36 protein-coding genes, 1 tRNA gene and 1 pseudogene are annotated in these 41031 nt (G+C 69.1%); 26 read left to right on the top strand and 12 right to left on the bottom strand.

The genetic code is table 11. The features are described from left to right. Nucleotides 1–169: 169 nt before the first annotated feature. From AB0M88_RS36240 to AB0M88_RS36230, 3 genes are all read right to left on the bottom strand, one after another. On the bottom strand, nt 170–1165 hold the full coding sequence (locus AB0M88_RS36240; protein ID WP_364110341.1) for a MoxR family ATPase: 996 nt from the start codon (nt 1163–1165) through the stop codon (nt 170–172). Nucleotides 1166–1173: 8 nt separating this feature from the next. Continuing rightward, the gene (locus tag AB0M88_RS36235) at nt 1174–3750 is read right to left on the bottom strand and encodes a fibronectin type III domain-containing protein (protein ID WP_364110342.1); all 2577 of its coding nucleotides are present in this window, start codon (nt 3748–3750) and stop codon (nt 1174–1176) included. A gap of 202 nt (nt 3751–3952) precedes the next feature. Further along, nucleotides 3953–5356, bottom strand: coding sequence for a tetratricopeptide repeat protein (locus tag AB0M88_RS36230; protein ID WP_364110340.1), 1404 nt, complete (start codon nt 5354–5356; stop codon nt 3953–3955). A 178-nt stretch (nt 5357–5534) separates the two neighbouring features. Here AB0M88_RS36230 and AB0M88_RS36225 point away from each other — a divergent pair. The 3 genes from AB0M88_RS36225 (at nt 5535) to AB0M88_RS36215 (ending at nt 7277) form a co-directional block, all read left to right on the top strand. Continuing rightward, a tRNA-Leu gene (locus AB0M88_RS36225) sits at nt 5535–5619 on the top strand. Nucleotides 5620–5736: 117 nt separating this feature from the next. Continuing rightward, complete coding sequence (locus AB0M88_RS36220; protein WP_364110338.1) at nt 5737–6219, top strand: hypothetical protein; 483 nt, start codon at nt 5737–5739, stop codon at nt 6217–6219. Beyond that, a complete protein-coding gene (locus AB0M88_RS36215; protein ID WP_364110337.1) occupies nt 6216–7277 on the top strand; it encodes a site-specific integrase in 1062 nt (353 codons plus the stop codon). The genes AB0M88_RS36220 and AB0M88_RS36215 overlap by 4 nt, the downstream gene beginning before the upstream one ends. Nucleotides 7278–7324: 47 nt before the next feature. On the opposite strand, the gene AB0M88_RS36210 is transcribed toward AB0M88_RS36215, so the two are convergent. From AB0M88_RS36210 to AB0M88_RS36195, 4 genes are all read right to left on the bottom strand, one after another. Next, entirely contained in the window at nt 7325–8434 is a 1110-nt protein-coding gene (locus AB0M88_RS36210) for a site-specific integrase (protein WP_364110336.1), read from the bottom strand. Then, nucleotides 8431–8730 carry a hypothetical protein gene (locus AB0M88_RS36205; RefSeq protein WP_364110335.1) on the bottom strand — a complete coding sequence of 100 codons (300 nt, stop codon included), beginning with the start codon at nt 8728–8730 and terminating at the stop codon, nt 8431–8433. Before AB0M88_RS36205 ends, AB0M88_RS36210 begins: the two co-directional genes overlap by 4 nt. Before the next feature lie 374 nt (nt 8731–9104). Beyond that, the gene (locus AB0M88_RS36200) at nt 9105–9809 is read right to left on the bottom strand and encodes a hypothetical protein (RefSeq protein WP_364110334.1); all 705 of its coding nucleotides are present in this window, start codon (nt 9807–9809) and stop codon (nt 9105–9107) included. 147 nt (nt 9810–9956) lie between these two features. Further along, nucleotides 9957–11225, bottom strand: a complete 1269-nt coding sequence (locus AB0M88_RS36195) for an MFS transporter (protein ID WP_364110333.1) — start codon at nt 11223–11225, stop codon at nt 9957–9959. A 1098-nt stretch (nt 11226–12323) separates the two neighbouring features. Here AB0M88_RS36195 and AB0M88_RS36190 point away from each other — a divergent pair. Continuing rightward, complete coding sequence (locus AB0M88_RS36190; RefSeq protein WP_364110332.1) at nt 12324–13004, top strand: hypothetical protein; 681 nt, start codon at nt 12324–12326, stop codon at nt 13002–13004. Here AB0M88_RS36190 and AB0M88_RS36185 read toward each other — a convergent pair. Further along, nucleotides 12916–13740 carry a hypothetical protein gene (locus tag AB0M88_RS36185; protein ID WP_364110331.1) on the bottom strand — a complete coding sequence of 275 codons (825 nt, stop codon included), beginning with the start codon at nt 13738–13740 and terminating at the stop codon, nt 12916–12918. The genes AB0M88_RS36190 and AB0M88_RS36185 overlap by 89 nt on opposite strands. Nucleotides 13741–14045: 305 nt before the next feature. Here AB0M88_RS36185 and AB0M88_RS36180 point away from each other — a divergent pair, with 305 nt between their 5' ends. After that, a complete protein-coding gene (locus AB0M88_RS36180; RefSeq protein WP_364110330.1) occupies nt 14046–14771 on the top strand; it encodes an SDR family oxidoreductase in 726 nt (241 codons plus the stop codon). A 43-nt stretch (nt 14772–14814) separates the two neighbouring features. Continuing rightward, nucleotides 14815–15330 (top strand): hypothetical protein, encoded by a 516-nt coding sequence (locus tag AB0M88_RS36175; protein WP_364110329.1) that lies wholly within the window; start codon nt 14815–14817, stop codon nt 15328–15330. A 48-nt stretch (nt 15331–15378) separates the two neighbouring features. Here AB0M88_RS36175 and AB0M88_RS36170 read toward each other — a convergent pair whose 3' ends face one another. After that, entirely contained in the window at nt 15379–16128 is a 750-nt protein-coding gene (locus tag AB0M88_RS36170; RefSeq protein ID WP_364110328.1) for a hypothetical protein, read from the bottom strand. A 644-nt stretch (nt 16129–16772) separates the two neighbouring features. Between AB0M88_RS36170 and AB0M88_RS36165 the strand changes: the two genes are divergently transcribed. From AB0M88_RS36165 to AB0M88_RS36150, 4 genes are all read left to right on the top strand, one after another. Continuing rightward, nucleotides 16773–18572: a S53 family peptidase gene (locus AB0M88_RS36165; RefSeq protein WP_364110327.1), complete on the top strand. Its 1800-nt coding sequence runs from the start codon at nt 16773–16775 to the stop codon at nt 18570–18572. A gap of 43 nt (nt 18573–18615) precedes the next feature. Then, nucleotides 18616–19371, top strand: a complete 756-nt coding sequence (locus AB0M88_RS36160; RefSeq protein WP_364110326.1) for a hypothetical protein — start codon at nt 18616–18618, stop codon at nt 19369–19371. 131 nt (nt 19372–19502) lie between these two features. Then, nucleotides 19503–20774 (top strand): cytochrome P450, encoded by a 1272-nt coding sequence (locus tag AB0M88_RS36155; protein ID WP_364110325.1) that lies wholly within the window; start codon nt 19503–19505, stop codon nt 20772–20774. Next, nucleotides 20771–21937, top strand: coding sequence for a histidine decarboxylase (locus tag AB0M88_RS36150; protein ID WP_364110324.1), 1167 nt, complete (start codon nt 20771–20773; stop codon nt 21935–21937). Before AB0M88_RS36155 ends, AB0M88_RS36150 begins: the two co-directional genes overlap by 4 nt. A gap of 350 nt (nt 21938–22287) precedes the next feature. Here AB0M88_RS36150 and AB0M88_RS36145 read toward each other — a convergent pair whose 3' ends face one another. Then, entirely contained in the window at nt 22288–23283 is a 996-nt protein-coding gene (locus AB0M88_RS36145; protein WP_364110323.1) for a hypothetical protein, read from the bottom strand. A 1493-nt stretch (nt 23284–24776) separates the two neighbouring features. Here AB0M88_RS36145 and AB0M88_RS36140 point away from each other — a divergent pair. The 11 genes from AB0M88_RS36140 to AB0M88_RS36090 are packed head-to-tail and all read left to right on the top strand — an operon-like array spanning nt 24777 to nt 35770. Continuing rightward, a complete protein-coding gene (locus tag AB0M88_RS36140) occupies nt 24777–25544 on the top strand; it encodes a hypothetical protein (protein WP_364110322.1) in 768 nt (255 codons plus the stop codon). Continuing rightward, nucleotides 25544–25909 (top strand): hypothetical protein, encoded by a 366-nt coding sequence (locus tag AB0M88_RS36135; protein WP_364110321.1) that lies wholly within the window; start codon nt 25544–25546, stop codon nt 25907–25909. Before AB0M88_RS36140 ends, AB0M88_RS36135 begins: the two co-directional genes overlap by 1 nt. Nucleotides 25910–25916: 7 nt before the next feature. After that, nucleotides 25917–28070: a hypothetical protein gene (locus tag AB0M88_RS36130; RefSeq protein WP_364110320.1), complete on the top strand. Its 2154-nt coding sequence runs from the start codon at nt 25917–25919 to the stop codon at nt 28068–28070. A gap of 21 nt (nt 28071–28091) precedes the next feature. Further along, nucleotides 28092–29609 (top strand): SCO6880 family protein, encoded by a 1518-nt coding sequence (locus tag AB0M88_RS36125; RefSeq protein WP_364110319.1) that lies wholly within the window; start codon nt 28092–28094, stop codon nt 29607–29609. Further along, the gene (locus AB0M88_RS36120; RefSeq protein ID WP_364110318.1) at nt 29606–31171 is read left to right on the top strand and encodes a hypothetical protein; all 1566 of its coding nucleotides are present in this window, start codon (nt 29606–29608) and stop codon (nt 31169–31171) included. Before AB0M88_RS36125 ends, AB0M88_RS36120 begins: the two co-directional genes overlap by 4 nt. Beyond that, entirely contained in the window at nt 31168–33027 is a 1860-nt protein-coding gene (locus AB0M88_RS36115; RefSeq protein WP_364110317.1) for a TraM recognition domain-containing protein, read from the top strand. Before AB0M88_RS36120 ends, AB0M88_RS36115 begins: the two co-directional genes overlap by 4 nt. Continuing rightward, on the top strand, nt 33027–33650 hold the full coding sequence (locus AB0M88_RS36110) for a hypothetical protein (protein ID WP_364110316.1): 624 nt from the start codon (nt 33027–33029) through the stop codon (nt 33648–33650). Before AB0M88_RS36115 ends, AB0M88_RS36110 begins: the two co-directional genes overlap by 1 nt. After that, on the top strand, nt 33647–33955 hold the full coding sequence (locus AB0M88_RS36105; RefSeq protein ID WP_364110315.1) for a hypothetical protein: 309 nt from the start codon (nt 33647–33649) through the stop codon (nt 33953–33955). Before AB0M88_RS36110 ends, AB0M88_RS36105 begins: the two co-directional genes overlap by 4 nt. A gap of 15 nt (nt 33956–33970) precedes the next feature. Continuing rightward, entirely contained in the window at nt 33971–34225 is a 255-nt protein-coding gene (locus tag AB0M88_RS36100) for a hypothetical protein (RefSeq protein WP_364110314.1), read from the top strand. After that, complete coding sequence (locus AB0M88_RS36095) at nt 34218–34706, top strand: hypothetical protein (protein WP_364110312.1); 489 nt, start codon at nt 34218–34220, stop codon at nt 34704–34706. The genes AB0M88_RS36100 and AB0M88_RS36095 overlap by 8 nt, the downstream gene beginning before the upstream one ends. Next, nucleotides 34703–35770: an NlpC/P60 family protein gene (locus AB0M88_RS36090; protein WP_364110311.1), complete on the top strand. Its 1068-nt coding sequence runs from the start codon at nt 34703–34705 to the stop codon at nt 35768–35770. The genes AB0M88_RS36095 and AB0M88_RS36090 overlap by 4 nt, the downstream gene beginning before the upstream one ends. Before the next feature lie 3 nt (nt 35771–35773). Here AB0M88_RS36090 and AB0M88_RS36085 read toward each other — a convergent pair whose 3' ends face one another. Further along, nucleotides 35774–35962, bottom strand: coding sequence for a hypothetical protein (locus AB0M88_RS36085; RefSeq protein WP_364110310.1), 189 nt, complete (start codon nt 35960–35962; stop codon nt 35774–35776). A gap of 97 nt (nt 35963–36059) precedes the next feature. Further along, the gene (locus AB0M88_RS36080; protein WP_364110309.1) at nt 36060–36278 is read right to left on the bottom strand and encodes a hypothetical protein; all 219 of its coding nucleotides are present in this window, start codon (nt 36276–36278) and stop codon (nt 36060–36062) included. Between the two features lie 23 nt (nt 36279–36301). On the opposite strand from AB0M88_RS36080, the gene AB0M88_RS36075 reads away from it, so the two are divergent. From AB0M88_RS36075 to AB0M88_RS36055, 5 genes and pseudogenes are all read left to right on the top strand, one after another. Continuing rightward, the gene (locus tag AB0M88_RS36075; protein WP_364110308.1) at nt 36302–37432 is read left to right on the top strand and encodes an alpha/beta hydrolase; all 1131 of its coding nucleotides are present in this window, start codon (nt 36302–36304) and stop codon (nt 37430–37432) included. 48 nt (nt 37433–37480) lie between these two features. Next, on the top strand, nt 37481–38602 hold the full coding sequence (locus AB0M88_RS36070; protein WP_364110307.1) for an alpha/beta hydrolase: 1122 nt from the start codon (nt 37481–37483) through the stop codon (nt 38600–38602). Nucleotides 38603–38864: 262 nt separating this feature from the next. Continuing rightward, nucleotides 38865–39359: a MarR family transcriptional regulator gene (locus AB0M88_RS36065; protein WP_364110306.1), complete on the top strand. Its 495-nt coding sequence runs from the start codon at nt 38865–38867 to the stop codon at nt 39357–39359. Nucleotides 39360–39712: 353 nt separating this feature from the next. Continuing rightward, nucleotides 39713–40426, top strand: coding sequence for a hypothetical protein (locus AB0M88_RS36060; RefSeq protein WP_364110305.1), 714 nt, complete (start codon nt 39713–39715; stop codon nt 40424–40426). A gap of 112 nt (nt 40427–40538) precedes the next feature. Then, nucleotides 40539–41031: pseudogene (locus tag AB0M88_RS36055) on the top strand (hypothetical protein); the annotation flags it as partial.

Here is a 41031-nt window from a genome sequence, read left to right as displayed (position 1 = left end):
CCACCCCCGCGTCGGCGTAAGCCCCCCCTTCCGCACGCTGGGCGTCCCCCACCCGCCCCCCACCCTCGCCGTACCCCGCGGGGGCCGGGCCGTGCCCGCGGCGGCGGCGCGCGGGGGGGCCCCTGCGGCGGCTCGCCGGCGGGGCGGCCCGCTGCGCCGCTCGCCGTGGTCACGCCCCGGCCGCGACGCGGTGCCCGTCGGGCAGCGGCACCGGCACCTGGCGGATCGCGTCGTCGAGCACCTCGGCCGCGGTCACGCCCCGCAACTGGGCGTCCGCCGACAGCAGCACCCGGTGCGCGAACACCGGCCCGAGCAGCGCCTTCAGATCTTCCGGCAGCACATAGCCACGCCCGTTGATCAGCGCGAACGCGCCGGCCGCCCGGGTCAGCGCGATCACCCCGCGGGGGCTCACCCCGACGCGCACCTGCGGATGGTTCCGGGTCGCCGCGGCCAGGCGTACCGCGTACGTATAGAGCGGGTCCGCGACGTGGACCCGCATCGCGATCTTCACCATCTCGCCGACCGTGGCCGTGTCGGTGACCGGCTCGATCGCGTCCGGGGAGCGCATCGCCGCGCCGCGCAGCACCTCGATCTCGACGTCCTCGGAGGGGTAGCCGACCGACAGTTTGACCAGGAACCGGTCGAGCTGGGCCTCGGGCAGCCGGTAGGTGCCGTCCATCTCGACCGGGTTCTGGGTGGCCACCACCAGGAACGGCTGCGGCACCGGGTGCGGCACGCCGTCGACCGTGACCCGCCGTTCCTCCATCACCTCGAGCAGCGCCGACTGGGTCTTCGGCGACGCCCGGTTGATCTCGTCGGCGATCACGATGTTGGCGAACACCGGCCCGGGGTGGAACTCGAACCCGCGGCTCGCCTGGTTGAAGATCGTCACGCCGGAGACGTCGGAGGGCAGCAGGTCGGGCGTGAACTGGATGCGCCGCCACTGCCCGCGGACGGACGCCGCCAGCGCCCGGGCCAGCGTCGTCTTGCCGACGCCGGGCACGTCTTCGAGCAGCACGTGGCCTTGGGCGAACAGGGCGGTCAGCGCCAGCCGCACCACGTCGGGCTTGCCGAGCACGACCGTGCCGATCCGGTCGGCGAGCTGCCCGGCCAGCTGGGCGAAGCCCTGGACGTGGGCGGGCGGTATCGGTTCGTGGATGGTCAAGGTGTTCCTCAGCAGCCCGGCAGTGCGTTCAGCGTCGCCTGGTCGTCGGAGAAGTTGAGCCACGCCCAGGGGATGTAGTTCTTGCCGCTGTAGTTCACCTGAATCCACCAGGTGCTCTTCTTGTGGTCGTTGTAGATGTACGAGTCGATCTCGCTGCCGGACTTCTTGCAGTACGCCTCGAGCTTCGTCCCCGGCTTGGCCCAGCCGACCTGCTTGGCGTTGTCCTGTTTGGTGACACTGAAGATCTCGTTGCCGTTGCGGCCGTTGACGTTGTCGTCGCAGTAGTGCGCGGTGTCGCCTTCCGCACCGTCGTTGCAGGTCGCCGTGCCGTAGAGCTTGTCGGTCGTCGTGCTCGCGCTCGCGGTCACGGTGCCGGCCACATTGGTCGCCGTGATCGTGAAGCTGTAGGCCGTACCCGGCTTGAGGGACGAGATCGCCAGGCTGGAGCAGCTGCCGGAGGCCGAACCGCCGCCCCCGCTCATCTTGCAGGTCGTGCTCGACGCCCCGCCGTTGTCGGTGTTGAACGACACGGTCGCCTTGTTCCAGGCCGGGTTCGTGCCGGTCACCGTGATCCGCGGCTTGGCCACCGTGCGCGCCGTCGCCGACGCCGCCTCGCCCGGGCCGGCCTCGTTGACCGCCCGCACCTCGACCGGCACGCTCGCCCCGGCGTCGAACCCGGTCAGCGTCGTGCTCGTCGCGCCGGCCACGTCGGTCGACTTGCCGCCCGCCGCCACCACGTATCTGGTGATCGGCCGCCCGTTGTCGGGCGGCGCCTGCCAGGCCACCTTGATCGCCCCGGACTGCGAGCCGTCGGTGCTGGCGTCGAGGTTGAGCGGCGCGCCCGGCGTCGTGAACGGCACCACGCTGGCCGACACCGGCGACGCCTTCGACCCGGCGCCGTGCTCGTTGACCGCGGTGACCGTGAACGCGTACTGCTTGCCGTATGCCAGCTGGCCGGCCGCGATCGTCAGCGAGGTCTTGGTGCTGTCGCCGACCGGCGAGCTGCCACCCTCGGAGATCGCGGTGACGGTGTAGCGGCTGATCGCCAGGCCCTGGCCGTTGGCCTCGGGCCAGCTCACGGCCACGGTGCCGTCCGGTTTCGCCTCGGCGGTGACCGCGGTCGGCGCGTCGGGCACCTCGGAGGTCGGCCGCACCGAGTTGCTGGTTCTGGGCGGCCCGTCGCCCTTCTTGTTCACAGCGTGCACCGTGAACTGGTAGGTCTCGCCGTTGGTCAGCCCGGTCACGGCCAGCGACCGCTGGTCGGCGCCGACCTGGAACGTCCGGCCGGCACCCTCCACCACGTACCGCAGGATGGGCGCACCGTTGGCGGACGCCGCCTGCCAGGTCACCGTGGCGGTCGCGTTTCCGGCCGCCGCGCGCACGTTGCGCGGCGCGCCCGGCTTGCTCACCACCGGCTTGCTCGGCTTACGCGGCGGGGGCGGCGGCGTGGGCGGCGTCTTCGGCGGGTCGCCCCCGAGGATGTCGTCGGCGTACTTGTCGACTGTGCGCACCGTGTGCGCGTCGTCGACCACCTTGGCGGTCGACGAGTTGGGCGCGTTGATGAACAGGTAGCCCTCGCGGACCTCCATGTCCAGCGGCCCGCCCGGGTTGGTGAACCCGAAGCCCTTCTGCTGCTGGCCCGCCGAGTCGAACACGTGCACCGCGCCGCTCGCCGAGTCGGCGACGTAGAAGAAGCCCTGCCACGCCACGGCCGGTTCCAGGCCCGTACCGTCGCCCGGGACCGAGAAGTCGGTCTGGCCGCCGGTCTTGTCATTGACCACATAGACGTGCCGGGAATCGGTGACCGTCACCGGCACCTGCTCGCCGTCGACCTTGTCGGACAGCTCGCCCGGCCCGGTCAGCGGCAGCGTCACGTCCTTGCGCACGTCGCTGCGGATCGTGGTCAGCTGGTTGGTCGTGCGGTCGAGCACCGCCACGCCGTCGCTCATCGTGGACAGCGCCAGGTCGTGGCTGGGCGTCGAGACGGGCGTGGTCTTGACCTGGCTCTCGGCCGGCGAGGCCGCCGCCTGCCCGCCGCCGGACCCCGACGGCGTGGCGACCGGCGTGATCGCCGTGACCGTGCCCTCGCTCGGCGACGCGATCCAGAGCCGGCCCTTGCCGTCGAACTCGCCGCCCGCGATGCCCGGCGTGAAGTGCAGCGCCGACCCGATCGGCCCGAGCGTCGCCGGGTCGATCTGCTGCACCTGCCCCTGCACGGTGTCGATCACGAACGCCGAGTGCTCGTCGAGCGCCACCCGCACACCGATGCCGGCGCCCGCGGTCCGGCTCTGCTCCCACGTCTCCTTCAGCGTGCTCAGGTCCATCGTGCCGATCGCGCCGGTCGTCTGGTCGCGCAGGACCACGAACCGGTCGTTCTGCGCGATCGTGATCTCGTGCCCGTTTGCCTGCGGCACGGCCTTGCGCGTGTCCACCTTGGCCGTGATGCCGTTGATGCGGGCGACCTCGCTCTTCGCCTCGCTCCACACCCACGAGGCGGCGTCGTAGCTGGCCACCGCCTGATCGGCCGACCCGAGCCCGAGCACCGTCAACCCCAGCCCGGCCGTCAAGACCAGCACCGTGCCCATGGTCACCAGATAGCCTTTACTGAGCCACCTGCGCCTGGCCACCGCCGCCACTTCCGTGCCATCCGCGCTGGTCACTGCGGCTAACCTCCCCGTCCGGCCGTGCGCCCTCCTCAAGGACGCAGGCCATCATAGGGGGCCGGTGGCAGGCGTCGATACCCGGAAGTCACGCCTGTGGATAAAGAGCGACACCGAGCGTGATCAATTACTTGCCTGTGGACGAACCCGGATCGACGCCCGCGCGGCTGGTACAACTCTGAGGCGACGTCGCGAACTGGTTCGCCCGATAGACCGCGACCACCGCGAAACAGTAGTTGAGCCGCGTGCTCAGCCCGCCCGCCCGATAGGAGGTCTTCCCAGGTCCGAGCGTCGCCATCGGCTTCAGCTCCTCCCCCGGATGCGCCATCACGATCATGAAGGAGACGGTTCCGGACGTCGGATCCTTCCAGCTGATCTCGATCTCCGCGCCCCGGTCACGCAGCTGCACCCCGGCCGGCGGCGCCCCGGCCAGAGTTGGCACATCTGAAGCGGTTGCGTTGCTGTTGTCATCGCCGCGGTTGGCGAGGACAAAAACCAGCGCGGCCACCGCGATAACCGAGGCAAGAACGGCGGCAATCGCCGCGAAGACACTCACGCCTCTTTTTCTGTACGCGCGGTCCCCGCCGACAACCGCACCGGCGACCGCGCCCGGCATCGCGGGTTGCGGCGCGCCACCCCGGCCCAGGCTCTGTCCCGGGCCGGCCCCGGCCGCCGCCCCCCGCCCAATCAGGTGGTGGTGGGGAGGGGGAGGGGCCCACTGCTGATCGGGAACGCGCTGGACCGGCAAGCTCGGAGGGCCCGGTTCGAACCCTGGGACCGGCCACGCCCCGGGACGATCGAAGGCGGCCGGCCGGCCGTCGTCCCGCCGGGGAGTGATCGTCGGCTGGACGATGGTGGGCTCGTCGACCCCCTCGGGTGAACGGCGGGGCGCGGGCGTCCACACCGGGGCCGCGGCCGGCGGGGGCTCGACCAGGCCCGGGCTCACCGCGGGCAGGATGCTCGTCGGCTCCACGGTCACCGGCTCGGGAAACGGCGGCACGGACGGGACCGGGGTGACCAGCATGAGGTTCGGTTCTGAAACTCCGTGAACTGCCGGCGCCGCGGTTGTGGGAGCCTGCGAGCGTACGGAATCCGGCGCATGCCCCAGATAAGCCTGCGCCCGGCCGACCACCTCGTGGTTGGCACCCAGCGCAGCCGGCCCGTATTCGGCAACCCGGGTGAAAGCCTTGCGCGCCTCGTGCCGGTTGCCGAGCTCCTCGGCCACCACCCCGATGTCGTGCGAGATTTCCACCATCAGCGGATCGTGGTCACCCAGCCGCCACTGCCCCGCCGCATACGCCTCCTCCAGCACCCGCCGCGCCGACGGATGATCGTCGAGGCGCTGATAGACCTGGGCCAGGTGGTAGGCCGTGAGCAGCACGTCCGGGTCGTCCTCGGCCAGATTGGCCCCGCCCAGCTCAACCGCCTTCTCGAGGAGGTCACGAGCCCCCGCCAGATCACCGGACGCAGCAAGCTCCTGCGCCCGCCGACGGGCCGGGGTGAGAGCGGAGGCTTCGGACACGAAGGCCATGCTGCCCGGTACGCCTCCCCGGCGCCAGGCCAGCCCGGCGTTATGCGAGGAATGTCAATGGGCCGACCCTGCCTGCGGGGGCCGGTGGGGGCCGTGTACAGTTCTCTCCTGTGCGGCCCGCTGGGGCGCCGATCCAGGGCGTGAAAAACCCGGGTCGGAGCTGGGTGGGTCGATGCAGGTCCGGGTGGCGGAATGGCAGACGCGCTAGCTTGAGGTGCTAGTGCCCTTTATCGGGCGTGGGGGTTCAAGTCCCCCTCCGGACACACTTTTGACGCGTATGTGCGCTTTTCGTGGCCTCCGTGCTCGGAGGCCTCTGACCACGCTCCTGCAGCAGCCCTGCGTCGTTCGACCTCGGCTGTCCGATTTCGGCGGCGGTCTTCGTGACCACCGAGCCACCGCCGATCGTCATCCCGCCGGTCCAGCTACCCCAAGGCAACGGTGGTATCCGCAACGGTCTCGCCGAGCTCTCGCTACGGCGCGCGCCGCTGCCGCTCGCGGCACTGCTGGAGCCCCGCGAGGGTGCCCTGCTGTACTCGATGACAGCGGTGGATCACTCGGGCCGGATTGCTGACCGCACGATCATCCGCGCGATGAGCTGGCATGCCGCGATCCGGCTCGACATGTACGAACAGAACGGTCTGATCATCGTGCGCCCCGACAACCGGGGCTCACATTCGGTGAACGGCCGGGGCTACCTGCCGGTTCCGTCAGCGATCCGGCAGTGGTGCGGCCTGACGGCCGGCGAGCGGGTTCTCGTGGTCGCGGATCCGGTCGCGCAGGTCGCTGTTCTTCACCCTCCCAAAGCGCTGGACCGGGCGGTCGGCTCTGCGCACGCGGCGGCGCTCGGAGGTGAGGGCACATGAGCAGGGATGCTGTTCGCCAAGCGGAGTTGGACGCAGCGCGGCTGCTGTTGGCGAAGATGGGTATCTCGCCGGACGAGTTGCTCGCGACTCCGGGACCGTCCGTACCGGCACCGACGTTCAGCGAATATGTCCCAGGGCTTGTCGAAACGGTGAGCTCTGGGTCGCGTAAGACACACCTGACTCATTGGAATCGGCTGGTGGAGCGGTGGCCGAACCGGCCGATTACCGAACCGACGGTCACCGAGCTGGAGTCGATGCGGGAGTGGACGAAGACAAACGCCGTTCAGCGCAGTAACGGGCGCGGAGGTGTGAGCGCCGCCGAGAATTTCGTCTCCGCCATCCGGTACCTGTATCAGCATGCGGAGAACGATGGACTCATCTCTGCTGCGGGCAATCCGGCTCGGAAAGTTGCCAAGCCGCCGCGGCGGCCTAGCGGGCGTAGCGCGATCGCTCACGACAAGCTGGCCGAAATCAACGCGGTTGTGTCCGGCACGGGCGACGATCCGGATCTGGACAGTCTGATCATTCGGTTGCATACCGAGACGGCGGCGCGGCGAGGCGGGGCGCTGGCGCTGCGCCCGATTGATCTGGACGTCGAGCAGGGAGTGATCAGGCTTCGTGAGAAGGGCGGGACGGTGCGTTGGCAGCCTGTGTCAGGGACGCTGATGACGCATCTGGTTCGGCACTCGTTGGAGCGAAGGGCGCCGGGCCGGGAGCAGTTGTTGCGGTACCGGAATTTCAAGCCGATCACCTATCGGCGTTACGACCATTTGTGGGCTCGGGTTCGGGGTGCGTTGCCGTGGGCCGAGGCGCATCAGATCAGTAACCACTGGATACGGCATACGACCTTGACGTGGGTCGAGCGGAACTTCGGCGAAGCAGTGGCCCGCGCTTATGCCGGCCATGCCGAGCCGAAGGGTGACTCGGGGGTCACGGCGGTGTATGTGCGGGCTAATCCGATCGAGGTGGCGATGGCGCTTGCCGCGTTGACAGGCGAGCGGCATCCCATGTGTCCCGACTATGTGCCGCCGCAGCTGGCTGCGGCCGCTGGGGGGTGAGAAGGCCGACGGCAGAGGTGCGACAGAGCGGAGTACCCGGGCTGCGATCAGCTCGGGTGCTCCGCGTCGTCGTAGATCTGCTGGTAGATCTTGGGTAGGGGCACCCGGGCCGGGGATTGCGTTTGTGTGGATCCCGTTTCAGTTGGGGCCAGGGGGTGGTGTTCGCCGGTCAGGCTCGATAGAGCTGTGGCGATTTCGTAGAGGGTGGGCCTTACGTAGATTGCTGTCACGCCTTGGGGGCCGCCGTCGCTGTGGCCGGCGTAGCCGCGGGCGATGGCCTGGCCGAAATTGCGCTCGACCCAGGTCAGGGTCGTGTATCGCAGCCAGTGGGTGCTCACGTTCTGTTTGGCGATCCAGGGCAAGTGTTTGCCGAGGCGTACCCAGAGGTTGTCGTAGCGTCGGTGCGTGATGGGGTTGCCGTTTCGGTAGCGCAATAGCTGATCGTCCGGGTCGTCGGCGAATCGCTGCTGGCCGTGTGCCTGGAGGCTTGCCATCAGGGACGGCGATACCGGCTGCCACCGTGTCGTGCCGCCCTTTTCGCGGAGCTGGACAAGGCTCTGCTCGGGGTCGAGATCGCGTGGTCTTACTGCCAGAGCACCACCGCGGCGGGCAGCTGTCTCCAAGTGGAAGCGGATGAGCAGGAGGTCGAGGTCGGGGTCGTTGCCGGTCGAGCCCGTGATCTCGATAATCTCGGTCAGCGAAGCTGAGTCCAGCGCGCGGCGGTTGCTGATGAGGCGGCGCGGTTTGCTGACGCGTAGTGCGGGGTTGTCGGCCTCGCTGATGATACGGTCGGCGACGGCGTAGTGGTACATGCATCTGAGCGCAGAGATTACGTGCTCTGCGGCAGAGCGGCCGCCTTTACTGTTGCTGCGTACGATGGCGTTCTGTTGTGCTTGAGCGGCGAGGTCCGCGATCTCGAGTGGTGTGGGCTCGTCGATACGCCGGTTGCCCCAGACGGCCTTGATTCTGTTCCAGTACGGTTCGTTTGCGCGGCGGGTGCCCGCTCCCACTGCCCCGGCTACCTTGTCCAGGTACTCGTCGAAAGTCGGTGCGGCTATCTTTGGCGTGGTCTCGGCCGGCGCAGCCGGTAGCCGTTCCAGCAGGAGCCGGAGAAGTTGATTCTGGTCAAGGTTCGACAGATCGGGTAGATCGTTCATGTTTGCTGGGGCGCATCAGATGGCCGCAGCCATGATTTGATCATCATCATTGTGCTGTGCGCGGTCGCGGCGATCAGGAGGTTCTGGTGGGGATATGCGATGGCCAGCAATCGGTTGCCGTTCTCCAGATGGCAGGTGTGGCGAATGTCGGAAGGCAGTCTCAGGTGCCCGGCCGCCGTCAGCCGGTGAGGGCCACCCGGGACGACGACGATCACGCCCTTGTGCGGATGGGCCGTGATGCGAACCGCGTCTCCTGGGCGCCAACCCAGAGCGATGATTGGGGAACGGTCGGCCAACCGGCCTCCTCTATCGATCGGCGTCACTGTAGCGTACTGCTCGGCCTCAAATTCTTGGGAACGTATTTCTGGTAGAGGAATGGCGGATATGCCCGATCTAGCGGGATTGGTATTGTCGCCAGAAGAAATCTGATACGCGCTAGCGATAGAAGGTTCGCTTCGAGGAAGCAACGACTCACGCCTCCCTGCTGGGGGCGGCAGGAGCAATGGAACCCTCCTGCCACATGATTGAGCTTCGCGTAGGCGGGATGCTAGTTCCGGAACGATGAGCATTTTTCGGCGAGTAGCCTACGGGTTCGGAAAGGTGCTGAGCCCTATCGGATCCGCCCTCACTTAAGGGCATTCCCGGGGAAAATCCTCGACCCTCGACCGCTCTAGTCGGCGACTTGTTCGGCGGGTGGAGCCTGCACCTTAACGGGAACGCCGAATCCGGAGTATGTGATGTCGATGGGGTAGGTTCCGCCTCTGCTGCGCGGCACGTCTAGGTGGTAGTGGGTCAGGCGGTTTTGGGTGTCGGTTTCGGCCGTGAAGGTCAGCGACTGCGGGGGCTGGCCACTCGGTCCCGAGGTCGAGGTCGGCGAGTCGAGGAACCCGGTGAGCGCCGCAATCTGGAGTGTTCCGGTGTAGTGGCCGGTGCTGGTGCGATGGACGGCCGTGGCCTGGCGAAGCGGGTCGGCGATCTTCGCTCCGTCGAGGCCGTCGGTGAGATTGGCGTCGGGGCCTGTTGGGGCGATTCGGCGCCAGGGTTTGCTCGTGGTACCGGGCAGGGTGGGGGTGTTGCTCTTTAGGTAGACGGTGTTGCCGATCATGCGCCATTCCTGCACTGACCGTCTGCCGTCGACCGTGGTGGTGGCGGTGAGCGCGCCGCGTTCGTGGGCAGGATCCATGTCGCCGTTCAGCTCTGCGTCGGTGTCGTCGAGTTTCACGGTCATGGTCATGGCGAAGGTCTCGTTCTTGAGCCGGTTCGCGGCGTCGGCGAGCTCCGCGGCCGGTGCTTGCGTTGTGGTTGTCGCTCGGGAGGTCGGTGCGTGGTCGTCGGTGCGGGTGCAGCCGGTAATCGTGAGGGCGACGGTGAGCATTGCCGCAACGGTGTAAGCGGTGTGGTGTTGTCGCATGAGTCGTTTCCTCCATTGATGTGATTCCCTGCCGGCGAACGGCGAGGTCGTTGGTATGTCGGTGAGCGGCGGTGATGCGAAGGTGCGTAGACCGCTGGGCGAGACCGGGGGTTACGTCGTCACTTCGAGCATTGGTAGGCGTTCGGCGCTGCGCGCCCGCTCGGCCTGAGAATGGCCGTCGGCCGCTGGCCGAACGATGGGCGCGACCGCGACGAGCAGGCCGGCCAAGGCGGGAAGGATGAGCAAGGCGTGCCCAAGCCCCAGACGGGCGGCGGCAGCGCCAATGAGGACCGGGCCGGTGACATAGCCGAGGTAGCCAACCGCCGAGACCCGGGACAGGGCAGCGCCGGGCCGGCTGGGATCGAGGTTGCCGGCCGTCGAGAACAGTTGCGGTATGACGCAGGACAGGCCAGCGCCGAGGCATGCGAAGCCGATGATCGCGGCAGCGGGCCTGCCGATGGTGATGCCGGCGGCCAGGCCCGCCCCGGCGAGCAGGCCGCATGCACGCAGCAGAGTGGTGGGGCGCAGCTTGGCGGTTATGCGGTCGCCGGTGAGGCGGCCGAGGGTCATGCAGCCGGCGAAGGCGGCGTATGCGGCGGCAGCGTACGCCGGTGAGGCGCTGAGCCGATCGAGGTAGACGCTGCTCCAGTCCGCTGCGGCACCTTCGCTGATCAAGGCGCAGAACGCGAGCAGGCCGAGAAGCAGGACGCGGCCGCGGCGCGGGCCGCCGAGCCCGTGTGGGGTTCTCGCCATTGGTTCGTCGCTGGCGGCTTCGTTGTGTGGGCCGGCGGTCAGGCGCTGGTTCGCCCAGAGCGCTGTGACAGTCAGTGCACCCCCGATAGTCAGGAAGGTTTGTCCAACGGAGAGGTCGAGGTGGGCGCAGCCGGCAGAGGCGACGGCGCCGCCGACACCGCCGATGCTGAACTGCGCATGGAAGGAAGTCATGATCGGTCGGCGATAGGCCGTTTGGCAGACCACGGCGGCCGAATTCATGGCGACGTTAAGCGTGCCGTGCAGCGTTCCTAGAACAAGGAGCGCGGCGGCAAGGGCGGCGAGGTTGGGTGCGTACGCGGTGACGACCAGCACGGCGCCGAGCGTCACGGCGGTTGTCTTCATGACGCCGCTACTGCCGTGGCGGTCGACGAATCGTCCCGCGGTGCGCATGCCCACGAGGCCTCCGCAGGCAAGCGCAAGCAGCGCGATGCTGAGCTGGCTGTCCGTCAGGCCGAGGTGGTGTTGGATGGCAGGCATTCGGGCGGTCCAGGTGCCGATGATCGTCCCGGCTACTGCGAACATGGTGCTGATCGCCGTTCGGTATCGGCTCAGCGTCGTGGAGGAGGTAGCCGGCCTAGCGGGCGGCGTGTTCAGGGTGATGGTCATGGAGGTCCTCGAGAAGGAGTGGACGCAGGACGGCGAGAGGCGCTGATGTAGCCCTGGAAGCAGCGTCAAGCGAGGTCTCGGGGCTACGCGCAGTCCGAGATTCCGTGCAAACCGCTGCCATTGACGCCGACGCAGCTTTCGTGCACGTCGCCGACGCCCTTGTCGCGTTGGGCAGTGCCGTTGCGCACCCAGTGAGCGTCAGGCCAGGAGCCGCTGCAGCGATCGCGGCTGCGCGAACGAAGATCGATTTCATCGCTGCCCTTCGGGTGAGCGGGTGGACTCCCCGCTCCGGCGTGAAGCTCCCCCTACCGGAGCGCGCCTCGAATTGCCGGAGGCAAGGTTGCGGCCGGCGCTCTCCGCCTGCACGGCACTCGCACGGCGTCACGAGCAACACCCAGCTAGCGAATGGCGCGTACGGCGCTCCAGATCTGTCAGTCGGCGGTTCTGGAGCGCGAGACCCGGCTGCTTGCCGACGACCCTTCCTGATCGCTGACCTGGGTAGAAGCTGCCCGCACCTGCCCCGGACTGCCCCGGACTGCCCTGAAAGCCTGGGCCTCGCCGGGCCGGCACGTGATTGAGGCAGTCTCTGGGGTCGGAAGACTGCCGCACGAAGGCGGTCTGGCTGTCACTCGAATGAAGTGGTCCCCCTCGACAACGCGCTAGTACTGAGCCGTGTTGGGGCAGGTAGAGGCACCTGGAGGCACCCCGAGGTAGCTGAGGGCACCTCGAGGCAGGGGATCTGAGGCTTCGTCGTGAGACTCGGCTCAGCCAAGCTCGACGACGACAACAGGAAGGGGCAAGTCGGTCTCCGCCGACGCCTACTGATAGATGGTGAGGGCCCTGCGGCCGCCAGTGGCGGGCCAGGCATAGCCAGTGCTTCGACGGAACAGACGCAGCCAGTGTCGGAGCAGGGCTCGCAATTGTCACATTCGGGTGGAATGGGGAACGATGATTGAAATTTTTCACCCTGGAGGAAACGGCGAGTTTGCTGGATTTTCACCACTCCGGTCGGCCTACCGATGCCGTGCCAAGCGTGTCAGGCACGTCTTCCCCGTCCGGAGTGAACTCCACGCTTGACCGCGCCCGAGCCGCTCAAACATGAGCCGGGCGTCGAACCTCGACGGCAAGACCGTGCGCCGCTACCTGCGCGCGGCGACCGCGGACGAACTACTCACCGAAACCGTCCCCCGAGAGCGCGAACTCGACGACCACGCCGCCTACCTCGCCGGGCGGTGGGAGCAAGGCTGCACCAACGCCGTGCTGCTGACCGCTGAACTGCGGGAGCGCGGCTATCGCGGCAGCGCCCGGACCGTGCGCCGACTACTCCAGACCTGGCGCGACGGCGCGATCAAGCCGACTGCCGTGGCGGCGGTCGCGCCGAAGCCCCGGGCGGTGACCGGCTGGATCATCCGGCCCGCCGCCGAGCGCACCGACCGCGAACAAGCCGACCTGGCCCGGATCCTGGACCGTTGTGACAGCCTGCGCACGGTCGATGAGCTGGTCAGCGACTTCGCCGGCATGCTCCGCCAGCTCCAAGCCAACACTTGGACGCCTGGATCACCAGAGCCAAGGCCAGCGGAGTCGCACAACTGGCCGGTTTCGCCGCGGGCCTGGTCAAGGACTACGACGCGGTCCGCAACGGCTCACCTTGCCCTACAGGGGACTGGTGTCCGACGCGGGTTGGCCGCTGTCAGTGCTGGTTTTCGTCGAGCGGGACGAACCACGTCACTGTACTTGCGGGCGCGGACTGCGGGACGAGTACTCGAAGTTCAATGGTGATGATCTTGTTGTCGTGTGCCGGCAGCTTGACTCGCCGGCGTTGACCGTCGGGAGCGATGTACGACACGGGATTCTCGTCAAAGTCTCGAGCTGCACGGCTGCGTTCAAGGATTTCGCTTTTGAGATCCGTGAGTTCGGTGTTCTCGGGCTGGCGGGCAAGGCTGTATTGCAGCTCGGCCCAGAGCTGCGGACCCCACTCGGTGGGCCAGTTGTGCAGCATCGTGCGGGCCTCGATTGTGGTGAAAGCCCAGCGCATGAAATTGGCGTTGTCGCTGCCGGCCCACGGGAACCATTCGAGCATCGGCTTGTTGAAGGCGAGCAGCCTCCGTGAGCTGGCGAAGACGGCTGCGGGACAGGACTGCTCGTCCAGTATCCACTTGATGATCCTGCTGTCGCGCAGTTCTTCCTCAGGTTCTCCAGGTGGAAGAAGGGCGAGGGAGTACAGCAGGTTGGTCTCCTCGGCGGTCATCTTGAGGGTCCAGGCGACGATACGGAGGAAGTCCACGCCCCATTGTTCTACCTTGCCGCGTTCGAAGTCGCCGTACCAGCCCGGGCTGTAGCCGAGTCGATCCGCGATTTGCCTCTGCGTCACGAAATGGGTCTTACGCGGCTGCTTTCGTGGACCGCCGTGCGTGGCCTCCGCGCGGGGAAAGTCGTCCGGATCGAGGCGCATGCGACACGCTCTGCAAAGCGCGCCGGCCTGCGCCAGGCGGGCCGCGCGTTGGCTGTCTGTCATGGTGCTCCCTTGTAGAGGGCGACAAGGGCGGAACTCCGTCGGTGGCTGGAGAATCCGTCGAAGCTCCAGAACATAGCAAGCCGTCGCTAAACCCTTAGCAATATTTCCTAAAGAGCCGGCCCTCTGCGGCGCGGAAGACGAGGTCAGACCGCCTACGGCCACCTTGAGTGATCTTGAACACGCACGCTGCCACTGTAGACGGTAACATCGTGTAACGAAGATCCACTGATTTGTGCACGATGAAGTCTTCGTTGATGCGTGGATGGCTCGGACTGATCTGCCACCACGCTTGGGGAAGGCGGAACGTGGTGCAGCGGATGGCATTGGTTATCGGAACGGGCTCCGGCGTGGATGACGCGGTAGCGCAGGCGCTGGCAGCTGATGGGCATCGAGTGGCCGTGACCTTCGGCGAGACCCGCCTACCGGAAGTGTTTCGTGTCGGCGGCGACCTCACTCAGTCCGGCGTTGAGTCTGCCTTCGACCAAGCCGAGGCAGCGCTTGGGCCGGTGGAGATCCTGGTGGCCAACCCCGGCATGCCGCGGACGCCGCCGGCACCTGAATTCAACACAACCGATTTCACCTACGGGGTTCGAATCGGCCTTGAGGCCGCTTTCGTCGCGGCCGGCCGAGCTCGCGCCGCGATGCAGCGAAGCCAGTGGGGTCGGATGATCTTCCTGGCGTCGCCGTCGGCGATGGTGGACGAGATCGGACCCGCGCGGTTCGGCGCCTTCTCCCTCAATGCGGGCTTGATCGGCTTGGCCGAGTCGCTGACCGGAGAGCTCGCGGAACACAACATCGCCGTCAACGTGGTCGCTCCGGGCCTGATCGAGGACGACGAACAAATCCAGCTAAAGCCGGGAACCAGCAAGAACCCGATGTGGCACATTCCCGCGCTGCGGGTCGGCCGGCTGACCGAGGTCGCCGCCGTCGTGTCGTTTCTGGCCAGCGACGGTGCCGCATACGTCAACGGGACGACGTTGCGGGTCGACGGCGGCCTCGGTGTTCGTCCGGGCGTCGCTAGCCGACTGTGACGATGACTGATCCTGGCCCTGACGGCCTTCTTGGAGGTAACCGATGAACATCAACGCGCTCTCGGGCGCTCCTACGCAAGCCGCTGCCGATGGCACTACCGAGGCCTCCGCACCTGGTCCTGATGCCGCGTCGGAACAGTTACCGGACCGTGCGATGAGCGCCCACGAACGCCGGCTCCGGCAGCGGCTGTTGATCCAAGACAACGCCGACATGCAGTTCATGCTCAGGTTCAAGGGGTGCTGGGAGGAATCCAGCTTCGAAGAGCGAGTCGCGCTCATACGAACAGCCCCCGAGTTCCAGCGACTACCGCCGGGCAGACGCCTGTTGGCCTTCCGCAAAGCCAAAGGCTGGGGTCAGGCGAGACTGGCGTACGAGATGCGCCAGGTCGAGGGCGATCACGGTACGGCGGCCGCCCAGGAGAACGCCGAGAGGATGGTTGTGCGCTGGGAACGGCTCATTAAGGGCATGAGTCAGGACACTCGGGCGCTGCTCACGGTGATGCTGGGAATCAGGCACGAGGACTGGGGACTTCCGGTCGACCCATTCCACGTCCTGTAACCGGCCAGGCGATTCCAACGTCTCAGAACGAGATGTTGATCGGCGGCCTTACCCAGCTCTTCCACCTGCGGTCTGGACGGTGAGCATGCCCAAGGCCACGACCAGGACCGTCGCGTAGCGGTGCAGAGCGTCCGGGAAGTCGCATCGGCGTAGTAAGAAGTCGCCGACTCCCACAGCCGCTACGTCGTCGTAGGCGTATCGCTCGTCGCGTAGCCGATAGATAATCATCGTGATGAGTTCGCGGTGCAGTTTGGCGATGTACTCATGCTGACCACGAACATCCGAGTCGACAGCCAGGTCGAACCTCAGCTCGGGCAGGTAGTGGTCGAATCGGCTCATGACGTCCGACGGGCGGGCGAGCTCGACGACAAAGAGCGGCGACATAGCTCCGGCGTCGGTGCCGCGGAGAGTCCTCAGCCCATCGTCTTCAGCGGTTCGGCGCACGACCACGGACTCCGGCAGCGGAGGGTCCAGCCCGGCGAGCGCGGCGGCTGCCACGCTGCTCGCGTACGCCGCGTATACCGCCGCGACGCACGACATTGCGATCACGGCTTGGTCGAACTGTTGGTCCACCAACTGCTGTCGCTGGTGCGCTACGCGCTGGACAAACGGGCCGGCATGGCTGGTGCTGTCGTGGGCGCGCTGAATTGCCGTCTCCTGTAGCTGCCGGCTCGTAGCGGAATGGACCGCGACGGCAGCGTCGTTGCAGGCGTTTCCCAGATCCAGAAGAGCCGCAGCGACAGAAGTGGGCAACACCGCCGCGCTGACGTCCAGGACTTCCTGCGGCGACACCGCCATTGTTGCCGTCCTCCTGATGGTCCCCGTCGCCGCAATGGGGCGAACCCGATCGGATCGACGGGTCTCGCAAGGGATACATCGCGGTCGCCGATGCCGTCAAGCACCGCAGGTCGGGGGCGGGTCAGGTTGGGTCGGGGCAGGTCGGGGCAGGTTGGGCCACCTCGCGCGTATTCGCCGTATCGGACAGGGTCGAATGCATGGATTCATCCGGCTCAACGGCTTGCACGGATCACCCCGCGCTGCCCGCGGCGCGGGACAGCCCGCCTCCCCGCGGTGGCGGTACGCCGCCCGAACGTCCGCTCCGATTGCATGACCTTCTCCGGCTACGGAGGTTGCCGCCTCGCCGGCGACAGGTCGTCGTCCGCCCGCTTCTCGTGCTCGCGTGCCGGCGAGCGGAGGCCCGCGTGGCAACTACGCCCTGACCTGCTTCGTCGCCTGGCGCGCAGCAACTGTCCTGAAACGACTCCGGAGCCTCGGGTCTATCGCGTCCGCTGGCCCAACGGCCGAGCGCCCACTCCGAAACGCGATTCCAGATCCCTGAGCTCCCGCGCACCCGCCTACACGGCTACGCCCAGCGGCGGCACGGCGCTGATCTCTTCCTCCATTCGTTGTCAGCGATCAATCTTCACAGGAAGTCACCCTCTATGCGCCTGCGCAATCGCATCCCGTGCCTGCTCGCCGCAGGGCCATTGGTGGCCGCAATCGCGGCACCCGTTATGGCTTCGGAGCCCCGACCCGACTTCGGCAGAACCGTCCCGGGCAGCACACCGGTCGCCATCACCATCACTCTGCGAAGTCCAGCCGAAAGCCAACTACGCTCCTACGCCACGGCGGTCTCGGACCCCGGCACCACCGACTACCGCAAATTCCTGACCGATGCTCAATTGCGCCAGCGCTTCGGCGCATCCCGCGCCACGGTCGCTCAAGTGGCCGAATGGGCACGGGCGGAGGGCTTTCGAGTCGGACCGCTCGATGCCACCGGCAGCCGTCTGCCGCTGACCGCTTCGGCCGCGACCGTGCAGCGGGCCTTCGGCGTCACGATCTACGACAGCGCCGAGGAAGGCGTCCGGGCGCACACCTCCACGGCGGTCCGGCTGCCGCCTCGCATCGCCGCCGATGTCACCGCGATCTCCGGACTGAACCAGCAGGCCGCCCTCGCGATGCACGTCCGGCCCACGACCGCCGCGACGAACCAGGGCGGAAGTTGTCTGCTTTCTCCCGCCCAGGTGGGCGTCGCAGCGGTGCAGAGCGGACTGGGAGCCCGGGTGTCGATGCCATCGTGCGGCTACACCGGCCCGCAATTGCGGGCGATGTACGGGCTGTCTCCGGCCGACGACGGCGCAGGGCAGACCATCGTGATCGTCGGCGCGTTCAATCAGACGTCCACGTTCTCTGACGCCAACGCGGCTTTCGCCAGGACCAAGGTTCCCCCACTGGCGCCTGGCCAGTATCAGGTGAAGACCTACCCGGCGCAGGGCGCCCCCGCGGCCGGCTGTGACACCGCGTCGTGGGGCCTGGAACAGGCCCTTGACGTGCAGACGGTGCACACGCTGGCTCCGGCGGCGCGCATCGTGTATGCAGCCGCACCCGACTGCACGCAGCTCACCGACGTTCTCGCCCATGTCATCAGCGACCCCGTCCTGCGCGGCGGCGTGGTCTCGAATTCCTGGGGTTACCCCGCCGAAGCACTCAGCAACGACGAGGTGACCGCCACCGATGCGATCCTCGCCCGCGCCGCCGTGCTCGGTACCGGCACCTACACCGCTTCCGGCCTGTACGGCTCCGCCGTAGCGACGGGCATGCTGCTTCCGGACCGGTCCTACCCCGCGTCGTCGCCGTGGACCACCGCCGTCGGTGGTACCACCGCGGCGATCAGCGCCAACCAGACGCTGCTGTGGCAGACCGGATGGGCGAGCACGGCCACAACGCTGTCCGGCAAGCCCGTCATCGACGTGACCGGCACCCCGGTCATTGCGGCCGCTGGCGGCGGGGCCAGCATCCGGGAACCCCGCCCCGTCTGGCAGCCTGCGGGCCGCGGCGGGTACCGGCAGGTGCCCGACCTGGCGGCGTTGGCCGACCCCGAGACCGGTCTGCTCGTCGGCACCACCAGCGCCGGGCAGTACAGCATCGGAGGGGTCGGGGGAACCTCACTAGCGACGCCGATCGTCGCGTCGCTGGCTGCCCTCGCCCAGGCACGCGCCGGGCACCCCGCCGGGCTGCTCGGGCCGCGGCTGTGGCACACCGACGACGCCGGCGGCGTCACCCTGACCGATATCCGGCACGTCGACGCCGCCTTCTGGACGCCGAGGCTGCCCGGCGCCCCGACCGACCCAGACGGCTACCTCGTGCGCGCGGACAGTGCGGCCTCGGCGAGCCGGCCCGGCTGGGATCCGGTCACCGGGCTCGGCGCACCCGGCCGCACCTTCCTGGCCGATGTCGGCTGATCGATACCCTCAGCGGCCCTGCGCCGGACGCCTGTGCACCGTTGTGGCGATCGGCGCGGTGGCCGGGCTCGGCGCCCTCGCGACGCTCACCGAGCGCCAGGGTGACGCGTCCCGGCCGGGACGCCGCGGTGAGCGGCGGCCCGCGCCGGTGCGGTTCGTTCCCGCCACATCGGTGCAGGGCTTACAGCACGCTGCCGCGCACGCCGTGATACCTGAAGCTCCGCTCGACGACCTCCAAGAGCACGCCGGCTCCGGCCTGATCGTGCATCCCAGGATCACGATTCCCCTGTTCGACGGTGCGGGACGGCCGTTCGCTGTGATCGGTCCGGCCCACCCCGGCGGCCAGACGTGGCTTCCGGTCGTCGAGCGGCAACCGGGCTGGGTTCGTGTGCTGCTACCGATTCGCCCGGACGGCGCTACAGGTTGGCTCGACGCGGCCCGGATGACCACCGTAGTGAGCCGTCACGAAATTGGCGTCTACCCGGAAGCTCGGCGGCTGGATCTCCTGCGTGACGGGCAGCCGATCTTCAGCTGGACGATCTCCACGCCCGGCTTGGCGCTCCGAGAACGACGCACGTTCCTGCTCACGACCGTCCGACGGACACCACACACAGCGCCCGTGCTGATCCGTCTCGGCACCCACGCGATGCCGGACGAGGCGGTCCTGGTCACCCTCAACCGCCAACCCGCAGAACCCGGCCGCACGCATGGACGAGGCTGCATTCACCTGCCCGAGGCCGCCATGAGCGCGCTCGGCGCCGCATTGCCCGGCTGCTTGGTGCGCATCCACGCCCGCTGACCTCGGCATGCAAACCGTCGCCACAACCACTCCAGCTGACAAAAGCGTCCGTCGACCGACGCGCGCTGTTTCGGCCCCACCGGTCACGGTCGACGGCCGACCCGCACCAGCACATCGATGTAGGAGAAACGATGCGTCTTGATCCGTTCAGCGATTACTACAGCCTCGATCCTGCCGCAACGTGGCGGCGGCTGCTGTCGACCGCGGCCCCGGTTACCTTCGATGCGCAGCTCGGGGTGTGGCTGATCGCCGGGCACGACAACGTCCGCACGGTGCTCGCCGACGTCGCCCGATTCAGCAACGCCTCGACTGTCTTTCCGCTCACCCCGCTGACCGCAGCGGCCCAGCAGGTGCTGGCCGAGATCGACGCGCCACGTGTGGCCGTGACCGCCGACCCCCCGCAGCATCTGCGGACCCGGGCGATACTGCGGTCGCTGTTCGCCACCACCGCTGTGCGGGCCCAGGACCAGTGGGGCGCGCTCGTTACCGCCCGGGTTGACGCCCTGGTCGCCGAGCTGCCCCCGCACGGCGATTTCGACCTGACGAGTTTCGCCGCGCAGCTGCCGCTGTTGGTCATCCTCGACGTCCTCGGCCTGCCCGCCGACCGGGCCCGGCAGGTGCACCGTTGGGTTGGCGACTTCGGCCGCATCGTCTGGGGCAATCCGACACCCGACGAGCAACTCGCGTACGCGCACTCCTGCCTCGAGTTGTGGCGCTACTGCGAGGCCGAGGTCACCGACCGGGCCGAGAGCGGCGAGTTCGGGCCCGGGCTGATCGGTGACCTGCTGCGCTACCGCAACGGCGTCGACGCGAACCTCACGGTCGCCGAGGTCGCCGCGCTCGCGCTCTACATCGTCGGCGCCGGCTCGGAAACCACCGCCGGCGCGCTCGGGCACGCCCTGGACCACGCCCTGGCAGATCCGCAACGGTGGGCCCTGCTCGCCGGTGACGAGCACTACTTGAGCTTGCACGTCGAGGAGACGCTGCGGCACAGCCCGGCCGTCGACGGCTGGCTGCGGCAGACCGAAACCGACGTGATCCTTGATGGCGTGCGGATCCCGGCCGGTGCTCGCTGCCTGGTGCTGATCGGGACCGCGAACCACGACCCGGCCGTCTACGAAGAGGCCCACGTCTTCGAGCCTTATCGCCCCCGCGCCGGGCAACACCTGGCCTTCGGCTCCGGCCCGCACTACTGTATCGGTGCCGCGCTGGCCCGCCTCGAACTCACCACAGCGCTACGGGCCCTCGGCCGCAGCATGCCCGACCTCGCCCGCGCCGACGGCTACCGACGCCAGTTCAAACCCAGCGCCGCGCTGCGCCAGCACACCACCCTGCCGGTGCAACGTCCGGCCGCAGGACGCTGTCCGGTGGCCCACGACCACGGGGCCGGTGGCTCCCGTTGACTACCGCTCCCCCGGCGCGCGTACGCCCGTACGTCCTGCCCACCGCCGAGCCCGACAGGAACCAACCTGCACTTGCTCGGCTCCGTCACATCGCAGATCGGGTCACCGCCTCCGCACCGACGAACATCGGCTTTCCTGCGGCAACAGACATCGACTACCGGCCGCTGTGGCCGCTACTCGGACAGCTGCTGAACAACGTCGGCGACCCACAGACCGACCCACTGCATCCGCAGCACACCCACGACCTGGAGCGTGAAGTCCTCGACTTTCTGGCGGGCTTGTTCCGGGCTCCCGCTGGCTGGAGCGGCTACGTCACCGCCGGCGGGACCGAGGGCAACCTCTACGGCCTCTGGCTGGCCCGCACCAAACTGCCCAACGCCATCACCTACTACTCGACGGCAACGCACTACAGCGTTCCGAAAGCCTGCCGCCTGCTCGGCCTTCCCACGGTCGAGGTCGGCATCCTCGAGTCCGGCGAGATCAACTACGCCGATCTCGTCCACCAGGCCAGGAGATACCGCGGCAGACCGGCCATCGTGGTGGCCAACATCGGCACCACCATGACCGAGGCCGTCGACGACGTCAGCACCATCCACACCGCCCTTGATGCCGCCGGCATCACCCACCGCTATATCCACAGCGACGCCGCGCTGGCCGGCATCCCGCTGTCCAGCGTCGCCCAACGGCCCGGCTTCGACCTGGCCGACGGCGCTGACAGCATCTCGGTATCCGGTCACAAATTCCTCGGCACGCCGCTGGTGTGTGGTGTGGTCATCGCCCGCCGCGGCATCGAGGAGCTGGCACCCCACGTGCCCTACCTCGACAGCAGGGACACCACCATCAGCGGCTCCCGCAGCGGCCTCGCCACCGCGATGCTCTGGTACGCGCTGCAAACCCTCGGCCCCACAGGGCTTGCCCGGCGCGCAGGGCACGCCCGCGCGCTGGCCAACTACGCACACCGCAAACTCCAGGCCTCCGACTGGCCAGCATGGCGCAACCCGTACGCCTTGACCGTCATGCTGCGCAGGCCTCCCACCGATGTCGCGCAGCGATGGCCGCTTCCCACGCAAGGCGATTGGTCGCATCTGATCTGCATGCCCGGCGTGACAGCAACGCAGATTGATCATCTGGCCCGTGATCTGACCGCTAGTCGACTCATATGACGCCGCGCCAGCGGGCCGACATCGATCAATCGAGAGCAGGCGTAAGAGTGCGGTTTCCGTTAGGCCGAGATCAACTGCCTCGACGCAGTATTCGCCGGCGAGCGCGAGGCCGCCGCGTTCGTAGCCGCCCGCCGCGTGACCCCGCCCGAGCTGACCCGCGCACGCTCGGCGGCATGGCATCGCGCTTGACGTTGCCGGCGAGGCCTCGAGTCGCGGTCGTTCAGCACGCTTTGGCTGCTGGCCGCTCCGCATGCTGAGGCCACCGGATGGGTCGTCGGTACGGCGGTTCTCTTATAGCTGCAGCGGTCGTTCTCAGTCTTGCCCGCGCTGCCGGCCTTTCGTCCATGGGCTCAACAAGTCGGGACGTACGCGAGCGCGTGGGCGCCTCGATGCCGTTGCAGTGCGGCGACGCGCTGCTGGCGAGCCCGGGCGCTGATCTGCTCGTATTGCGGAGACCAGCAGTCACGGCCGCGGCGCAGGTTGACGAAGGCGTCCGGGAACTCGACGTGCAAGCTGTAGCAACGCGAGCTCCTCGGCTCGGCTTCGCGGCAGGTGCAGCGGTCCTTGACCTGGCCGGGCGTGCCGAAGACGGGGTCCAGCAGGGCGTCGATCACGGTGAGGTGGTCCGGGCCGGCGTCCCATTCCACTTGGACGCTGCCCGGGTTCATCCACACCCGGATGTCAGTCGCCGGCTGGCTGGCACGGAAGATCATGTGCCGGCGTAGCAGGGCCGACGCGGTCGCCGCCATCTCGGCACGGCCGTCGCTTTCCGGGGCGTAGCCGGCGTCGAAGCCGTTCGCGTGGGCCTGCTCCTCGGGGTGCAGCTGGTCCGGGTTCGTTCGCCACAGCATCAGGGTCAGATCGGGGTCGTCCCAGATCATCTCGTGCCCGACCGCGGCCGCGCGCATAAATGTCTGCCGGCGCACGCCGGGCAGCCGCAGCAGTCCGGGCAGGCCCAGTCGGCGCAGCTCGACACCGCGCGGCGCGAAGTGGGGCCGTAGTCCCCGTACCCCCCGTGGCTCGTCGCCGGGAGTCCAGGTCGGCAGCAGCGCGCCGAGCAGGTCGGGCAGCGCGGTCTCGGTCACGCCGATCTCGAGCGCGTCCGGCAGCGGGCCCAACCAGTCGATCGAGAACGGGCCGTCTCCTGGACGCCAACCGTGCCCGTCGGTGATCCCGCAGTAGCCGATGTGCCGCAAGATCTCGTGTTCCAGGTGCTGTTGAGCGGCGGACGCCGTCGGGATCGGCCGGCCCGGGAACCGGCGCAGCCGGTCGAGAGCGACCCGGTGAGGCTCCCCGGTGTAGGCGTACAAGCGGCGCGCGAACTGCGGGGTGCGGTGGTGGGGCACGACGAACTCCTCACGTCCGCTGCCCGGTCAGCGGGGAGGAATCGGCCTGGCAGCGCACGAAGCTCAACCAAGAACAGCTAATTCTGCGCCGAGACAGGCTAGGGCCCTTTGGCCGGACAGGCCGCGTTCCGGGAATGGGTGCGGCTCCAACAAGGCGCTCGACTTCGCCGCAACCAATCGTGCCGTACGACCCTGAGCACAGGCCGCCGACACGCCCCGCGCCACCCGTCCGGGTGAACGCCCGGGAGGGCCGAACGCGGCTGGCACCACAGAGCCGTGCTGGCCCCGGCTGGAACACTTAACCCGCTCCGGCCCTGGCCAGGCCTTGGCCGCCGGCGAGCCACACACGGCCCATCCGTCCGCCTGCCCGGCACCAGCTTGAGCTGCAGCGGGACGTTGATAGCCGGGGAGCAGGGCAAGGTGGGTTTCCATTCAGGTGGCCACCTCCGCGCCGAGTTTGGATATACCGAACGGCCAGATTCCCGCTCGCAGGTTCGTGATGGTCTGGGTTAAGCCCGGCGGGCGTGGACCACGGTTGGTCACTGCACAGGATCGCGAGGCCCTGCGGTGCGCTCTCGTGCCGCCCGATCGCTGCGCCAAGCAAGGTCAGGCCGTAGCTGGCGTGTCGAGCACACCGACCGCGTGCCATTTGTCGCCCGACTCACGGCCGAGGTACTCGTGAGTGAGGCTGACGCAGCGGACCGCTTGCGCCAGCGAGGCCACCACCCGTCGCGCCTTCTCGATCCCGAGCACCGCCGGCGACGTATCCGCTACCTCGCGTTCCTGCTCGGCTGCGGCGGGAACGAGATCGTCGGCCAGCTCGCCGACTCACCCGCATGTGGAGACAGCAGCGGTCTGCGCGCCCCGGTCGGCGTCGCGGCCTCGGATCGGGGCAGGGCGGGGCTGCGCCGGGCAGGCCGGGGCCCCGCCGGGCAGCTACCGGCTGATTCGCCTTACTGGCATTGTCGAATGAGTAATCGACGGACTGCCCAGCTCACTAAGCGATTCGCCCATGAGAAAGGCCATGCGGCCGACGGATTTGCGTCCAAGGGGGACGCCGGCCGTATCGAGGAAAAAGCGCTAGCAGAACGCCACTGAGTGGCGGGTTGCCGCGCGCCCTCCTGGTCCTCGATTACCAGTCGGTTCCTCCGGCTGAGTGCCGAGCTGGGCACGGGCGGTTGGCCCCAACTTCCGCCCGTGACCAGCCGTGCATCCCCGACAATTCTTCGTCCGGGAGAAGCATGGTGCTGCCACTTTCTGCCCCGCCGGTGTCGACCACGCCGACCGATGCGATCGCCACGGAATCCGGTCAATCACTGTCGCCGACAAACAACAGCGGATGGCCTGGTCCCCGCGCAAGTATTGAATATCCGGCCGGCGGAACGCCCACGTCGACGGCAGCTGGTATTGCGCGGGCCGTACCGCACGAATTCGGGCCGCCGGACGTCGCTGAGCGAGTCTGGCTGCGCGCCGCCGCGCTGCACCCGGCGGCGATGATCGCGGTGTCCTCGGCCGACGGCGGCGTGGGCCGATCCACACTGGTCGCGGCCCTGGGCGGTCTGCTCACTCTCGCGGTCCCAGGCCCCGTGATGGCCGTCGACATGCATCCGGTCCCGTGGGGCGGCCTCGATGACCGGATCGGCCGGTCGAATGCCGCAACCATCTGGGATGCCATCCGCGACCTGAAAACCCTGACCAGCCGCCGGGAGATCGAGCGGTGGACACAGCGCAGCCCGTCTGGGCTGCTCGCCCTGGTCGGTGAAACCCAGGGCCGCGGGCGGCGACCCCCGCGACACGACGAGGCGGCCGCCGTCGCGGACGTGGTTCGTCGGTTGTATCCGCTGACGCTCGGCGACATCATGCCGGCCCTGATCACCGGGGTCTGGCGGACGCTTGCCGCCGCGCACGCACCGGTGCTGGTGGCCCGAGCCACCACCGACAGCGTCCGCCACACGATGCGGCTGCTCGCCCATCTGCGCGTCGCCGGATACAGCGATGCCGCTGACCGATGCGTTCTCGCGGTCGTGGCGACCTCGCCGGCCACCGGCCGCGACGTCCGGGCGGTCGTGCAGCAGGCGACGACGACCGCGTCGGCTGTCGTCGCCGTGCCGTTCGATGCGCAGCTGGCTCGGCCCGAACCGATCGACGTGCGCCGGCTACGCAAACAGACCCGTAACGCTCTGGTCGAACTCGCGGACGCGGTCCTGATGCGCTGCGCCGATCCGCGGGCCGAGCTCGCGGTCGCTAAGGGGCGTGCCTGATGCTCGCCGCTTCTACCGCGTGGGTCATGGTCCGGGTTCCCGCCGCGGCCGAGCCGGGCCGGGCCGGGGCGACCCCGACGCCGTCGAACGGGCCGGGGGGCTTCGACTGGAGCAAGGTGTATCCCGACGGCTCGGCGATCCCGAAGTCAGACCTCTTCTACACGATCATGCGGTCGGTCATGTGGCTCGGCGGTGTGGCCGCCCTGTGTGGTCTGGTCTGCGGGGCGATCGCGTTCGGTGTCGGCCCGGTCTTCGGCGCTCACATCGTGTCCGACCGCGGCAAGTCGATGATGTGGCGCAACGGACTGGTCGCGATCATCGTCGGTTCCGCCACCGCCATCGTCGCCGCCCTGCTGGTCCTGTGATCCGGCCATGCCGACGACGAATCTCTTCCTGACGGGCTCGGCTCCCAGGGGGCGCCGCACCGGCTGGCGCTCTGGGCTCGCCCGCGCGCTGGCACGCGTCGCCGTCGTGGTGGCCGTCGTGCTGGCCGGGCTGCTCGCCTGCGCCGCCGGAGCACAAGCCGTACCGACACCCTCGCCGTCGCCAAGCAGCCCGGCCGTCGACGCGACGTGCGCCGCGAAAGCACCTGGCTCGGTGGCCTGGTGCATGCCGTGGGCCGTCCATGTGGACAAGCCGGTCCGCGTCCGCGGCGTCCGCTCGCACTGGGTGACCGCCTGCAGCAAAGCGACCGACGACGCCGACCGGCGTTCCTGCGCTGCCGCATCTGTCGCCCTGGGCGCGGTTCCGCCCGATGGCACCGCCTCGGTGCTGATGGACGGGCCCAGCACCGGCAAGGGCCCGGCCGGGCTCATCGACTGCACCCTGCTGACCGACCCGTCGACGAGCAGCCCTGGACCTGGTTCGCCCTGGGAGCACAAGCAGGGCGCCTGCGCCGGCCAGGTCGCGGCGTGGTCGAAGCAGATGTTCGACCCGGACCCGAAACCCGTGGACTGCTCACTGGCCGACCTCAATTGCAAGATCCAGCAACAAGCGCAGCAGGCGCTAGCCGGCACGATCGGCGCTGGCTTCCAAGGGCTGGTCGACGTAGCAGTACAGGGCACGGTGTGGCTGTTGTCGAAACTGGCGACCCAGGTCTTCACCGTCACCGCGATCTCGTCACCGGACGCCGCGTTCTACACGACCTACAACTCCCTGGCCGGGGTTCTGGTCGGGCTGATCTTCGTCTTCTTCATCCTCTCCACGATCATCAACGGGCTACGCACGAACACCGGGCCCAGCCCGGTGGCGACGCTGGGCGGGCTCGTGCGGGCTGTCCTGGGTGTCACGTTCGCCGCGGGGATCGCATACACGATCGTGGTGGCCTGGGACCAGGCCACCAACGCGGTGATCGCGGCCAACGCCCGTACCCCATACGACCCGTCATGGCTGGTGACCAGCTTCAGCCAGCTCACCGGCGGCGCCGGGACACTGTTCATCGCCTTCCTCATGGCCGTACTCGCCACCTTCGGCCTGCTCCTGCTGTTCGTGATCATGCTTTTTCGTGGCCTGCTCGCCACCGGTGCCGCGTTGTTCGGGGCCATGGCGATGACCGGGCAGGTCAAAGAGGAAACCCGGCACTGGGGCCGCCGCTGGTTCTGGACGATCAACGCCCTGGGCAGCAGCAAACTGTTCATCGCCGAACTGTGGATCTACGGGTCGCGGTCGGCGTACGGCTCCGACAACATCCTGAACGCGTTGCGCGGGCTCCTGTTGATCTGGCTGATGGTGGCCGCGCCGTGGATCTTGATGCGGTTGACGACGCTGTGGGACGGCTACCTCTCCGACGTCAACGCCCACGCCCTGCTGTCGGCGAGCCAGATACCGGTCGACGTAAACGCGACCCCTCCCGGCGCTGGCACCGGCGGCGGGGGTGGGGGTGGTGGGAGTCCGGCTTCGGCAGCCGCCGGGGTGATGGGCGAAAACACCGCGGACATGCCGACGACCCCGCTGGACGGCGCGGGCGATGCCGCAGGCCTCGGCAATGGCACCGGCAGGCAGGCGGCGGACGCAGCCTCGACCGGCGGTGACGGCGGCCGCGTCGGGCAACCCGCCGAAGACACCGAAGCGGGTCAGGGTGAGACCGGATCGGGAGACAAACCGAACGCGCAGGAGGCCGACGGCCTCGAGGCCGGTATCCGCAGCGCCGAGCACGACGTCTCCGCCGGCCAGCTCACGGCCCCCGGGGACGCGACCGGAGCAGGTGGCTCGGTGCCGGCGACCCCCGCCGCGCCGCGTGGCTCCGAACCGACAAGCGCCCCGATGCTTCAGCCGGCTGGGGCCGAGGCCGCCGACGGCGGGGCGAGCACCGGCACTGGCGTGCCGGGCAGCAGCGGCCCCGAACCGGCGAGCGGTAGTTCGCCGGGCGCACCGCCGACCAGCGAGAGCGCAACGCCCGCCACACCGGAAGACACCGGGACCGGCCCTGAGACGCCGACCAAGAGCTCGGCCCAGGGGGCCGGTGGCGCGGGCTCGAGCAGCGCCGAGACTGCCGCCTCGCTCGCCACCGAAGTCCCGCTGGCCTGAAAGGAAAGGGAGTAAGTGTCGATGCCGTTTCAGTTTCCGCCGCGGTCGACCAGGGGCGCGGTTCTCGGGTTCGCTTGGTCGCAGATCGCGCTGGTGATGGCCGGGGTCATCGCCGCTGTTGTGGCCCTCAACCTGTTCATCGCCGGACAGCGGGCCGCCGCGATCGCCGCGATCGGCGGGTGTCTGCTGCTGATCACGCTCGGCCTGCTGCGGTTCAAAGGGCGGCGAGTCACCGAGTGGTTCCCGGTCGTGGTGGCCGCGCTGCTGCAACGCGGAGCCGGGCAGAGCGAATACCGGGGCGGGCCGTACGCACCGAACGGCGTCGAGCGGTGGATGGACCTGCCGGGCGCGATGGCCGGCTACGTGTGGCTGCCCGCGACGGCCGCCGACGGCACCACCCGCATCGGCCTGCTGCACCACCGCCGGGAAAGGACGGTGACGGCGGCGCTGGCGTGTTATGGGGCGAACCTGATCCTGGCCGACCGTGACATGCAGACGCAGCGGCTGACCGACTGGGCGCAGCTGCTCAACATCCTCGGCGGCGATTACGTCGAGGCCGGGCTGATCCGCTGGTCGGTCACCTCCCGGGCGGTCCCGGACACCGGAAACGCCGCCCAACGGTTCCTGGTCAACCGGGCTGTCGACACCGGCAGTCCGGCGTACCGCTCGCTGGCCCAGCTGACCGCGGCGGCGGCGCCGGCCGCGCAGCGCCACGAGATCTACCTGACGGTCGTTGTCGACATCGCCCGCCTGTCCGGGGAGATCGCGCGGGCCGGCGGCACCGATGTGGCGATCGCAACGATCGTGCTTGACCGGCTGACCGGCATCGAAGCCGCTGTGTCCGAGGCCGGCGTCACCACCGGCGGCTGGCTTTCCCCCCGCGCCTACGCGGCGGTGATCCGCACGCAGTTCGACCCGGACGATCAGGAAGTCGTCGACCTAAGAGCCACCACACCAGACACCGAGACAGGGGCGGCTGCGGCGGGGGTGGAACCGCGGCTGGCCGGCCCGGTCGCCGCGCGCACGCTCGGCTGGAACACCTACCAGCACGACTCCGCGTTCTCGCGCACGCTGTGGGTGGCGCAGATGCCCCGCCAGCCGGTGACCGCGACCTGGCTGACCCCGCTGTATATGCGCGCCACCACTCGCCGCACGGTGACGTTGGTGGCGCAGCCGGTCGCGGCCGCGCTGGCGCAGCTGGCCACCCGCCGCGAGAAGGTGTCGCGGGCCGGCGACGAGGTCACCAAACGCAAACTACGGCTGGTACGCACCGCCCGGGAAGAGGATGAGGCCCGCGCGGTCGAGCAGACCGACCGCGAACAGGCCGCCGGGCACGCGCGCCACCGGTACGCGCTGCTGGTGACCGTCACCGCCCGCACCGTGACGGACCTCGACCGTGACGTCCGCGCGGTCAAACGGATCCTGTCGCGGGCCGGCTGCGAGGCGATCACCCTGACCGGCGAGCAGGACCAGGCCTTCGCTGCCGGCGCCCTCCCACTGGCGCGCGGCCTGAAACCGGTCCGGGGATGGTCCGCATGAGCCGCCGAGTGCTACGCCGCGAAGGCTCGCTCGCCGACCGGATCGAGCGGCAGGCCGCCGCCCGGGACCTGGCGAAGGCCGAGGCCGCCTATGCCCGCGAGCAGGCCGGGCTGCGGCGGCAGAGCGACCGGCTCCTCGGCCCGGTCGCGGCAAGCTCGCGCGGCGCGTACGGCCGGGCCGCAGGCCGGGTGTTCTGGCAGCTGCGGCTTCCGCCGCTGGTCACCACCTCAGCCCAGCTTTGCTCGGTGTATCCGTTCGTCTCGGACCCCGGCCTGCCGGTCGACGGGCCGCTGATCGGGATGGAGGTCTACAGCAGATCGGCATTCACCTTCTCCTTGCACGAGCTGTACCGGGCCAAGGTCATCACCGCCCCGAACATGACCGTCACCGGCGAGATCGGCAGCGCGAAGTCCTCACTACTCAAAACCCTCGCCTTCCGAGGCATCCCGTTCGGCACCCGCTTCTACGGCACCGACTACAAGGGCGAATACGAGCAGCTCGCCGCCCTGGCCGGAATCACACCAGTGCGCATCGGCCCCGGCCTCGGCGTGATCATGAACCCGCTCGCCGGGATCCGCCGGCACCCGGAGCAGACCGAAGCGCAGTGGCGGCAACTGCAACGCACCCGCCGCCTGCTGCTGCTGGAAGGCCTCCTGGAGATCCAGCTCGGCGGCCCCCTAACCGAAGCCGAACGCAGCCTGCTCGAATACGCCGTCGACGCGGTCACCCGCGAACACGACGCCAGCAGCACCCGGATGGCCACCCCCACCCTGTCTGCGGTCCTCGCCGCCTGCGGCAACCCGGCGCTGTGGCAGCACCGCCTCGAGAAGCTCTCCTACCCCCTCGAATGGTTCGTCTCCGATTCCCGCCGCGTACGGCTCGCCCTGGAACGACTCATCTCCGGTGCGCTCGGCGGCGTGTTTGACGGCCCCGCCGACTCCAGCGCCTCACTCGATTTCAGTCAGCCCGGCGCGATCCTGGACCTGCGCACGATCCGCACCAGTGACCAGATGACCGCCATGGCGATGACCTGCGCCCAGTCCTGGCTCGAGACCGAACTGTCGGCGCCGGACGCACCCCCGCGGGTGTGCTTCTACGACGAGTTCGCGTTGATCGCCCGCCACCTACCTCTGATCCGCCGGATGCGCGAACAGCTCAAACTCGCCCGCGCGCTGGGCATCGCGAACGTCCTGGCCTTTCACCGGTTCTCGGATTTGGCGGCGTCCGGGTCGGCCGACTCCGAACAGGTCCGCATCGCCCGCGGCCTGATCGAGGACTCTGGCGTCCGTGTCAGCTACCACCAAGCCACCGGCAGCCTGGAACAGGCCCGAGAATTCCTCGGCACCAGCGACGTCGAGACCGATCTGCTGCGCTACCTGCATCCCGGCGTCGGCCTGTGGAAGATCGGCAACCGTTCCTTCTTCGTCAAACACCAGCTGTCGCAGGTGGAAACGGCGATGGTGCACACCGACAGCCACATGGAACTCGACCAGCCCGAGCCGGTCAGCGGCGCCGACTACGACGCCCGCCTCGAGGCCGTCACCGGCGGAGCCCCGGCATGAGCACCCGGGCGCCGCTGTCCTCACCCGGGCACCGCATACCCCGACAGGGACTGCCCCGGGCCGACCTGCTCGTGCGGCTACTGCTGCTCGCTCTGTTCGCCCTCATCCTGACCGCCGCATTGGGCGCGCTGTGGTTGGCGGGACCGTTGTCAGCGCTGCTGTCCGGACACGGCTGGCCGGCCACCGGTTTCCGCGCCGTACCGGGTGTGGCGGTGCGGCTGACCAGTCACCTCGGCGACCCGGCGCAGGCATGGCCGGCTCGGACACGCGCGTCGATCGGGCCAGCCTGGCTGTTCTACTCGCTGTGGGCCGTGGCCTTCGCCGGATCGCTGACGGCGGTAGGCGGGTCGACACTACGGGTGGCGCGTACCCGGATGCGCCGACGGGGCTTCGCTACCCGCGCCGAGTTGCGCCGCACATTGACCGCCGACGCGGTCCGCTCTCGCATCGACGTCGTCCGCCCCGGCCTGGCCATCCTCGAAGCCGACGACTCCGCGGCCCGCGCCGCCAAGACCGCCCGGCGCCGCGACCCCCTGGAGGTCGCCCGGTTCCTGGGCAACGACGCGACCAGCCGGCAGCCGCTGTACCTGGCCAACGAGTACACGCTGCTCGCGGCAGCGATCCCACGCTTCGGCAACAAAACCACCCGATACGTGATCCCCGCGGTCGCCGACGCCCGCGGCGCCGTCCTCACCACCAGCACCCGCCTGGACGTCGCCGAAGTCACCTACGACCGGCGGGCCGCGATCGGCCCGACCTTCATCTTCGAACCGCAAGGCGAGATCCGCGGCGTCCCCCGGATGGCGTGGTCACCGATCGAAGGCGCCGACGACCCGATCGTCGCCATGTTGCGCGCCAACGGCCTCGCTGCCGGCTCCGGCATCGGCGACGAGTCCGTCGAGAACGGGAAATGGTTCCGCGACCAGGCCTCCACCATCTTGCGGGGACTGCTTCATGCTGCCGCGCTCGATGAGCACGCCACCATGCTCGACGTCCTGGCCTGGAGCCAAAACCCGGCCAACTCGCGGCCCGAGAAGATCCTGCGCGCGCACGGCGTGGACGCCTGGGCCGACCGGCTCGCCCGGCACCGCGAAACCACCGGCCGGGCCCGCGACACCATCCAGACTGTCGTCTCCGGCTCCCTCGACGCGTTCAACGACCCTCGCGTGTTGCTCGCCTGCAGCCCGCCACGGGGGACCCAATTCAAGCCGGTCGACTGGCTGCGCGAGTCCGGCACGATCTTTTTGGTCGGTACCCGCGATGCGCAGGCGTTGATTGCTCCGCTGCTCGCGGCTCTGTCCGAGGACATCCTTTATCAGGCGAAACGGCTTGCGCTGACGGCACCGGGCGGAAGGATCGAACCCTGCTTGTACTTCATCGGCGATGAGATCAGCAACATAGCGCCCTTGCCTTCCTTGCCTTCACTCATGAATGAGGGAGGCGGATCGGGCGTCGCCGTCAGCGTGTTCGCGCAGAACCTGCACCAACTCCGGGAACGGTGGGGCGACAAAGGCGGCCGGGCCATCGCCGACTCGGCCAGCGCCCGCCTGCTCATCGGGGGCAGCAGCGACGTCGCCGGCCTCCGCGACGCGCAAGCCCTCGCCGGGCAGATCACCGAGATCAACTCCAGCAGCTCGTGGGGCGGTGGCCGCGCCTCGGTCAGCGAAAGCGTGCGCCGGGAGAACCTGCTCGACCTGGCCGACCTGCGCACCCTGCCCGAAGGCCGCGCCCTCGCGCTGGTCGGCAACCTTCCCCCGGTCGAACTCACGGTGCCGGCGTGGTGGGAACGCGCCGACGCCGGCGAGCTGACCGCCGGACGCGACGCGTTCCGCCACCGGCTGGCGGAGGCGGCCTGATGGACGCCTTCGACTTCGAGTTGCCCGACGACGCGCCGGCGGAAATGGCCGCCGTCGCCCAGATCGCGGCGTCGCTGGGCCGGCTCACTGAGGCCGTCGACGCCCTGCACCAGCAGCACCTCGAACTGCGCGAGGTCGTCACCCGCCGCCAACGGCCGGGGCCGGGCGGGGAGGGGTCCGAGGTGCCGTGGCCGCTGCGGTGGCGCGACCTCGACCGCGATGCCGCCGCCGCAGTGTGGGCGTGGCTGATCGACTGGGTCGGCTGGGCCGTCGAGCGTTACCAACTCGCCGAGGAAATCCCGGTCTGCTGGTACCGGCATGCGCCACTGATCGAGGAACTCGCCGCGCTGGCCGCCGCCTGGCACCTGGCCTATGACGACGCCGCCACGCCCGACAGCCCGCTGCTGTGGCACGAACGCTTCGCCCGCGCCCGCACCCGGCTGCGCGACTGGGACGACTACACCCGCTGCCGCAACGGCACCCACACCGACCGCCACCTCGATCTCGACTGGCCGGCCGACTGGGACGAGGACGCCATCCAGGCCGCGAACACCGACCTCGCCGGAAGGCCCCAGACAACCGCACCGACGGCCACTGGACCACATGGAAGCAGGCCGTCATGACGATGCCCGCCGAGATCACCTCCGACCAGGCGTGGGACCGCCTCGTCGTCGCGTCGCGTGCGCAGTTCCACGGCATCAACGACCTCTATCACCGCATCGCTGAACCCGACGCTCGAACCGATCAACCGATCATCACCGAGGGGATGGAACCCATGACCGACCCGACGCTCTACCCGTACCCCGGCTACGACCCGGGTGCCGACCAGCGCGCCGCCGAATTCGACGACGAACAGCGCCAGCGCGACGACGAGACCACGAGCGAGCTCGACGCCGAGCAGGACAACGAGCCGGACCTGGAGGGCTGAATGACCGTCCACAGTGTGAGCGCCGACCGGCGGCCGGCGAACATGGATCAGCCGAGCGACGACTACTCGACCTACCTCGACATTCTCCGAGAACTCGGCTCCCAAGCAGCCGCGGTCAACACCGCGCTGATCGAAGCGCACACCGCAGATACCCCGGCGGCCTGCCGTCGCGCTCTGGTCGACCTGCACACCCGGCTACGGCACATGGCCGCGACCGCCAATCAGGCCCTCGGCGCTGGCGCTCCTGCACCGGATACCGAGCATGGCTGACCCCCGCGGCAGCGCGGCCGTCGTCCTGAGCGTGCTGGTGCTCATCGCAGGCTGTTCCTCGACGACCGCACGCAGTTCGGCGACACCGCAGCGGGTCACCGGCGCCGCCGCACCTGCGGCGCCGGACGGCCAGCAGCCGGACGCCGGCGGCCGGGCGGAGCCGAGCGCGCCGACCGCCAACGGGGCCCTCTACGCCGCGCAAACCTACGTCCGGCTCTGGGCCCGGCCCACGATGAACCAACGCGCCTGGTACGCCACCGTCCGCCGGTGGGTCACCCCCGCCTACGCCCAACTGCTCGCCGATACCGACCCGTCCAACGTGCCTGCCCACGGCGTCACCGGCCCGCCGCGTCCGGTGACGTCCACCGCTGCTGTAGTCGTCGCCGATGTGCCGACCGACGCCGGGCCGATCCGGGTCACCGTCATCAATACCGGCGGCCGGTGGCTTGTCTCCTCCGCCGGCCCGGCGGCGGTGCCGTGAAGACATCGAAGTGGGTCCTCGGGGCCGCGGCCGGGCTGCTCGTCCTGTGTGGGCTGCCGCTGAGCGCCGTCCTGGACGACGACCCGGCCGCCGCCGCGTGCGGCACCTCGTCTAGCAGCGCCCAGGTCACCACCAGCCCGCAGACGGGAGCCGTCGGACGGTGGAGTGCCGCGCAGGTCGCTAACGCCGCGATCATCGTCGACGTCGGCCGGCGCCTCGGCGTACCCGCCCGCGGCTGGGTCATCGCCGTGGCCACCGCGATGGTCGAATCCGGGCTGACCAACCTCGGCAATCTCGGTGGCCGCAACGACCACGACTCCCTTGGCCTCTTCCAGCAACGCCCTTCCCAAGGCTGGGGCACCCCCACCCAGCTGCAAGACCCGATCTACGCATCGACTGCCTTCTACCACGCGTTGCAACGCCTCGACGGCTGGCAGACGCTCCCGTTGACCGAGGCCGCCCAAAAGGTGCAGCGATCCGGGTTCCCCGACCGCTACGCCGACTACGAAGGCGACGCCCAGAAAGTCGTCGCCGCCGCCGCGGCTGTCACCTCCGGCAACCCGCAAGCCATCGCCGACGATCTCGACCAGTGCGTCAGCTCCTGCCCGGTGATCGCCGCATCGTCATCGAGCGGATCCACCGACGACTGCACCGAGCCCAACGCCGTGTTCGAGCGCGCGAAGTCATGGCTGACGGCGTGGTCGGGCGGCCCCGTGCCGTACCGGTCGAGCAACGCCCCCGGCGAGCTGTTGCACGGCTACCGGCGCGACTGCTCCGGCTACGTGTCGATGGCGCTCGGCCTGCCCGGCCCTGGTCTGACCACCGTCGATTTGGCCGCTCGCTCCACCGTCCTGACCAAGATCGACCTGAAGCCGGGCGACCTGATGATCAACCCCGCGCTCAATCTACAAGGCCACGTCGTGCTCTTCGAACGATGGGCCGACCCGTCGATGACCAGCTACTGGGGCTACGAGCAGTCCGGTGATGGCGGCACGCACTACCGGCGCATCCCCTACCCGTACTGGGGCTCCTACCCGATGAAGCCCTACCGGTTCGAGAACTAGGAATCAATCTGTGGTTTCCGTGTCGACAGAGTTAGAAAGACCGGTGGTCTCAGCGCCGTCCTCGGTGCTTTCGTCTGCAGTGGCACTGCTGCGCGTAGCCGTGAACAGTGCGTCGAGATCGAGGGGGACGAACGGGCCTTGCGCCTCGTCTTGGACGGTGACGACGCGGCCATGTTCCGGATCTCGCTCCACAAGGAAAGCCTACGCCGACGTCGCGTGGCCCGTTCGGTCGCCGATCACAGCACGTCACGTGTTGGGCAACGCCGGGTCGGATCGCCGGGTGCTCAGCTCAGGCGTCGCTGTGGCCGGTCCTCGTCTCGGGCTCGCTGGCCTGAGCTGCGGCCGCCCGGAGGAATACGACGCCGAACGAATACCGCAGGTGCACCAGTTGCCCAGCGGTGATCACCTCCCTGACGGTATGCACCTCGCCCGCCGTCGTTCCCACCGCGCCGAGGATCTCAGCGCCGCGGCCGGAATCCCGTCGTCCGCCGCGTTCCTGCGACGTCACCCACCACCGATGGAGAAACACCCATGAAACAGCCCCAGACCCGAGACGCCCGCCATCGCACGCGTCGGCCACGTCGGCCGGCCGCCGGCGTACTCGCCGCCATGGCGGCGATCGCCGCCGTGCTGAGCCTCGCCGGACCGGCCAACGCGCAGCCCCGGCCGTCGCCGGGCTCCGCTGTCGGCGGATGCGCCCGCCGGGACATGCACGTCACCGTCACCCCAGCCAGCACCGCGCCGGGTTACCGGGTGGCCGGATGGCTCTGCCAGCCCCGCGCCCGCACCAGCACCGTTCAGCTGTTGCTGTGCGGGCTGACCTACGACCACACCTACTGGACCGGGACCAGCCCGGCAACGAACTGGACGTCGGCGGCCCTGGAACGCGGGCCGGCCGTTTACATGATCGACCGGATCGGCATCGGCGCCAGCGACCACCCACCGGCCGACCAGGTCCCCGTGGACAGCGAAGCCGTCGTCACGCACCAGATCGCCGCCGCCCTGCGTGACGGACACCTCGGCGGATACCCGCTCGTGGTCGGGGTCGGGCACTCCTACGGCTCGATCACGCTCACCGCGGAAGCGGCCCAGTACCGCGACCTTGACGCGCTCGTCCTGACCGGCAAACAGCCGCAGTACAACCAGCCCGGCCTCGCTGCGTTCCAGAGCAGCCTCTATCCAGCCCGTCAGGACCCAAAGTTCGCCGGTACGCGCATGCCCGACGGGTATCTGACCACCCCGCCCGGCACCCGAGCCGGGTTCTTCCTCAACCCTGACACTGCCGCGCCGGGCGCCGCCCGCTGGCAGGAGGCCACCAAGGCGACCGCGACCACCGGTGAACTCGGCTCCATCAGCGCCGCCCGGTACCAGGGCGACAGCCAGCGCGTGCGAGTCCCGGTTCTGATCATCGACGGCACCAGCGACTCCTTGTTCTGCAACACCGGTCTGCCGTGCGACACCGGCATCCAGCTGTGCCAACGCGTGCAGGACCTTTACAGCCCCGGCATCCCGGTCGCCGCGGCCGTCGTTCCTGGCGCTGGACACGCCATCGACCTGCACCGCAACGCACCGATCGCGTTCACCGCGGCCAACAGGTGGATCGGTCGCGTCACCACCGGACACGTCGCGTACCGCCCGAATGTCACGACCTGCTGGCGCTGAACGGCGCGCGCACCCCGAATACCCCAACGAATTCGAAGGAGATCTCGCATGTACTCGAACTCCGCACCGGACTTCGCCGATGCGGCGCACCCGCAGGGCCCGCGCACCCGCTCTCACCTGGCGCACCTCATGCTGGCTCTGGCACTCGTGCTGGCCGGCTTCACGCTCGGCGCCGCCCCTGCACACGCGCAACCGCGTTCGGCGCGAACAGAATGCGTACGGCACGACCTGGCCGTCACGCTGACTCCCGGGCCCGGCTCGCCGTCCTACCGGCTCGCCGGATGGCTGTGCCAGCCGGCCCGCGCGACCAGCACCGTGCAGCTCCTGAGGCCCGGCCTCACCTACACCCACCGGTATTGGACCGGTCTCAGCGCGCCCACCGACTACACCGCGGCGGCGCTGGCCGCCGGTGACGCCGTCTACCTCATCGACCGCATCGGCACCGGCGCCAGCGACCGGCCACCCGCCGACCAGGTCACCACCGGCACCGAGGCCACCGTCACCCACCAAGCAGTTCGCGCGCTGCGTGACGGCAGCCTCGGCCGGTTCACCCGCGTCGTCGGCATCGGGCACTCCTACGGCTCCGTCATCTGGATGGCCGAAGCCGCCACCTACCACGACGTCGACGCGCTCGTGCTCACCGGACTGCTGCACGACATCCGCGTCGGCGAGATGACCCAGTTCGTCACCGACTTGTACCCCGCCGCCAGCGACCCGAAGTTCGCGGCAAGTGCCCCACCGGACGGCTACCTGACCACCCGCCCCGGCAGCCGACCCGGCTACTTCCTGAACCCGGACACCGCCGTCAGTGGTGCCCCCGGGTGGGATGAGCAGAGCAAAACGACCGCCACGTCTGGCGAGCTGACCTTCACGCCGGACGACGAACTGGCCTACAGCCGCGCCATCACCGTGCCCGTCCTGTTCGCCGTCGGCGCCACCGACGCTCTGTTCTGCGGACCCGGGCAGCCCTGCGCCACAGCAGCCGACATCTGCCAGCGCGAACGCGCTGCGTTCCCGCCCGGCACTGCGCTGTCCGCGGTGACGGTCCCCGAGACCGGTCACTCGATCAACCTGCACCGCACTGCCCCGCTGGCATTCGCCGCCATCACCGCCTGGCTCCACCACCAGCACCGCTCCCCAAATGCGGCCCCGGTGTCGTCGTGTCGGTGATGACGAGCGACCTCGACCGGAACGGCCCACACACAGAACCGCCCATCGGAAGGACCACGACCATGCATGTTCCTGCTGCCGGCGATCGACCCGCCTGGCACAACGAGCGCCTCATCGACACGAAGGGCCTGTACAGCGACGCCTACCGGTTCTGGCCCGTCGAGAAATTCGTGAAACTTCTCCGCGGGGACCACCACCGCCACAGCAAGACCCGCGCCCGGCCCCACCCGCCAGCGCGCCGGCCCGAAACGGGATCCTCCACATGAGCGAACCACCATCGTTCGCCGCTGACGTCGCCGCGCTGGCGGCGCTGGCGGCGCCGGAGACCCGAGGCGAGGACACCGGACCAGGACCACTGGACCGCGTCGTCACGCTAGGCCGCACCGCGAACTTCGCCCGCCGGCACCTCGAGGCCACCGTGCTTCGCGACGCCAAACTGACCTGGACCAGTTACGACGTGCTGCACGTGACCGTGATGCACCGCCCCATCGACACCGGAGTCGTCGCCGCCGTGGCCCACGTCTCCACCGGCACGGTCACCCGCTGCGCCGCCGCCCTCATCAAGCGCGGCCTACTGCGCCGCAGCGTCCCGACCAAGGACCGCCGCCGCTCCCTGCTGGCACCTACTGCTGCGGGGTGGGCGCTCAACCAGCAGGTGCGCGCCCAGCTCATCGCCGAGCTGAACACCCTGCTCGATACCGGCCCCGGCGGTCCCGATGAGCACGACGTCGCCGTCCTGCGGCGCCTCATCACGTGAAACCGCCGAAACTCTCGACCCTGTGGGAGTCCCACATGATCATGTACAACACGATTGTCGGCGCCGCAGCCGGCGCGGTACTGATCCTTGTCCCGCGCTTGTGGGCCGGCCTGCGTAACGAGCGGATGCCCTGCGCTTCGTGAGGGCACCGGTCGGTCACACCAGGTGGGCGGCCGCGCTCGGCGCCCTCGGCATCCCGCTGACCGGGCTCGGCCTCCCCATGACCGTCACCCACCAGCTCGCCGAGGCCAAGCCCTACATCGACACCTTCGTCGGCGAACCGGCTCTGCTGCTCGGCTCCGGCCGTACCCGCCGACGTTCGATGAGTGCCGCGTGTCTGGCGCAGCGCAGCAATGACGCTGGTCTCGGCCGGGGCAGACGCTGCGTCAGCTCCGGCTACACCGGCCCCGGTTTCCTCCGGTATTCCTACCAACGACAAAGGATTCGCCATGCACATGTCTCGCACCAGCACCCTGCTGTCCGGCCTCGCTCTCACCGCAACGCTCGGCATCGCCGCCTGCCAGAATCCGCGCGGCGCCCCGGTCACACCGCCAACCGCGACCGCCGAAACGCCCCCACCGACGAGCTCACCGTCAACCTCGGCCACGCCGAACACCTACAAGGCTGTCAAGAAACCCTGCGACGTCGTCGACTTCGGCCCCCTTGAAACCGTCCTCGGCAAGGCCACCGGCGACCTGCTGCCGCAGAAATCGTCGAGCACCGGGCTCATCACCTTCATGACCTGCTCGCGCAGACTCGGACCGGCTACCGCAGCTACAACGGTGCTCGTGGAGATGGACACGTTCAAAGGCGCCTCTGCCGAGGCGCAGTACCGCGGTCTGCGCACAGTCCAGGAACGGTCGTTGTCGATCACCGACGTGCCCGGTATCGGGCAAGGCGCCTACACCCGGATCGACCCGGAGACGGGCCCCCACCTGACCGTCTACGACGGCAACCTGTACCTCGAGATCGCCGCGCTCGGCGTCACCGCGCCCACCACCCGGACGCAACTGTTCACGGCGATGACCCAGACAAGCAGGCAGATCCTCGCCTCGCTGAAGTCCTGACATCTGCCGCCCCGCCGCCAGCACCGATGTCGAACCGCCGGCGGCGGGGCCCGGCCGAGCGCGTTCACACCGATCTGAGCCAGCAAAATCCTCACCGCAAGGGGAAGCCCGCGTGAGATTCGTCTTGGACCTGCAGCGCGCGGTCCTCAACTCCGACCTGCCCGCACCAGCACGCCACCTGCTGCTCTCACTGGCCGTCAAAGCCGACTGGGAAACCGGCGTCATTCCCACCGAGCACACTCCGGCGCTGTCCACCCTGGTCGCCATGACCGGCCTGTCGAAATCCACGATCGCCGAATGGCTCGACGCGCTCGAGACCGGCGGATGGGTTAAACGCGACCGGCCCCCGACGGCATCAGGAAGCACCCGTACCGGCTACGCCCTGCTGATCGGCGCGCCGAGCGTCGCCAAGCCGACCCGCGCATCCCGGCGCCGCATCACCGCGACCGCCGGTGGTCCGCCCGGCGGACCACCAGCCGGCGACTCGCGCGCGGGCGAGACGTCCGCATTTGGTAGTCCGCCAAGCGGACCTGTCCGCCTGGCGGACACCCAGAGCTGTCCGCCCGGCGGGTCCCCGGCGGGGCGCCGGGGGGACCGGAGTTGTG

The sequence above is a fragment of the Actinoplanes sp. NPDC051411 genome, from assembly GCF_040682075.1.
Lineage (GTDB): Bacteria > Actinomycetota > Actinomycetes > Mycobacteriales > Micromonosporaceae > Actinoplanes.
The sequence above is the reverse complement of the archived record's forward strand: the minus strand, read 5'-3'. Positions and strand labels throughout refer to the sequence as shown.

Coding starts and splice junctions, on each gene's coding strand:
- AB0M88_RS36235 (WP_364110342.1), bottom strand. CDS start 3,750: ATGGGCACGGTGCTGGTCTTGACGGCCGGGCTGGGGTTGACGGTGCTC.
- AB0M88_RS36230 (WP_364110340.1), bottom strand. CDS start 5,356: ATGGCCTTCGTGTCCGAAGCCTCCGCTCTCACCCCGGCCCGTCGGCGG.
- AB0M88_RS36215 (WP_364110337.1), top strand. CDS start 6,216: ATGAGCAGGGATGCTGTTCGCCAAGCGGAGTTGGACGCAGCGCGGCTG.
- AB0M88_RS36210 (WP_364110336.1), bottom strand. CDS start 8,434: ATGAACGATCTACCCGATCTGTCGAACCTTGACCAGAATCAACTTCTC.
- AB0M88_RS36200 (WP_364110334.1), bottom strand. CDS start 9,809: ATGCTCACCGTCGCCCTCACGATTACCGGCTGCACCCGCACCGACGAC.
- AB0M88_RS36195 (WP_364110333.1), bottom strand. CDS start 11,225: ATGACCATCACCCTGAACACGCCGCCCGCTAGGCCGGCTACCTCCTCC.
- AB0M88_RS36190 (WP_364110332.1), top strand. CDS start 12,324: ATGAGCCGGGCGTCGAACCTCGACGGCAAGACCGTGCGCCGCTACCTG.
- AB0M88_RS36185 (WP_364110331.1), bottom strand. CDS start 13,740: ATGACAGACAGCCAACGCGCGGCCCGCCTGGCGCAGGCCGGCGCGCTT.
- AB0M88_RS36175 (WP_364110329.1), top strand. CDS start 14,815: ATGAACATCAACGCGCTCTCGGGCGCTCCTACGCAAGCCGCTGCCGAT.
- AB0M88_RS36170 (WP_364110328.1), bottom strand. CDS start 16,128: ATGGCGGTGTCGCCGCAGGAAGTCCTGGACGTCAGCGCGGCGGTGTTG.
- AB0M88_RS36165 (WP_364110327.1), top strand. CDS start 16,773: ATGCGCCTGCGCAATCGCATCCCGTGCCTGCTCGCCGCAGGGCCATTG.
- AB0M88_RS36155 (WP_364110325.1), top strand. CDS start 19,503: ATGCGTCTTGATCCGTTCAGCGATTACTACAGCCTCGATCCTGCCGCA.
- AB0M88_RS36140 (WP_364110322.1), top strand. CDS start 24,777: ATGATCGCGGTGTCCTCGGCCGACGGCGGCGTGGGCCGATCCACACTG.
- AB0M88_RS36135 (WP_364110321.1), top strand. CDS start 25,544: ATGCTCGCCGCTTCTACCGCGTGGGTCATGGTCCGGGTTCCCGCCGCG.
- AB0M88_RS36130 (WP_364110320.1), top strand. CDS start 25,917: ATGCCGACGACGAATCTCTTCCTGACGGGCTCGGCTCCCAGGGGGCGC.
- AB0M88_RS36125 (WP_364110319.1), top strand. CDS start 28,092: ATGCCGTTTCAGTTTCCGCCGCGGTCGACCAGGGGCGCGGTTCTCGGG.
- AB0M88_RS36120 (WP_364110318.1), top strand. CDS start 29,606: ATGAGCCGCCGAGTGCTACGCCGCGAAGGCTCGCTCGCCGACCGGATC.
- AB0M88_RS36115 (WP_364110317.1), top strand. CDS start 31,168: ATGAGCACCCGGGCGCCGCTGTCCTCACCCGGGCACCGCATACCCCGA.
- AB0M88_RS36110 (WP_364110316.1), top strand. CDS start 33,027: ATGGACGCCTTCGACTTCGAGTTGCCCGACGACGCGCCGGCGGAAATG.
- AB0M88_RS36105 (WP_364110315.1), top strand. CDS start 33,647: ATGACGATGCCCGCCGAGATCACCTCCGACCAGGCGTGGGACCGCCTC.
- AB0M88_RS36095 (WP_364110312.1), top strand. CDS start 34,218: ATGGCTGACCCCCGCGGCAGCGCGGCCGTCGTCCTGAGCGTGCTGGTG.
- AB0M88_RS36075 (WP_364110308.1), top strand. CDS start 36,302: ATGAAACAGCCCCAGACCCGAGACGCCCGCCATCGCACGCGTCGGCCA.
- AB0M88_RS36070 (WP_364110307.1), top strand. CDS start 37,481: ATGTACTCGAACTCCGCACCGGACTTCGCCGATGCGGCGCACCCGCAG.
- AB0M88_RS36065 (WP_364110306.1), top strand. CDS start 38,865: ATGAGCGAACCACCATCGTTCGCCGCTGACGTCGCCGCGCTGGCGGCG.
- AB0M88_RS36060 (WP_364110305.1), top strand. CDS start 39,713: ATGACGCTGGTCTCGGCCGGGGCAGACGCTGCGTCAGCTCCGGCTACA.